The 44,102-nt window shown below is 49.3% G+C and carries 39 protein-coding genes; 14 read left to right on the top strand and 25 right to left on the bottom strand.

Going from position 1 to position 44,102, the window contains the following annotated elements; all coding sequences use genetic code 11:
- Positions 1-203 precede the first annotated feature (203 nt).
- Positions 204-650: a hypothetical protein gene (locus N836_RS60550; protein WP_023074570.1), complete on the top strand. Its 447-nt coding sequence runs from the start codon at positions 204-206 to the stop codon at positions 648-650.
- A 186-nt stretch (positions 651-836) separates the two neighbouring features.
- Here the strand turns inward: N836_RS60550 and N836_RS60545 are convergent, their stop codons facing one another.
- The 6 genes from N836_RS60545 to N836_RS77655 form a co-directional block, all read right to left on the bottom strand.
- Positions 837-5,321 carry an NACHT and WD40 repeat domain-containing protein gene (locus N836_RS60545; RefSeq protein WP_023074569.1) on the bottom strand — a complete coding sequence of 1,495 codons (4,485 nt, stop codon included), beginning with the start codon at positions 5,319-5,321 and terminating at the stop codon, positions 837-839.
- A 169-nt stretch (positions 5,322-5,490) separates the two neighbouring features.
- Positions 5,491-6,540, bottom strand: a complete 1,050-nt coding sequence (locus N836_RS60540) for a fatty acid desaturase family protein (protein ID WP_023074568.1) — start codon at positions 6,538-6,540, stop codon at positions 5,491-5,493.
- Between the two features lie 137 nt (positions 6,541-6,677).
- Complete coding sequence (locus tag N836_RS60535) at positions 6,678-7,100, bottom strand: hypothetical protein (RefSeq protein ID WP_023074567.1); 423 nt, start codon at positions 7,098-7,100, stop codon at positions 6,678-6,680.
- Between the two features lie 70 nt (positions 7,101-7,170).
- Positions 7,171-11,010, bottom strand: a complete 3,840-nt coding sequence (locus N836_RS60530; protein WP_023074566.1) for an Ig-like domain-containing protein — start codon at positions 11,008-11,010, stop codon at positions 7,171-7,173.
- Positions 11,011-11,175: 165 nt separating this feature from the next.
- A complete protein-coding gene (locus N836_RS60525) occupies positions 11,176-11,793 on the bottom strand; it encodes a transglutaminase-like domain-containing protein (RefSeq protein WP_235071136.1) in 618 nt (205 codons plus the stop codon).
- Between the two features lie 126 nt (positions 11,794-11,919).
- Positions 11,920-12,129: a hypothetical protein gene (locus N836_RS77655; protein ID WP_235071135.1), complete on the bottom strand. Its 210-nt coding sequence runs from the start codon at positions 12,127-12,129 to the stop codon at positions 11,920-11,922.
- 966 nt (positions 12,130-13,095) lie between these two features.
- Here N836_RS77655 and N836_RS0138815 point away from each other — a divergent pair.
- Positions 13,096-14,694, top strand: a complete 1,599-nt coding sequence (locus N836_RS0138815) for a right-handed parallel beta-helix repeat-containing protein (protein ID WP_023074562.1) — start codon at positions 13,096-13,098, stop codon at positions 14,692-14,694.
- A 34-nt stretch (positions 14,695-14,728) separates the two neighbouring features.
- On the opposite strand, the gene N836_RS60515 is transcribed toward N836_RS0138815, so the two are convergent.
- The 6 genes from N836_RS60515 to N836_RS0138810 all read right to left on the bottom strand — a co-directional run bounded on the left by N836_RS60515 (position 14,729) and on the right by N836_RS0138810 (position 19,839).
- Positions 14,729-15,589, bottom strand: a complete 861-nt coding sequence (locus N836_RS60515) for a transglutaminase family protein (RefSeq protein ID WP_023074561.1) — start codon at positions 15,587-15,589, stop codon at positions 14,729-14,731.
- Positions 15,590-15,648: 59 nt separating this feature from the next.
- Complete coding sequence (locus tag N836_RS60510; protein WP_023074560.1) at positions 15,649-16,599, bottom strand: alpha-E domain-containing protein; 951 nt, start codon at positions 16,597-16,599, stop codon at positions 15,649-15,651.
- 150 nt (positions 16,600-16,749) lie between these two features.
- Positions 16,750-18,186 carry a circularly permuted type 2 ATP-grasp protein gene (locus N836_RS60505; protein ID WP_023074559.1) on the bottom strand — a complete coding sequence of 479 codons (1,437 nt, stop codon included), beginning with the start codon at positions 18,184-18,186 and terminating at the stop codon, positions 16,750-16,752.
- A gap of 239 nt (positions 18,187-18,425) precedes the next feature.
- The gene (locus N836_RS76670; protein WP_023074558.1) at positions 18,426-18,581 is read right to left on the bottom strand and encodes a hypothetical protein; all 156 of its coding nucleotides are present in this window, start codon (positions 18,579-18,581) and stop codon (positions 18,426-18,428) included.
- Between the two features lie 64 nt (positions 18,582-18,645).
- A complete protein-coding gene (locus tag N836_RS60500; protein ID WP_023074557.1) occupies positions 18,646-19,185 on the bottom strand; it encodes a zinc ribbon domain-containing protein in 540 nt (179 codons plus the stop codon).
- Positions 19,186-19,260: 75 nt separating this feature from the next.
- The gene (locus N836_RS0138810; RefSeq protein ID WP_023074556.1) at positions 19,261-19,839 is read right to left on the bottom strand and encodes an ester cyclase; all 579 of its coding nucleotides are present in this window, start codon (positions 19,837-19,839) and stop codon (positions 19,261-19,263) included.
- A gap of 73 nt (positions 19,840-19,912) precedes the next feature.
- On the opposite strand from N836_RS0138810, the gene N836_RS60495 reads away from it, so the two are divergent.
- Positions 19,913-20,467 (top strand): TetR/AcrR family transcriptional regulator, encoded by a 555-nt coding sequence (locus N836_RS60495; RefSeq protein WP_023074555.1) that lies wholly within the window; start codon positions 19,913-19,915, stop codon positions 20,465-20,467.
- Here N836_RS60495 and N836_RS60490 read toward each other — a convergent pair.
- The 5 genes from N836_RS60490 to N836_RS60470 form a co-directional block, all read right to left on the bottom strand.
- Positions 20,451-22,202 carry an ABC transporter ATP-binding protein/permease gene (locus tag N836_RS60490; RefSeq protein ID WP_023074554.1) on the bottom strand — a complete coding sequence of 584 codons (1,752 nt, stop codon included), beginning with the start codon at positions 22,200-22,202 and terminating at the stop codon, positions 20,451-20,453. The genes N836_RS60495 and N836_RS60490 overlap by 17 nt on opposite strands.
- Positions 22,203-22,331: 129 nt before the next feature.
- Complete coding sequence (locus N836_RS60485) at positions 22,332-22,676, bottom strand: hypothetical protein (RefSeq protein ID WP_023074553.1); 345 nt, start codon at positions 22,674-22,676, stop codon at positions 22,332-22,334.
- Positions 22,677-22,718: 42 nt separating this feature from the next.
- Entirely contained in the window at positions 22,719-23,447 is a 729-nt protein-coding gene (locus N836_RS60480; protein WP_023074552.1) for a dinitrogenase iron-molybdenum cofactor biosynthesis protein, read from the bottom strand.
- 70 nt (positions 23,448-23,517) lie between these two features.
- Positions 23,518-25,188, bottom strand: coding sequence for an NADP-dependent glyceraldehyde-3-phosphate dehydrogenase (locus N836_RS60475; protein WP_023074551.1), 1,671 nt, complete (start codon positions 25,186-25,188; stop codon positions 23,518-23,520).
- A 687-nt stretch (positions 25,189-25,875) separates the two neighbouring features.
- Positions 25,876-27,471 carry a helix-turn-helix domain-containing protein gene (locus N836_RS60470; RefSeq protein ID WP_023074550.1) on the bottom strand — a complete coding sequence of 532 codons (1,596 nt, stop codon included), beginning with the start codon at positions 27,469-27,471 and terminating at the stop codon, positions 25,876-25,878.
- Between the two features lie 706 nt (positions 27,472-28,177).
- Between N836_RS60470 and N836_RS60465 the strand changes: the two genes are divergently transcribed.
- From N836_RS60465 to N836_RS60450, 4 genes are read left to right on the top strand one after another with little or no spacing between them, the layout of a single operon-like run.
- Positions 28,178-28,654, top strand: a complete 477-nt coding sequence (locus N836_RS60465) for a hypothetical protein (protein ID WP_031293462.1) — start codon at positions 28,178-28,180, stop codon at positions 28,652-28,654.
- Positions 28,655-28,657: 3 nt separating this feature from the next.
- Positions 28,658-29,059, top strand: coding sequence for an ArsC/Spx/MgsR family protein (locus tag N836_RS60460; protein WP_023074548.1), 402 nt, complete (start codon positions 28,658-28,660; stop codon positions 29,057-29,059).
- A 24-nt stretch (positions 29,060-29,083) separates the two neighbouring features.
- Positions 29,084-29,401 carry a hypothetical protein gene (locus N836_RS60455; protein ID WP_023074547.1) on the top strand — a complete coding sequence of 106 codons (318 nt, stop codon included), beginning with the start codon at positions 29,084-29,086 and terminating at the stop codon, positions 29,399-29,401.
- 39 nt (positions 29,402-29,440) lie between these two features.
- Complete coding sequence (locus N836_RS60450; protein WP_023074546.1) at positions 29,441-29,788, top strand: hypothetical protein; 348 nt, start codon at positions 29,441-29,443, stop codon at positions 29,786-29,788.
- 46 nt (positions 29,789-29,834) lie between these two features.
- Here the strand turns inward: N836_RS60450 and N836_RS77160 are convergent, their stop codons facing one another.
- The 8 genes from N836_RS77160 to cysE form a co-directional block, all read right to left on the bottom strand.
- On the bottom strand, positions 29,835-29,993 hold the full coding sequence (locus tag N836_RS77160; RefSeq protein ID WP_023074545.1) for a hypothetical protein: 159 nt from the start codon (positions 29,991-29,993) through the stop codon (positions 29,835-29,837).
- On the bottom strand, positions 29,990-30,616 hold the full coding sequence (locus N836_RS60445) for a (2Fe-2S) ferredoxin domain-containing protein (protein ID WP_023074544.1): 627 nt from the start codon (positions 30,614-30,616) through the stop codon (positions 29,990-29,992). The genes N836_RS77160 and N836_RS60445 overlap by 4 nt, the downstream gene beginning before the upstream one ends.
- 123 nt (positions 30,617-30,739) lie before the next feature.
- Positions 30,740-30,943, bottom strand: a complete 204-nt coding sequence (gene nifT / locus N836_RS60440) for a putative nitrogen fixation protein NifT (RefSeq protein ID WP_031293457.1) — start codon at positions 30,941-30,943, stop codon at positions 30,740-30,742.
- A 113-nt stretch (positions 30,944-31,056) separates the two neighbouring features.
- On the bottom strand, positions 31,057-32,199 hold the full coding sequence (nifV, locus tag N836_RS60435) for a homocitrate synthase (RefSeq protein ID WP_023074542.1): 1,143 nt from the start codon (positions 32,197-32,199) through the stop codon (positions 31,057-31,059).
- 133 nt (positions 32,200-32,332) lie between these two features.
- On the bottom strand, positions 32,333-32,476 hold the full coding sequence (locus N836_RS76665; RefSeq protein ID WP_023074541.1) for a hypothetical protein: 144 nt from the start codon (positions 32,474-32,476) through the stop codon (positions 32,333-32,335).
- 39 nt (positions 32,477-32,515) lie between these two features.
- Positions 32,516-33,055 carry a Dps family protein gene (locus tag N836_RS60430; protein WP_023074540.1) on the bottom strand — a complete coding sequence of 180 codons (540 nt, stop codon included), beginning with the start codon at positions 33,053-33,055 and terminating at the stop codon, positions 32,516-32,518.
- A 73-nt stretch (positions 33,056-33,128) separates the two neighbouring features.
- Positions 33,129-33,398, bottom strand: a complete 270-nt coding sequence (locus N836_RS60425; protein WP_023074539.1) for an Asr1405/Asl0597 family protein — start codon at positions 33,396-33,398, stop codon at positions 33,129-33,131.
- Positions 33,391-34,119 (bottom strand): serine O-acetyltransferase, encoded by a 729-nt coding sequence (gene cysE, locus N836_RS60420; protein ID WP_023074538.1) that lies wholly within the window; start codon positions 34,117-34,119, stop codon positions 33,391-33,393. Before cysE ends, N836_RS60425 begins: the two co-directional genes overlap by 8 nt.
- Before the next feature lie 1,484 nt (positions 34,120-35,603).
- Here cysE and nifB point away from each other — a divergent pair.
- The 7 genes from nifB to nifK all read left to right on the top strand — a co-directional run bounded on the left by nifB (position 35,604) and on the right by nifK (position 43,993).
- On the top strand, positions 35,604-36,992 hold the full coding sequence (nifB, locus tag N836_RS60415) for a nitrogenase cofactor biosynthesis protein NifB (RefSeq protein WP_051394634.1): 1,389 nt from the start codon (positions 35,604-35,606) through the stop codon (positions 36,990-36,992).
- Between the two features lie 104 nt (positions 36,993-37,096).
- Positions 37,097-37,489 carry a 4Fe-4S dicluster domain-containing protein gene (locus tag N836_RS60410; RefSeq protein ID WP_023074536.1) on the top strand — a complete coding sequence of 131 codons (393 nt, stop codon included), beginning with the start codon at positions 37,097-37,099 and terminating at the stop codon, positions 37,487-37,489.
- Between the two features lie 58 nt (positions 37,490-37,547).
- Positions 37,548-38,741, top strand: a complete 1,194-nt coding sequence (gene nifS / locus N836_RS60405) for a cysteine desulfurase NifS (protein WP_023074535.1) — start codon at positions 37,548-37,550, stop codon at positions 38,739-38,741.
- A 60-nt stretch (positions 38,742-38,801) separates the two neighbouring features.
- On the top strand, positions 38,802-39,674 hold the full coding sequence (gene nifU / locus N836_RS60400; RefSeq protein WP_023074534.1) for a Fe-S cluster assembly protein NifU: 873 nt from the start codon (positions 38,802-38,804) through the stop codon (positions 39,672-39,674).
- Between the two features lie 182 nt (positions 39,675-39,856).
- Positions 39,857-40,732: a nitrogenase iron protein gene (gene nifH / locus N836_RS60395; RefSeq protein ID WP_023074533.1), complete on the top strand. Its 876-nt coding sequence runs from the start codon at positions 39,857-39,859 to the stop codon at positions 40,730-40,732.
- A gap of 108 nt (positions 40,733-40,840) precedes the next feature.
- Complete coding sequence (gene nifD / locus N836_RS60390) at positions 40,841-42,289, top strand: nitrogenase molybdenum-iron protein alpha chain (protein ID WP_023074532.1); 1,449 nt, start codon at positions 40,841-40,843, stop codon at positions 42,287-42,289.
- A gap of 132 nt (positions 42,290-42,421) precedes the next feature.
- A complete protein-coding gene (gene nifK / locus N836_RS60385) occupies positions 42,422-43,993 on the top strand; it encodes a nitrogenase molybdenum-iron protein subunit beta (protein ID WP_023074531.1) in 1,572 nt (523 codons plus the stop codon).
- Positions 43,994-44,102: the final 109 nt, after the last annotated feature.

Below are 44,102 nucleotides of genomic sequence, written 5' to 3'. Positions count from 1 at the left end.
ACACTTTAGTAATCAATTCATTGCTTTGCTATAGAGATTGAAGGCATCATCTTAGATGGTGAACTGTCTAAGATGATGCGAAACCAAAATTGAAGAGCGAAACGATGGTTAATTTGTACGCTTTCAAAGATTGTGTGAACCCAAGTTCACATGATTCAACCGACTGAGCTTGACACCAGCAGGTATCTATACCAATCAATACTATGGAATTAAGTCGACAGAAGTCCTCTACCCTTTTGAACATCTCTGCCATCCTTTGGGTGATTTGGGGACTTGTTCATGCCCTAGCTGGAATCCTTACCATCTCTGGTGATACAGCGGCGGCGGCTGCAGGAATTGCCGATGCTGTAGACCCTGCTTTATTGGCGATGGATTATCCTGACGCTGTGGGTGCCATCATCAATCAACATGGCTTTAACCTGCTTTGGGGCGGTATCGTGACCATTATCGGCGGTGGCTTAATCTGGCGCAAAAGTGTTGCGGCTATATTTGTCTCGGCCTTGGTTGGGGGGCTACTCGATGTTGGGTATTTCATTTTTATCGACCTGGGTGGCTACAACAAATTCGTACCTGGTACCGTGATGACGATCATTTCAGCTATAGCGATCGCATTAAGTTTTTATGCCTATTTTCAACATAAATCCCATTGAAGAAGTGAGTTGTTGAGGCGTCGTTTGAGCAGAAGTGCTGTCCATAAATCTGGGGTGGTTGCTTTGAGCAAAGGTTGCTTGGAGTTATACATTTGTGCTGTATTTGTCAGGAAAGTGTTGTTGAATATCGTAGATGTCGACTCTGGTGCATATGTGACTCAAGCAATCAGCACGGATTTCTAAAATTTAAAATTCAGTAGCTCCTAAAACCATCAGAGTCTCTTTCTCAAGCTTTGTGAGTCCCTGCACTCCAGAAATATTCGTGCCTTCAAACGGTCTTAGAGGTTGTATTGATTGTAAACACTGACCGCTATCAACGTCCCAAATTCGGATTGTTTGATCAAAACTTCCACTGACTAATTTTGAGCCATCTGAAGTTATACATAAGTCTCCTACTTTATCCGTATGCCCTTGTAGAGACCTTAAGCATTCTTGCGTCTTTAAATTCCAGATTTTAATATTACCTTTATCACTAGAACTAAAGATATATTGGCCGTTTGGAGAAATAGCTATAGAAACAATGGCATGCTCATGAGCTTGCCAAGACTTCAAATGCTTCTTGGTATGAGTATGCCAGATTCTAATATTTTTATCTGCCCCTCCACTTAACAAGAATTTCCCATCAGGAGTAAAAACAATAGAGTTAACTCCCCCTTGATGTTTTTTTAGATTGGCGAGACATTTACCAGTTTCCAGATCCCAAAATCTGATGGTTTGATCATCTCCAGCACTAGCGATCAGTAAACCATCGGGACTAGTCTCAACAGTCCACAACCAATTTTCATGACCTTCCAAAATTTTGATGCATTCTCCAGTCACAATCTCCCATACTCGTACTGTACAATCAGCACTAGTTGTTACTAGCTTTTGGCCGTCGGGAGTAAAAGCAATTGCATTAACACATTTATCGTGACCTCTCAATGTTTTTATGCAAGCACTCGTCTCTAAATTCCACAGTTTTATTGAGTGATCAAAGCTAGCGGTTGCAAAAATTTTCTGAGTTGGACTCATTCGAACCGCATTAATTCGAGCCTGGTGGGCTTCTAATGCCGTGTAGGATTTACATTTTAGTGAGGTTTCTAAATCTATAAGCTCCCAGACTTGTAAAGATTTGTCTTCACAGCCAGCTATCAGAAAGTGATCATCGTATGAAAGTGATATTGAACGTATTTCGCCGGTATATCCTTGAAGCAGATCCACGCATTTACCAGTTTCGATATCCCAGTTTCTAATGGTTTGGTCATCACTAACACTAGTCAGAATATTAGATGTTGCTTGAAAAGCAATCATTCGAACCCAACCATCATGCCCAGAAAGTGTCTTCAAGCACTTCTGTTGTTTTATATCCCAAATTTTGATGTTGGTGTCGTAGCAACCACTAGCAAGCAATTTTCCATCATGGCTAAAAGCAATTGTTGAAATTCTTCTGTCAGAATGTCCCTTTAGAACTCCGAGACATTCTTTTTTCTTCCAATTCCATAGTCTAATTGTTTGATCGCGAGCACCACTAGCCAAAAGTTTCCCATCTTGACTCAAAGCGAGAGAACGTACTTTTCCAGTATGTCCTTTTAATTCACCAACAATTCTGCCTGAATCCAGATTCCATATTTTTATAGTCTGATCGGAAGAGCCACTAATTATTAGTCTGGATTGATTATCGATGACTACTGATTCTACAGCTGCTACGTGTCCCTCTAAAATCTTGATGCAATTGCCAGAATTGAAATCCCATATCCTGATAGTCTCATCATCACTGGCGCTAACTATATATTTTGAATCAGAAGTGAGCGAGACTGCATTAATCCGGCTGTCATGCCCCTTAAGAGTTTTCACACATTCTCTACTTTCAAGATTCCAAACTTTAACTGTATAGTCGAAGGCTCCACTGATGATGTGTTTCCCATTTGGGCTAAATACTAGAGAACGAACCCAATTGGTATGTCCTTTGAGGCGAATAACAAAATGATTGTTGGTAATATCCCAAACATCTACTGAGCGGTTAACGCCCCCTGTAGCGAGTAATTTCCCATTAGGATCATACGCGAGGGTAAAAAATGAGCCAAATACATGAGGTAAAGAAGAATCGGTAATGGTTGCATTTTCAAAATTTGTGTCATGCAGAATCGCATTGACAAAATCGGCCCCTCGGATTTTTGCCTTCGACAAATCTTGATTAGACAAGGCACTTTTATTGGGTTTGACCATCAAGGTTGCTATATTGCCCCCTAGATATGCAACAGACTCTAATGATTGCGTTTTTGTAAGCTGTAGTGTTTTCAGTAGAGTATTAGTGGAATTTGGTTTTAGAAAAGCACGGAGCATAGGCAATATCAAATCGATTATTGCTTGTGCCAATGGCGCTTGACCTACCGTAACGATAAGATTATCTATCCTTTCTTCACTAAACTGGAGTAAAGGAGGAACTAAACTGCCACTTTTTTGGGCATTTTTAGTTGCCTGAAAGTAATCTGACCAAGTATATAGTTGTGGTTGTAGATGTTCATTCACATTTTTCTGCATCTGCGCTATCTGAAGAAAATCATCTGATAGAGCACCTAGTTCAGCAGCAAATTTGTAAGCGACGAAAAACTCTAAGAGAGAACGATGAGCAGGCGTATAATCCCCCTCAGCGTTTCGAATTAACATGGTTTGGCCCATCATGTCGTAATGCCAATGGTCCAGGTCTTTTTGCTCCTCAACTGCAGGACCAAACAGTTTGCGAATGCGGTCTGGAAACTCTCGATAGTTAATACTCATGCGATCGGTTGACAGCATTTCCCACGACAGCTCACACATAAAATAGAGCTTGTCCGCCATTGACGTAAACGTGCGCTCCGCCTTAATATCCCGTTCCATCTTGTGGCGTACGGCATAGAGATACACCCGCGACATATCCACAGGTTTACCCGCCTCAATATCGGGCAACGCCTCCAAAATCAGTTCTGTTAGCACGGGACGACGCGCCAGATCTAACAGTTCAGAATTCCCCATGATCTGCTCCACTGTGGCCGGTTGGGCCTGATAAGAGAGCACTTCACGAATCTGGGCATCGTTAAACTTTTCTAACTCCAGCACTTCAAACTGTGGCGTTTCTCCAGTCAAGTCCTTAGTGGAGGCTTGCAGTTCTGCATTGAGCAGGGCTCGTCCTTCTTTGGCTTCGGGGAAATGCTCTGTGCGACAGGTGAGGATAACCTTAGCGCCGGGTACAACTACCTTCGCCAGTTCCCAGAAGTTGTTGATCATCTGTTGGCGATCCACACGGGCGGCCATTTCATCAAAGCCGTCGAAAATCAGTAACAACTTACCCATGCGGTTTAGCTGCTCAAAGGCTGAGTAGCCAGGGATAGGAATCTCGTGCTTACGGAAGAAGAACTCTGAAAATAACGATTCGACGCTAACGGCTTTGGCATAGTCTCGTAAGGGCACCACTAGCGGTAGCCGGGGACGCTCCAGCCCTCTCCGTTGCGCTTTGCGATAACGCTGTAAGGCTTTCCAGGCATAGTGAAACACAAACCAGGTTTTGCCGGTACCAAACTCACCCAGTACTGAGATGTGTTCTTTTGCCGGGTCATCCAGCCAGAGATCGATGTAGCCATCAATCCAGCCGTCGCGATCGCCATAGCGACTCATCCCAATCCGCTGGCGGGTCGCTGGATCGACTTCTTCCTTGATACAGGCTAGGGGCACATATTTTTGATCGATGCCCCGCTGCTGAATTTCCTGTTCCAGCCAGCTCAGATAGCGGCTAAAATCAGCATCTTGATCCAAGAGTTCATCTAGGGTGTAGCAGCCTAAATGCTCATTTTCCGATTTGGCAACGTCATCCCGAGCCGCGCGGGCAATGCGGCGGGCAGTGACGAGCCAGCCTTCATCGGTTTTGTGGGTCTCGACCGACTGACTTAGGGCGCTTACGTCTGCCAAGCCTACTTCGCCATCCACACCGCGCACTATAATCCGAATATAGCGACTCCGCCAAACCGAGACGTTGATAATCCATTCAAAATAGTCGGCTTCCCACACCTCATGGGTTTCAAAACGGTAACCTAGGGTTTCAAACCAACCGCGCATCTGCTGGGCCAGGGCAAAGGCTTTGCAACGCTCTGCACTAAAGGTTTCAGCGATCGCAACTCCGGGTAAGGCCCCATAGTCCTGTGCTGCCAGACGGGCCATTTCAGTCCGCATCCCTTCAATGGTGGGCAGGCGATTCAACCGCTCTTGCAGATTGCAGATCTGTCGATGTAGTGATTCCAGCTTTTGCTCAGCCAAAATTTCTGCTGGAGTGCGGGTACGTTTGGCAACTTCAATAAAGACAGCAGCAAAAGCATAAAACTCCCGCCGGACATCAATATGATTAGCTTGAAGCTCGTCCTGAAGTGGATGCTTGGCTAGAAAGTCTTCCCCATTTTTGAGCAAGATCGAAGGAGTGTTGCGTTCTAGGGCTGTGCGAAAGAGGGCTTGAATCTTGGCCTGGCGAAAGATTTCCAACACTGGACGCGGTTTGCCCACGCCATATTCTACCAGCGCATACTGATAGACTCCCGTAAAGTCTACAGGCGGATGATCGGGATCGAGGTTGAGGCGTTTGAGCAGTTGGATGATGCGCTCATTACGGTTAATGCTCTCCATTGCCGTATCAAAGAGCATATCGATCAAATTATCCAGGCCAAACACAGGCAATCTCCAGAGACTTCTCTCTAGTAAAACCCAACTTCTGCTAAAGGAATCAAAATTTCCACTAGCAGGTGGCTAGAGCCTCAGGAGATATGCCCAGCCAGAGGCTGGGCACCAGATGCGAAGATGAGAGTGCTTATACACTGACTGATTGTTTGATTCTGATTTCCTAGATCTTATTCTCAGCCAAGACCACCCCATCATCAGGAATCAACGTAAACCGATTAATCAACCGCCGAATCCCACTTGCATATCCTGCCTCCAGTTCTAGGGCTGGCATGCCATGGTCCGCTAAGACGGTCTCAATCCGTTCATGGGCAACCGGTAGCTGATCAAACGGAATGCTTGGAAATGCATGGTGGACTGCATGATAATTCAACCCGCCAACCAGCCAGCTAAACCAACGGCTGGCCTGTAAGTTGCGAGACGAATATAGCTGGGTGAGCTGATGGCCACCTACCCGACGCCATAGACCATAGTGTTCCAAATGGGCGCGGGTCTGGACAATTACTCCAACCGCTCGCTCTAAACACAGCCAGAACAACAAATACCGTAAAATACTGGTCTGGGAGAGAATAATCGCTGTAAGCAAACAAGCTTGGACAATGCCCATCCCCAACAGATCGGCCAATAGCTGAAACTTCAGCCGTGGCAGTAGTTCTTGAAACCGACGACCACCCATCAGGGTTTTAACAATTATCCCCAATCCCCCCAGGACAAAAATATCCACTAGCCACTGATGTCGCATATACCATTGCACCAACGGCGAGGCTTGCTGATACTCTTGCTCGGTCCATTGAATCCGTTCTGGATCGCGTAAATCTAAGCCATTCCACCCATGGTGCAAATGATGGAGTTCTGAATAAACTCCCACGGGCCAGAGCATTGGCCAGGAGATGATTCGTGCTAAGGTCTCTTCTAATATGGGCCAACCCAGCAGGGTATGATGAATCGCATCATGGGTACAGATTAGCCAGAATGCGTAAAAGACTCCTGCTACAGCAGTCCAAACCCAAAAGCTAATCCCAGCGTTTGTTGTCCAGGCCAGAGTGATGCAGCCTACCACGACAACTCCTAGTAGGACAAACCGGCCAAACCCTGTCCAAAAGTTGACGGAGCGTAAATCGGCAACGGTCTCCTGTAACACTTGGTTAGGAACCGTAGATCGTAAACAGGCAGCTGTCATATGCTGATCTTCTGGATTGGTTAGACTTACCATTGCACTTAGCCTCACCCTTATGCTCGGCAGTAAAAACTACAACCCATACGCCTATCGGTTTAAGCGGATAGCCGCACAGTACTGATAGTTTTTCCCATAATACTAATGTAAGGCTAAAAAATGAAGAAATTATGAGGCTAGCTAAACCGTTCTTGGAATTCGTCAGCGGCCATGGTGCCTGCGGCTTCTACCAGTTTGCCGACAATGGGGTGAATAACAACGCTGGTTACGGCTCCTGATAGGGTGGGAAGATTTTTGACAAACCAGCGTTTGATGTAGTCCATGGTGGTGAGGTCTGGTTCCTCGGCGGTGATGGCTGCTTCGAGTTCGTCGATGCGCTCTAGAGCTGAGGCTTTTTTGTCGGCAGGGGCGGCCTCAGCTACCTGGGTTTTCAGGGTGGCAGACATTTGTCGCAGGGTGGCCAGGTCGGCTGGGGCTGGGGCTGTGTTCTGGGAGTTGACGAGATTAGTGTATTCCTGGGAGTTGTTGTCGCCGATGGCGAGCTGGCCGCTGTTGTCGCCGCCGATGTTGATTTTGATGTTGGGTTGGGGGGAGGTCATGGTGGGAGAAGAACGGAGGACGGAGGAGAGAGAATGGAGGGGTTAGGTCACTGGATGAGAGTAGTTGGGATTAAAATCTTGGGCGTGAGTGGGTGGGAAACTCCTGAACGGGGGACTCATAGTACACTTCGATTTCAACTGTGGCTGTCTGACTGATGGCTCCGTCGGCATCTTGGATGGTGTAAGTCAGGCTATCGTAAGCGATGTTGCCGTCAAAGAATGATTCGGGTGGAAAGACCTGGGTGTATAGGATACTGCGTCCGTCGTTTGAAATTCTGGCCTTGATAAATTCTCCTGATGTGACGGATTCAATTCTGAGGTCGGTGTTGTCGCCATCGGGGTCGCGATCGTTGGTTAGTACGTCTAATGAGACTTCGGTGGGTTCGCTGTAGGCCGATACGTCGTATTCGTCATAGTCGTCAGTGGCGACGGGGGGCTGGTTGATGCGGTTTACTTGGACGGTGACAATGGCGCGTTCTGAGGTGAGGCCGTTGCGATCGCGAACCGTATAGCTAAATCGGTCTTCGCCAAAAAAGCCTGCTGGTGGTGTGTATACCAGCGCCTGATTACCATTGTCCTGCACAACGCCACCGGCTGCGGTTTGGGTTTGCACATCAGCAATCCTGAGACCATCGCCCTGATCATTAGCCAGCACCGATATGGTGACGGGGATGTCTTGATCGGTAGTGACCTGATCGTCCTGGGGCATAGGTGGAGGCGCAGCATTGACCAAGACTTCTACATTAGCGGGGTCTGAGACGGTGCCGTTGCGATCGCGAACCGTATACCCAAACCGATCCACACCGCTAAAGTCAGCGGCTGGGCGATAGGTTAGGGTGCCGTCGTTATTTTGCACGACAGTACCGCCAAACTGACTGGGTGAGTCAAAGCTAGCCACGGTTAGGGCTTCACCGCTGTCATTATTGAGGACGGGAATGGTAACTGGCTGACCGGCCTCAGTTTCGGCCCGGTCAGCACTAGCGGTCGGGGCTGGCACCGGGTCCGGCTTGACGGGTTCGATTGTGACGGTGACGGTGGCCTGGGCGGTTCTATTTTGGCCATTACGTACCTGATAGGTAAAGCGGTCGAGGTTGGCTTCACCATCGGGGCGATAGGTGAGGGTATTGTCGGCATTGACGACAACCTGACCGGCCTGGGGAGCCGTCACGTTAACAATGGTCAACTCGCCGTCAACCGGGTCGTCGTTACTCAACACATCGATGGTGACAGGCGTATCTGCTTGGGTAGTGATGCTGTCGTCCTCTGCTTTGGGAGGTGTTGGTCGGCGGGTGCCGATGCCGTTCAACGCTACCGCAACAGCGCTAGCGTTGTTCTCAATGGTTAGGGTGGCCCGACGTTCTCCGGTTGCGCTGGGGCTAAAGGTGAGTTCTACGGTGCAGCTGGTGTCTGGGGCCAGGGTGGTTTCGGCACAGGTGTTGGCAATGGCAAAATCTGATGCCTGCTCACCGGTAATCGCCAACGCCTGAATCGTTAACGGGGCGGTGCCGTCATTATTAATGGTGACTGTATTCCGAGCAATATCTTCCAGCTGCACTTCATTAAAGGTGACGCTAGCCGGCACAATGCTGATGCCGGGAACAGATACGGCGGTACCGGCTCCGGTGAGGGGAATTACCTGGGTTTTGCCGTCCAGCTGCAGCTCCATGGTGGCGGCACGAGCGCCCAAACTATTGGGGGTAAAAATAACTGTAATTTCACAGGTTTCACCAGGTGCCAGCATCAGGGTGGGGGTGCAGCTGTCCTCATCAACCCGAAAATCACGATTTCCCCTGAGTACCATGCGGTCAATTGACACCAGACTATTGCCGGTATTACTCAGGGTCAGCGCTTGAGGATCGCTAGCAGTATTGAGCTGTCGTTCACCAAACTCCATCGCCTCGGCACTGAGGGTAAAGCTGGCTGACGGACTGGATGTGTCTAACGGCCAAAGCAATACTGCAGTTGTGACCAGGGCAGCCACTCCGCCAGCGGCGGCCAACAAGACTGTTTTAGTTGAGAGGCCCGTCATGGCACCTGCACCACCTGCGGTCGAGCTGGCTTCGGGGGCGACCAAAGGCGGCACCAGTAGACTCAGGTTATGGCGAGTAATCGCGGCCCCGGCCTGATCACCTAAGGCTTTGCGCAGCTGTAGGGCCTGGGTTAGGGCCGTTTCTGCCTGGGCCGTATTGCCCTCGGCCAGGGCCTGGGTGCCCAGCTGATGTAAAGACCAGGCCTCGGCTGCCTGGTTGCCGGTCTGTTGAGCGGCCTGCAAACTTTGTTCTAAGACCTGTTGCCACTGTCCCCAGCGGCCTTGTAATGATAGGACACCGTCTAAGCTCCGGCTTAATTCTAAACAGTCATACCAGTGACCGCTCTGGGCTGACCAATCGGCCAGATAATGGAGCACATCAGTGGACTCGCCAACGGCAGCCTGACCTGAGGTAAAGTACTCAACTGCGCTGGTCAACCAGGTTTCAATCGGCCAGGTTTGCTGACAGACACCTACTAGATCAGGACAGAGGTGATAGCCATTTGCTCCCATGCTGACTAGATGCAGGCCATGGAGTTCGCTGAGGATAGTCTCGGCATTAGCTACTTGAGCAATGGCTAAGGCCTGTTCGGGGGTAAGCGCTAGCCCTCCCAGGGCTCCCAACAGTGCCAGCACCGGGTGATGGGATGTTGGCAATTTGTCCAAAATCGTATAGAAGACTGTTTCAGCCGGTATGGGTGAGAAACCAGTGTGGGGAGCTCCCGCTTTAGGCACAATAAACGCGGTCAGAGGCTGTTTAGTCTGCTTGACATGGGCTGCTATGCGCCGTAGCTGCAGGGGATGCCCTTTCAGGGTTTGCCATAGGGTACGGACCACTGTCTCTTCCGCTGTGGTCAGGGCTCGCCCGAGTTCGCGTTCAATCAGCTTAAAACTGTCCTCTAGGGGTAAGCCGGGCAGATCGATGGCTACCCCTTCACCCCAATAGGTGCGCTCAGTTGAGGTCAGCACAAAGGTACCATGGGGAACCACCGGCACCAGTCTGTCCAGGTCTGGTTTCTCCAGGCCCAGGTCGTCTAAAACAATTAAGGCCTGTTTGTTTTGTAGCGCATGCTGCACCTGGGTATAGCTGGGTTTGTAGGGGACATTACTCTCATAAAAGGCATCGTGGAGGGCCTGGAGTAAATCGGCGGGCAACAATCGATGGGCTGGGGTATACACCACACCATCACTAAAACGGGTGGTGGCCTGGGCATCGTACATCAGGTGCCGCACCAGGGCGGTCTTACCAAATCCATCGGCGGCGTAAAGTTCAATCGGCTGGGCTGTCTGGAGTGCCTGCACGAGCTGGGGCAAAATGTCTCGGCGATCTAACAGGCTATTAAAGGGCTGGGGTCTCAGATTAATGGGAGTGGGACGGGCACTGATCTGGGGTGGAGCGGCCACGTTGAGAACACCGCCATGTTCGACATTATAGGCATAGCTATAAAAGTTTTGGTTGTTGTTATTGCCAACGATTAGCTGTCCACTAAAGTCACCACCCACCTCCACCTGGACTGGGGACCCCATGAATGAAGCCAATGGGGGCACGGTGGGTTGTAGATTCACCGCCGGACGTAGTATCAGCTCTTGCTGCCATAGGGGGGTGGCCTGCCCGGCTAGCCGACCACTGACCTGGGCCAGGTTGAGCCAGGATAGTTCCAGGGACATTAAGGTGGCTTTGACCAGTGGCAACACCATCTTGGGATCGGTGGACTGGGCAGCTTCTAAGGCGATGTATAGCAAGTTATCCTGCTGGCGCAGCCCCACCTTGGGGGTGATGGCATAGGCGTGCAGTCGGGTTTGTAGGATAGATGCGATCGCTTTTGGATCTCCTTGCTGGGCAGCGGTCTGCTGAGTCGGAGTTGTAGTAGCAGTGCGCATTGTGGCTATTAAGTCCTGAGCTGGGCCAGCTCCAAAATGGGTGGAGCTTCCTCCGGTAGCTACAGCGTCCTATCAAGGAATTTCGTTGGGAAATTGGATTCGTTGCAATTAAGTTGTCAAAGTTTACAAACATATGCCCATTTCCCTCTTAATCTGCCAACCTGCTTAACCCGCCAACCTCAAAGCGGCCTCCGGAGAAACATCCGGTAAATTTTGCAGACAGCCGTCCCACGTACTACAACGCTGTAAAACATCAACAACAATCTCTAACGGTTCTGGAAGAACGCCAGGAAAATCTTTCTCCTCAACCAGCGTTAGCTCAAAAGCAAGTCGCTCATAGGGCGGCGTAAATTGGGCATCAACTCCCTCACGATTGCCTCTAGCATCAACCCGGTACCAGCCAATATCTGGCAGATAAACAGCGTTCAATCCATGGAGACAGTAGGGAGCCCCCTGGTCGTCAACACTCAGCCGCTGATAGCAGAACCCGGCTGGGATCTGGTTGGCCCGCAGTAGAGCAGCGAGCAAATGACTTTTGGCATAGCAATAGCCTGTGCGATAGTGCAAGACCTCAGAGGCGCGACAGGTGACTGGGTTGAGCTGATAGTCAACACTGTGGCGAATGCGATCGCGCACCCATTCGAAACAGGCTTGAGCAATGGCGGTGGGGTTGCTATGGTCTGCAGCCAGTTCCTGAGCCAGGTCTAAAATGGCTGGATGTGGCCAGTCAATGATGTCGGTAGCCTGTAAATAGGCGACCATTGGGGTTGAGTCGTCAGCCATGGTGACCTCCAGCGCATGTCTGGATTGTAAAGGGTCTGGCTGTTGAATAAGGTCAGACAGTTTGAAAGCATCCATCAAGCCTTTGTATGGATACCAGTCGCTCCCCAGAGCTAACGTTTGACCTCATTACCGGGACGACGTCGTACTTTTGCCCGCACCATTGGGATCGATTAAGCCCACCAGTTCTCCCGGCAGCAAACTCAGGGAAACTGCTGCCAATGCTGAGACGCCTCGATAGCTAACGGATAGGTTTTTAACCTCTAGCATTTGACAAAAAATAGCAAAAACTGCATGGGCCACCACATCCCCCAACAGCGCCATCTGCTGCACAATCAAGTAGCTGCACCGGGCACAGAATCCCAATTAGCACACTAGACAGGAGCACCTGACGCATAAAGTCATAATTAAGGGGGGCAATCGCCAGTCCATAGGGCACCTCAGAGCACACGGTGAGCCAGTCTAATATTTAAAAACCGATCTAGCCGTGGTGCCTCAATCACAACAACTTTTTGATTCATGACTATAATGGCTGTGAAACGGGTCTTTAGTTGTGTAAAGCAGACATCAGGAAGAGATTAAGCCATTAAAGACCAAGGTTCAGGGGCATTACCCGAGAGGTGAAACACCTCTGCAAACATGATTTTGGATTGTATAAACGCCTGATTCCTCCATCTGGCAACGCCTTTTAGTTGCGCTAATAGCAGAGAAAGTATCATTCTCTGCTGATATACCCTGCTGCTGCTCGGATTGCTTAAATAGCCCGACAGAGTTAACTACAGAATGAGGATCAAACCGTTTCGACTTTATGTATGTTCGGATCGCCCTCACCCCAGCCCTCTCCCGCTGGGCTACTGTGTACACACATCTAGGAGATCTACTGGAAATCAGCTCCATGCTCTGCATTAGCCCTCATCCTAAATCCTTCTCCCCCAGGGAGAAGAACTTTGAGACTAGCTCCCCTTCTCCCCGCGGGAGAAGGGGGTGGGGGATGAGGGCTCAAACTCTAGAGCTATTTTCCGACTTATGTGTACACCGTAGCTCCCGCTGGGAGAGGGAGCCAGATTCAGAATCCTTCTCCTTCGAAGGATTTAGGCTGTAGACGCCTGAGCGGCTGCTCGCAGAATGGGCCAAAAGCTAGACATAAGTAAATTCTGATGCCTACGGGAAAAATTAGCCGTGGCTGATTTCGAGGATAAACCAGTTTGAAAGCAGTGCAATTAGCCCAGACCAGACCACCGAGGATCAGCAGCGCCAAAATTACGTTGCCGGTAAGCCTGTTGAAGATTATCTAGGGACTAGCCTATGTTCTTTTTTGATATACCTGTTGTAGATTTCCCAGGGATTGCTCCCATTGCTACTGTTGTTGCTCGCGACAACCAGCGTGTCGCTAATAACGTCCCCACCACCATCGATATCACGAAGCTTCCCCAGGCGGTTTTTGTTGCCTATCCAGGGCTAGACGATGCTGTTCCCAATGATAATCGAGACGATGCGGACACTATCCAGGCAGTTCTGAACTGGGTCGCCAATCAACCGACGAACGTAACCATCTATATCCCTGAGGGAGTATTTGATCTAGCAGAGACTCTGACAGTTGATCGGGCCAACATTACGATTAAAGGGGCCGGGACCGGGCGCACGGTTTTGCAACATAGCAATGGGTTTAAGGTGGGCACTAGGGGCTTGCCAGACGGCGAAACAGTATTTGACTCGGTCAATCAAGAGGCCTATTTGTTCACCCTGGAGCCCAACGCTAATCAGGTTACTTTGAGCAACATGACCTTAACCGGCCCAGCTATTCATGGGGCTGTTTTTAGCGGTCGTAATCAGGGGCTGTTGTTGAAAAACCTGGAGTTTAATGACTTTCTGTGGAGTGCTGTGCGGCTGTTTGAGGTCAGGGATGCCAGGATTCACGACAATATCTTTGTGGATGCCGGTGGACAGGCCGATGGCGATAGCGGTGTTACCGGGGGTTCCATCTTTGCCACCTATCTCAAGGATTCTGAAATCTATAATAACAGGATTTCAAAAAGCCCAGAGCATGAAGGCAATGTCTATGGCATCAAGGGAAGAGAGTTTAGAAATACTCGCATCTATAACAACACAATCAAGACTAATTTTGCCATTGAGCTACCGTTTGAAAACGATCACTTTGTGGAGATTGATCACAACTATCTGAATGGGGCGATTTCAATACCCAAGTTTGGTGGGGGTGATACGCCTGAGGATGGGTTGAGCTTTCATATTCACCATAACTATTTCACTCAGTCCTACTCTCTGGAATGGGCCCGTAACGGAGCTGAGGTGAATCATAATGTGTTTGTCTTTGATACTGACAGAGACCATGGCAACTTAATCTCAAATTTTGGTACTGAACCGGCCCAAGGGCCTACCAAGTTTTATAACAATCTGATTCTGAATCCTGGCAGAGGTTTGGTCTGGCATGAGGGGGTGTATAACAATTTTTCATTTTATAATAATGAAGTCATTGCCAATCCCACAAAAACGCCTAGAACAGACGGGTTGTTTGGGTTTAATCCAAAAACAGATTTCAGCACCATTGAGATTCGGGATAACCTGATTCGGGTGAATGGCACTGCTCGGCCCCTGATGCGTAATCCGGCCAGCTACCGCGCTGTGATTAAGAATAATGACTTAATCAATATTGCGGATGTGAATGATTTTGAGAACCCTAATACGGGAGCGCCACAGGGGCTACTAGAACCGCTCTCCTTTAGGGTGGGGGTGAATGATGAATTTTTGGTAGATGGGGCAGAGCTGAGGGCAGGGACTAACACCACAGAAATGCCGATAGCCGATAGCCAGTCTGGGGCTAGCTGGTCTCCGACAGCACTGTTGGCTAATTGGCTGCGGCAGGTGAAACAGTTGTTTCAAGCATAGGTCTGCTCAACGCACTCTACACATCAGCCAAGGGTTATTCCGCTAACACTTTGAGCTGGATAGTGGTGTCTAGACTACTCTGGCTAAAATAGCCGGTCTGCAACTTACCAGTGACTACGGCAGTCTGGGTCGGGTCGGCGGCGGCGGCCAGGGCAATATGGCCATCGGCAACGGCCAGGCCCAGGGTGGGGTCAAAACCCCGCCAGCCGCCACCGGGCACATACACCTCTGGCCAGGCGTGTAAATCATGAACCTCCTGGTCAGCATCGCCGCGCTGATAGCCGCTGACAAATCTGGCGGCCAGACCCACGGCGCGACAGGCCGCCATAAAGAGCACGGTAAAATCGCGACAGGTGCCTTGTTGGTTGGCCAGGACAATCCCAGGGGGCCAGGGCGGACCGTGGTGTCGGGTTTCGTAGGTGCAAGTTTGGTAAATGACCTGGGTCAGGTGGGTTAAAAACAAACTGACATTGTTGTCTACCTGGTGCAGTAGCTGGTGCGCCCAGTCAATCACAGCGGGGCTATCGCCATAGGCAGCGGTCAGATAGGGAGCAATCTGCCGCTGTAGGGATTGGGGATAGTCCAGGGGGGCTGTGATCGCCCAGTCTGGGGCAAAATAGTCAAATGGATTAGACCGCAGGGTTTCGACGTCGCTTTGGGTGGCAATGCTTAACGTGGTGATATCAGTGTTGGTAAACCAGAGCTGGCGGCAGACGTTACCGTTTAAGTCGAGCCAGTCGATGGATTTGCTGGGGGTGGGGGCAATTTCACAGGTGAAATAGTGCAGATTCTGACTGCCGTCTACCCGAGGCTGGAGCCGGAGGATGTGGGTGCCTAATTGTACGGGCTCAGCGTAGTGATATCGGGTGTGGTGAACAATGCGATAGCGGGCCATGGGCAAAGGCAGTGGGCAGTGGGTAATGGGCAGCGGGCAGGTTCTATGCCCCCAACATATTAAGCGGGTACCGATAGGCCAAAGAAGTTTTCGGTAATGGCACTGCCGACATTGTTGAGGTCATCCTGGAGGTTATCTAAAAATTCATGGAGACCGATTTGAAAAATTTCTTCCAGGGTGATGTATTCGAGATGCGATCGCAGCTTGCCCAACCGGCGCTCACTACTCAACCGCCAGGTACCTATGGGTGAGCCTGAAATTTTATTCAAAGACTGCTCAGCCTGGAGAATGCAGCAACGAATCGACCGAGGAAACTCAGGATGCAGCACCAGAAAGTCAACCACACCACTGGGGTTAATCAAGTGCTGACACTTGCGATACATCTCATAGGCACTGGCCGAACGCAGCAAGGCAATCCACTGCAGATTATCCAAAGGACTCCCCACTGCCGCCACCGAGGGCAGCAAAATAAAGTACTTAACATCCAAAATACGAGCGGTTTTGTCGGCCCGTTCCAAAAAGCGACCCAAGCGCCCAAAATGCCACCCCTCATTATGGGACATGGTGGCCTCCATCACCCCAGCAAACAAATGGCTAGCAATTTTGACCTCAGGATAAAATGCATAGAGTTCAGCCACTTCTTCAGACCTGGCAGCCTCTTCCACCATCAGGTAAAACTCATTCAGCTGTTCCCACATTTCCGATGAAATAATCTCCCGCACCGACCGAGCATTTTCCCGCGCCGCTTTAACACAGGAACGAATCGAGTTGGGATACTCAGAATCAAAAGTGAGAAATTTCAGCACATTCTCGGCAGTAGCCTCTCCATAGCGCTCCTTAAAGATATCCTGATCCCCCGTAGTAACCACCAGCGGCTCCCACTGTTGCATCGTACCCATGGGAGTATCGAGCAACAAATTGAGATTAACATCAACAAAACGAGAGACATTTTCCGCCCGTTCAACATAGCGGTTAATCCAGTAGATAGAATCGGCAACACGGCTAAGCATAGTTGGTTTAGGTAGTTGGGAAGGAGTAGAGTGGGCAACGCCCACCAAACCCAGTGGAGCAGGAATGGAGTAGGGTGGGCAACGCCCACCGAACCCAGAAAATACACAAAAGAAAACAGAAAAAAAGATTGCAGAAAATCTAGATAGTTATCAATTGGTCGATGCCACCACCCAGGTATCTTTACTACCACCACCCTGGGACGAATTCACAACCAGGGAGCCCTTTTTCAACGCAACTCGCGTTAGCCCCCCCGGATTCACATAAATATCTTCACCGTTCAAGATAAAGGGGCGCAGGTCCACATGACAGCCTTGAAATTTACTGTTAACTAAAGCCGGCACCCGTGAGAGACAGAGGGTGGGCTGGGCAATATACCCCCTAGGATTGGCTTTAATCTGATCGGCAAAGGCATGGCGTTCTGGGTCGCTAGCGTGGGGGCCTACTAACATACCGTAGCCGCCGGAGGCATTGGTGGCTTTGACGACTAGCTGATCCAGGTGATGCAGCACATAGTCCTGCTGCTGTGAATTTTCGCACAGATAGGTAGGGACGTTGGGAATGATCTGCTCTTCGTTGAGGTAGTAGCGCACCATGTCAGGGACATAGCTATAGATCATCTTGTCATCAGCAACACCAGTACCGGGAGCATTGGCGATCGCAACTCGCCCCTGGCGATATACCTCCATCAGCCCTGGCACCCCCAGTAGTGAATCGGGTCTAAAAGTCTGCGGATCGAGAAAGTCATCATCAATCCGACGATAAATCACATCTACCCGCTGGAGTCCCTTGGTGGTCTGCATTTGCAAATAACCGTCAGCTATCACCAGGTCGCGACCTTCCACCAGCTCAATGCCCATCTGCTGGGCTAAAAAGGAATGTTCAAAATAGGCGGAATTGTAGATGCCGGGGGAGAGTAATACTACCTGAGGATCGGGGACACCGTCGGGGGCTAAGTGGATCAGCGAAGCCAGCAGCTCACTGGGATAGGCATCCACTGGATTAATGTTGAGGGCCTCAAACAAGGCCGGAAATGCACCTTTCATCACCCGTCTGTTTTCTAAGACGTAGGAGACTCCCGAAGGACAGCGAAGATTGTCTTCTAAAACGTACCAGTTGCCGTTGCGATCGCGAACTAAATCCGTACCAGTGATATGACACCAAATCCCTTTAGGAGGCTTTAAACCGATACAAGGTGGCAAAAAGCCGGGAGCCGATTCAATTACCTCGCGGGGAATCAGACCGTCTTCGAGAATGTTTTGATCATTATAGATATCATCTAAAAAACAGTTTAGCGCTTGAATTCTTTGCTTTAACCCCCGCTCTAACCACTGCCATTCATGGCTAGGCACCACCCGTGGGACAACATCAAACGGAAAAATCCGTTCTGTTCCCTGATTGTCGCTGTAGACGTTAAACGTGACTCCCAGCTTAAACAACATATTCTGAGCCGTTTGCTGACGCAGCATCAGGTCATTAATGGAAAGATTACTAATCCGCTTGACCAGTAGCTCTGCTTCTGGACGAGGAACCCCACGACTGATAAACAGCTCATCATAGAAATCACCCGGATCGTAGGAGTTAAACACAGAAAGGCATCCCCAAAGTGCATGTTCCACTGATTAACGGCTATTGGTACCGCAAATTGTAAAAGTGCATACATCTGACGAAAATTTAATACCAGGTTAACCCGTCAACAATTGGAACAAGAGCCGCTCACTGCCTGGAAAGCTGGGGGGTTGCGTAAAAGTTCAACGACTAATGATAGTCCTCAAAGGTCTGTATACAATTACACCATTTCAATAACTCACTACCGCTGTCGGATCGCTCAAAGTTTGGGCTGAACGATTAGAGAGTCTTTTACTACAGTCATTGTCAGCTCTAAACGCCGTAAATCAAGGATGATGGGATAGTCTGAATTTGTGGGCATGGGGCTATAGGCAACAGCTTGCCGCCTGCCATGGACAACAAATCTTTTAGCCATCCGATGACTAGCTCCAGCGCTGTTTCGAGGTAGACGGATTGGTTAAGATGCAGAAAAATATGCCCTAGCTTAAGGCATGACCACAGCTAGAGCAAAAACGATCTTCAGGGGCGACTTTGGTGCCGCACTGACTACAAAACTGTCGGGTTGCAGTGGGCTGGGGAGTTGGGGCTTCCATCTTAAGTTCCATATTCCCCATGCGCATTTCCATGGGCTCCATGGTCATGGACATATTTCCCATGGTCATGGGCTGCATGGGCTGCATGGGCTGCATGGGTTGCATCGGAGGCGTAGCCGGTACAGCTGTCGTTTGCTGCATTGACATTTGTTGCGCACCGGCAACAGAGGGTACACTCCCCGTCATGCTAACGCTGTTACCCTGCACATAAATGCAGACATCACCCTGGGCCGTAAACAGTTTGAAGACAGCACCACCTGCACTTTGATAGGCTGCTGGCGGTGCTGTCCAGGGTCCGGTGGTCATACTATTACTGGCCTGTTGCTGTTGCCCCGGCTGTCCCATTGATGTGGTCACAATGGTTTGGTTGCCCTGGTTGTCTAGATAGACTTGGTGGCCAGGGCTGATCTCACATACGTATGCCATAGTAGTTTGCTGAGATGGGGCTATGTCTAGATCATGCCCTCTAGATTAAGAACATGAAAAAACCATCAGCAAATCTTAATCCTGCACCACGCCCAGCTGTTGCATGACCTCCAATAAATTACAGTCATACCACCACTCTGAAATTTTGTTATCGGTCATACGCAACCGGGTGACACCGCTGATTTTTACGGGTTTTCCAGTAGGGGCTATACCTAAAAACTCTCCAGTGTTTTTACCTTCCAGAGTCGCTCGATAAACGACCTGGTCCCCGTCAATGGCTACATCTGTAATCGTCTGTTGCAGGGTGGGAAACCCCTTAAACAGATCCGCATTAAATGCCTTGTTAGCATCTAGACCTACTACAGGTGTGGGAGCACTGTTGAAGTGATAGACCACATCATTGGTCATCAGCTGATTCCAGATGGTTTCCCAGTTGGGTTGGGTCCCCCAGCCATCTTTGGCAAAGGTGAGGGCAATTGCACGGTGATCGGCTGGAGTTGCCAGTTGACCTGCCAGTGTTTCTGCCTTCGCCATGTTGGTGCCTGCCAACATGATCAACACTGCTAGCCCAATACTGACAACTTTGGCAATCTGAGTAAAAAGCTCGGCCCAGCTACCGATAAATATACTCTTGAACTTGTTTGCAATACCCATCGCTCTTGTCTCCATACGGTAGCGTATGGATTTAGGGTATGCTCTGCATATGTGAACGTCAATACGCCACCGTATGGTAAGCAAGAATTCAAAGCTGAGTCAGCAAGATTGGATAGAGATGGGTTTCAAGGTATTGGCTGAAGGGGGTGTGGCTGCTGTACGGGTTGAGCCTCTGGCTAAACGTCTCAATGTCACTAAGGGCAGTTTCTACTGGCACTTTAAAAATCGACAGGCTCTGCTAACGGAAATTCTGCAAACCTGGGTGACACTGCAGACGGACAATATTATTGAACAGGTGGAAGCGGCTGGAGGAGATGCCTTGGCTAAGCTGCTATATCTGTTTGAGCTGGCCGTACAGGATGATGGCAAAGTAGAGAATGCTATTCGAGCCTGGGCTACTAGTGATGTCAGAGTAGTTGAGGTGTTAGACCGGGTTGATCATCGGCGTTTGACCTATACTCGGGATCTCTTTTTAGCGGCTGGTTTTACATCAGCGGACGCCATGGTCCGTGCCCGCATGGTTTACTATGCCCTGATCGGGGAGTTCACTCTAGGCACTCGTGCCAATCAGGCGGAGCGCCTAGCCGAAATTCGCCTACAGCATCAGATTCTTACTCGCCGAGAGTAGCGGTTAGTGTTTTTAACTGCCATGTATGGTCTTCGGCCAGGCGTAGGATCGACTGATGATAAGCCTCTAAGGACTGACGATGCCCCACGCTCAGGTAGGCAGTTTTGGTTACGGCTAGATGGCTATAAAGCTGTTTTTCATTGTCCTGGTCAAGGGCGCTGGTGGCTTCATCCAGGATGGTGTATTGAGGCTGGTGCAGTAGCACGCGGGCAAAGCTAAGACGCTGTTGTTCTCCCAGGGATAAGACATCGCTCCATTCTTCTGTGGCGTCGAAGCCACCAAAGCGTTCGTCTAGGTCGGCCAGGTTCACCTGTTCTAGGGCATGTTTTAGCTGGGTATCATGCAGCTCAATATCGGGGTAAGGGTAGAGTAGCTGTTCGCGCAGGCTACCTAAAATCATGTAGGGTTTCTGCGGTAAAAACAGTAGCTGTTTGAGGTCGGGACGCTGAATGGTGCCGGTGCCAGAATTCCAAAGACCTGCGATCGCACGCATCAACGAACTCTTACCACAGCCGCTGGGACCCACCACCAGCAAGGAGCTATGGCCATCTAACTCCAGGGATAAATTTTCGATCAGGGTACGCTGGTAGTTGGGCGTTTGCAGCGTCAGGTTTTGAAGACTTAATGCTGGGGTAATTTCACAGTCGATAACGGGGCTCTCAACGGCCGTAGCGTCTGGCTCTGACTGCTCGGGTTCTTCTGTTTCCTCTGTTTCCTCCGGTTTTTCTATTTGGCCCAGAGAGGTGGCAAAGTCATAAAGACGGTCAATGCCAGCACCAAAGGCGGTTAAAGACTGAAACCGGGCAACAATCAAATTGAGGGAAAAGAAAACCCGGATAAATGCTCCCTGGGCTTCGCTGACTTTGCCGACTTCTATATCGCCACTAAAAATGCCGGGGGCAACCACCAGGGCGGGCAAGATAAAGGGAATAAACTCGTAGGCATTGGTGAGACCATTCAACCCCAGCTCCCAGCCTAGCAACCGCTTGTAGTTATCAAATGCGGCCATAAAGCGGTGATTCACCTGGGCCGATTCCTGGGCTTCCCCTTGATAAAAAGCAATCGCTTCAGCATTCTCCCGCACCCGCACCAGACCAAAGCGGAAATTGGCTTCTCGCTTCAGCTGTTCAAAGTTTAGACGCACCAGGGGCTGGCCAAAAACACCCACCGTGGCCAGGGTACCGACAATGGCATAGGCCAGCAGAAAGAGGACGAGTTCGCGGGAAATGCCCCAGAGCACACCGCTAAAGGCAATGACTTCCAGCAACGAGCCCACTATCACCAACACCAAGGTTAAGGATTCTTGGGTAAAGTTCTTGACATCCTCAGCAATCCGCTGGTCAGGGTTGTCGATATCGGGGTTGAACTGATTAATCTGATAAAACGCTCGATCCGCAAAGTAGCGTTCGACAAAATGGGTGGTGAGCCAGCGCCGCCAGGCCAGCCCTAGCCGGTCACGTAGATAGGTGTAACCGGCCAGCAGCGGTGCATATACCACCAGCACGCCAATAAAAATAACTACGGTTTGCCAAAAGCGGTCTTCGCTCTTAGCTGATAGGGCTGAGATTAGCTCACCGCGCTGATTGTTGAGAACAACGCTCAGCCCCGTGTAGGCCAGCAGTAGACCAACAATGAGCAGCAACAGGCCACGGGCTTTCCATTTTTCGTCACTAAACCAGTAGGTTTTGGCAATGGTCCAAAAGCGGCGGAAAATCTGAAAGTTGAAGCGTTGCATAACGGAAATGTCGTGGCCAGGTGTGAGTTCTGTTAGTGTAAAGGTTTTTTAAGTTTCCAACAGAACTATCTGCCTGGTCCCACTGCTGGGGCTGCCCATTAACCGTTACTCCACCCTGCCGCGGCAGGATCAATCTTCATCCAGGGCCGGAAAAGATTCTTCAATTTCCCATAGGAGGCTGCGATTAGCCATAAACCAGCTGCGGGTTTCGGGGGGCAACTCGTCCCAAACCTGGTCGAGGTTAATATGGGGGGACTCATACTGGTATTTTTTGCCGAGCGATCGCAACGTCTCGACCACCGCCGGGGGAATCCCAAACTCTAGCCAGTTGACCTTGACAACTCGACTGGCCACACCGCCCCTAGGATCGTAGATCAGCTGGGCGACTCGAATCAGATCGGCAAAGTGGGTGGAGCGTAAGCCGGTAATCTGTTGAATTTCTTGAATGCGTTCTTTATTTTGTTGGATACTCATGGTCGGGGCTCGGCTTGGGTCATCTGTCGTTGTGGTGGTTGCTCAAGCATGGTAATTTTTTACCCGTTTGTCTGCGGCAATCCCTAAAATTTTGGCTAACCACGGTGGCGGAGAGTTTGCGATCGCTGTTTGCAGATCTGCCAGGATCGGTCTAATCTCACCGCCAGTTTCTATCTTCATCGGATAAATATTGGCCTGGATCACTTGAGCGGCTGCAGGTCCGCCAATGGAAACAACATAGAGAACCGGACAATCTTTAATTAAATTGACGCGGAATTGATTTTTGTTGTCGCTAAGGTCGGCTTCGAGAGCAGAGCGCACATCAATCAGTTTGAGGTCATCGGCTGAGAGTTGATAAATCAAGTAGCGATGGCAGGAACCAAAGTGCCCGTCGAGTTGTTCTGCGGTATTGGATGCCACTGCTACCCTGATGGAGTTGGGCATGTCTCCCTCCTGGTATGGTTCAATCGGTAAGGGATGCTCACACTCTTCCTGTTCTCCCCACAGAATCCGAATGGCTGCTTTAAAGGCCGCGATGTCCTGGTTGTTGGCATCTTCACCTTCCCACTCACCTTCATCAACGGCGTAAATGTTGCCAAAGGAGCGCTTTAGCTGGGTGACTGTCAGTGTACTTAGCGATTCTTCTGAAATGTTATCGTCGAGATTGGTTTGTAGCGCACCGATTAACTCTGGCACCGACACATCCGGTAGCGCTCTGGCGGCTAGGGCAATTCTTAAGGCAACTTCATTGGAAATGGGTTGATCGGTCATGGTGTTTTCCTATGGGCTAAATGAACTAGGAATCTATCGGGGCGTTGCATGCAACGCCCCGATAGATTCATCACAAAATGAAATCGGTGGATAGGAAATTCGATTTTCGTTCTCTGACGATTTCGGTGATGATCGCTTTGTTTAACGGCTGATCTTTAGCCGCCACCAGGGTGCGAATGGAAAATGAGCGCAGGGCATCCGATACGGATAGGGTGCCTACGGCGGAGTCTTTGCGCCCGGTGAAGGGGAATGTGTCTGGACCGCGCTGACACTGGCTGTTGAGGTTCACTCGACAGACCTGGCTGACGAGGGGATCGATCAGATCTGCGATCGCATCCGTATCCTGGCCAAAGATGCTAACCTGTTGCCCATGGTCAGAATTAACAATGTAGTCGATCGGGGTTTCGATATCGTCGTAGGGAACAACGGGGATCACCGGACCAAACTGTTCTTCTGAGTAAAGTCGCATGGCTGGAGTGACCGGATACAGCACGGCAGGATAAAAGATGGACCCATCGACCGTGCCACCCCCTGGATTTATGACACGCGCACCGTGGTGAGCGGCATCATTGACCAGATCGCTAAAATACTCAGGTTTTTGCGCATCGGGCAGTGGTGTAATTGTGACATCCTCATCCCAAGGCATCCCCACGACTAGTTGAGAAACAGCGGCGGCAAATTTTTCTAGAAAGGTATCAACAATTTGCCGATGGACAAAGAGAATTTTTAAGGCTGTACATCGCTGACCATTGTAGGAAAGTGTTCCTAGAATACATTCTTTGACTGTGAGATCTAGATCAGCATTGGGTAGGACAATGCCTGGATTTTTAGCCTCTAATCCATAAATAGTCCGCAGACGGTTGAGCTTAGGATGCTGTTTTTTTAACTTGTTAGCCGCCCGACTTGAGCCAATAAAGGCAAACGCGCTCACCTTACCGGATGTCATTAAAGGGGGTGTGACTACTCGTCCGCTGCCATACACCGTGTTCACAACCCCAGCAGGAAAAGACTCCTGAAAAGCCTCTAGCAGTGGGTTGCAAAATAACACACCCGGACGGGGTAATTTCATAATTACGGTATTGCCCATGATTAAGGCTGGGATCAACAGCGCAAAGGTTTCGTTGAGTGGATAATTGGAAGGGCCCATACATAGAACAACGCCCAACGGTGCCCGACGAATCTGCCCAATCACCCCTTCAGAAATTTCAAAACGAGACGATATTCGATCTAAATTTTTCAGGGCATCGATCGTATCTTCGATATAGCTGACAGTGCGGTCAAACTCTTTTTGTGAGTCTTTACAGGACTTGCCAATTTCCCACATCAGGAGCTTAACCACCTCGTCTCGCTTTTCCTTCATGCGATAGGCAAAATCTTGCATGTGCTCAATCCGCTGAGCCACAGACATGGTCGGCCATGCACCCCGACCTCGATCATAGGCGGCTACTGCTGCGTTTAGCGCTGCTAAAGATTCCTCTTCAGTCAGCAATGGAAAATGCCCCACCGTGGCGGGTACCAGCCCATCCTCTGTTTGGATATGCACTGGAGACAAAACAGTTTCAACCTCACCGTCCCAGTGACGGAGCTCTCCATTAATTAAATACTCACGCTGATTTATCGGTGTTGGCAGCTGAAATTGCTGAGGAATATTCTCGGCAGTTGGAAAAATTGATTTAAACGTATTTTGTTTCTTTTCCGTAGTATTCGGAGTAATTGTTGGCAGAGGGATGGTGCTAATCATGAGCCTAATGGGAATGGTGGTGTGCTAGCTAGGGATAGACAACTCAAAACCGTGTGTTTTCTGTACAGAAAACCTGCAGGTCTGGATGTGGATAGAGCTACCCCCCTTGTCTCACCTACTATGTATACATATCTAGAAGATTGTGCTTTGAAAGGTGCTTCATACCTTGAGTTGGCCCTCACCCCAAACCCCTCTCCCGCAGGGAGAGGGACTTTGATCTGACTCCCCTTCTCCCACGGAGAAGGAGGTGGGGGATGTAGAGCTTTGCTCTTCTCGCAGAGTGGGCTTGAACTCTAGAGCTATTCTCCGACTTATGTATACACGGTAGCTTGTCTAACAAGGGTGGCAGAAAACCCTGATTGCTATAAAGCTATGAAATGATTCAGGTGTGAGGGATGTGGCGACCAGCTCATACTAACGTGTCTGTTCGCCCAACAGAAAGTCAAGCAGACTTCTTATTCTGCTGTTGCTGATTTAGGAGATGAACCAGTCGGTAAAACTCGCCAACCGTCCGAATTTGGAAGATGAGATCATCCTAAGGATCAACAACACCCTATTTTTTATCAGCCTGAAATGTACACACTCTCTACAATCAATTAGGCGAGATTTACGACAAACATTCTGTATCAATTAATACAAAACCTGTTGTTGTTTAATATCGTATTATACCGAATGATTAAGTTTTGTCTAGCCGATATTGAGAGTTTGTTGTAAGCGAGCGTGATCTGCGGCGCTAATATTAAACCGTCCCTTTTCAACATCACGGACCCAACTCTGACTTTTACCGAGATGTTTGGCCAGGTCACGCTGGGTCACGTTCTGACGTTTGCGAGCTGCCTTGATAGCACTCCCAGAAAGGGTGACTACCTCAGCTGGCTGAGACTGTTTTCGCCGTCGTCTAGGAGCACGACGTCGGACGGTTTGCTGCCATTCTTCAGAGAGTTCAAAGCCTGACAGCCGAGCATTGATCAGTCGTTGCCATTTATCTCGCGGGGCTGTATCAGTCAAACTCCGGCTTTGATGGGCATCATTGACCCAAAACTCCAGAGCTTCGTCCACATCGTTGGGAATATCGATCACTTTGGACCAGAGTGGTTGAATCTCAGCCGGATAGGTTTCTGGATCAAATAAGGGTTTGAGACCGTAGTAATAAATTGTTTCTAAATCACTCTCAAATGTTCTGAGCAACCGCTTATGGGCTCCCCGCACCGTGGTAGCCTCCACCAATCGTTCTTCCCCATAGGCAATGCGTAGTAATGTGCGCACGGTGAGTCGATGATCTCCGCCTAACCGTAGTTTGAACAACAGCCATAGCAGCATCCGTACGGCTCCCTCATGCTGTTGCCAATTGCTCATCACTTCACTCAGCAGAGACTGGGGTAAGGTGCCATACTGATAAAATGCCGTTTGGTTACGATAATCGCGCTTATTGAGAAAGTGCTTTGCCCAGATACCGGCACGTAAGGTAAACCCTAAGCCAATGAGATGGCGATCTCCCTGGGCATCGGTTTCAAAGTAATACTCGGTGTTGAGTAGATGCCAGATGGGGTGTTCGTCGAGGCTAAAGGATTTGACTTTTCCCTGACGGGGCCAGTCGAGGGTAACTAACAGCTGACAAGATTGGTACACCAAGTTTTTAATCAGGGTTAGTTTCTCTAGTTTTGTTAAGTCTTTGCGCTTATCTAGACCCAGGTATTGTTCAATGTGCTGATCGTTGAGGACAAAAGAGTCTTCCCAAGGGCCGCTCAGGGTGACAGCATAGGCTGCAAAAATTAGGTGGAGACAGGTGGCACGAATATCAAACTGGGCGATAGCTTTTTGAGCCTGATGTGCTGACATTGGCATCAATGTCTCGCTTTCTGGATCGGCGGCTAGCCGAAATCGCATCTCTCCGCGACCGCGATGTACAGGACGACGGTAGTAATGTTGACCGTCGGTATCAGTTTGCCAGGATAGGTGATGTCGTTGGGCTAAGATGTTGCAGGCTTCCCAAATCACCATAGAAGAGGCGAAGGGGGTGGTTTTACCGCTGAGAAAGATATCTGAGATGGCGGCTGGCAGCAGGCTGCTTTTGTAGCGACCTTTTTTGGGGACTAGGGGAGATAGGGCTCCAACATCACAGGCTTTTGAGCAGAGAGGAACGTCTAACCCTTCGCAATTGTTACAGAGTGTCGGATCAACCCAATAGCCTTCTGAGCCAACTAGGGGTTTTATCGCCCCGGTCGGGCATTGGGGCCGACAGCTATCGCAAATGATACAACCGTCTTTGATAGTGTAAGCCATAAGCACAGTGGACCCATCAACAGCTTGATGGTTAGAAGAATTTCAACGACTTTGGTGATGAGACTTAACGGTTTAAACCGTTTCTCAATCAGATAAATAGGCTAAGTGAACAGATGTTTCCATAGTTTAGAAGATAGGTTGGTGAGAAACATCTGTGCCTCGTAAAAAATGTTTATTAATGTTTCTTAGTAATAACAACTCAGATTCTTGTATTCTATGTCTCCTGATACGGTTTAATATTTTCTTCAAGAAATGACAAAGATTATGTTCAGCATGGACGATCTGGCCCAAGATTATGTTGTTATCATCACGGTTTTCTCAGAGGAATATAGGCAGTTGATTAAATTGTTGCGATGTTGTTGCTAACGATGTAAAAGTCTATCTTCGTTTATATTCTGTTATATAGTGGGGTTTTCCAATTATTGTGACTTTTTCATATTTAGTGTTGAACGATACTGAATGTTGGCTGTAAATCTCTACTAATAGAAAGAAGAGAGTGTGTAATCTCAGTTTTGAGTTCAAATTTGCGATCGCTGATTTATGGGATGAGCCGAGCTGTAACCATTGCTAGTTGACAGTCCTGAACAGTCAAATCCATCCCGAGGAGCAGCAATGTCCAAATTTAATTTAGGGGTCGGTGTCAGTCTCAAGCACCCTTCGGAGTAGTGCACTGATCCTGTGAATAGATGTATGCACATTCAACAGAATGATGACAACAACAGACCCACCGTGGCTCTCCGTCTCTGGCTCTGCTAGGACATGGCTGGTGGCAGCGGCCCAGACCTGGGAGGATACTGACGTTTCTGAGCAGTATATGCAACAGGCCCTGGCTCAACCAGACATTGGTCTGGATGTTTTGGTAAGTGCCTATCGTTATTACTTTTACAAAAATAACAATGTCCTGGCATTGGAGATGGCGTTGACGGTATGCGATCTCATCCAAAAAAACGAACAATGGCCAACCGACTGGGCAAGTCTCAAACCGCTGCTTGCAGACCAGCTTGATCATGAAATGGTTAGACTTTATCTCAGTGCCTATGGTGCTGCCGGATTGCTGCTAGCTCGTCTAGGTGACCTGGAACGTGCCCAGACAATTGCCGATCACGTTAAGCAAATTGACCCTAAAGAATTTGCAGGAGAACTACTGCTCAATATTCTCAATGCACCAGCTGAGGACGATTAAGCCATGGCAACCGTCGACTTTTATGAGAAACCAGGCTGTATCGGTAATGCTAAGCAAAAAGCCTTACTACAAACAGCCGGTCACATTGTGCGGACGCATAATTTACTAACAGAGGCCTGGACCCCGGAGCAACTACGCCCCTTCTTTGGCACGTTACCCGTAAGTCAATGGTTTAACCCTACTGCCCCACCCATTAAGGCCGGTGCGGTTCATCCTGAGCAAGTCAGTGTTGATCAGGCGCTGGCATTGATGGTGAAGCAACCTATTCTAATTCGACGTCCGCTGCTGCGAGTAAAGGATTGTTACGCAGTGGGATTTGATCTGTCTGCAGTAGATGCCTGGATTGGACTAGCCCCCAGCAGCGATCTCACCCAGGATGTTGAGACTTGTCCAAGTAACCTTTGATGAATATAAAGGAGATCTGTGACAATGATAGATTTATCAGTGGCCGATGCTAATATATCGGCGATGGATTTTTTGATGAATGATTTAGAAATTCCGGAGGTAGATCAAGATTTTTTCTCTATTCTTGCAACCCGTGAGACCGGTAGTGACTGGTACGTTGTCGAAATTGGCGTCGAGGGACTGCCTGACAAATGGGTGTTGCAGGTTTTTGATACAGGTCAGTGCGATCCCTGTTATACCTTTACGTCTCCCATGCCCAAAGGAGAAGATGCTGACTTAGAAGAATTTCCCGAACATATCGCTAAAGTAATCACAATGGAGCGCGCTAGCAATGAAACTTAAGATATTCCATAGTTTAATGACTAACATTGAGGAGTGATAATGTCTCATTTTCTTTCATCTGAAGACTTGCCACCAGCGACTATCACAGACCTGGATGCAGAGCTAAAAAGACAGCTAGAAGGATCTATCTGTCAGCATTTTTTTGAAGCGTGTGATGGCTCGACTCAATCTCTGTTGATGGCCTGCCGGTGGACGGTGAAGATGGCTGACGTCGTAACTTTACATATTTATTGTTCTGATCAAGAAAAAAACTGGCGCGTTTTAAATCGTATGGCCATACTGGCCGAATATTTATCTCAGTTTAGTTCTCAAGCCAAAATCAGAGTACATCCACCATCGGATATGGAAACACCCTTTGATATGCGTGTGGATGAACGCTCAGTCTAAGGATACTACTATAGTTAATTAATTCAGTCTAAATTTAAGTCTGCATTTAAGTCTGACAATAACCAACAGCGATTGAAACGGTACTTTGTTCTTTCAGGTATTCGCTATAGTCGGCCAGGTTATCTAATCCCACATAGCTAAGGACAACCTCAGCCACAAACCAGGTCAATAGCTTTATTAGCAGTTGACGGTACTTTATTTTCATAATTCATCTGATATTGAAATCTGCTCAGAGTGACAAAAATGCTGCTCGACTAGGGTAGGTAGACTTTGGAGATTTAGCCGATCGTAGCGGTGTTTGCCTGGCATAATTGTTAGCGTAGGGGCTTTTGAACAGCGCTTTTGACAGCCAGTGTATTGAATCTCGACTTGATCCTGAAGCTGATATTCTTGCAAAATTGTCTCTAAGGTTGAAATGAGTTGACGACCACCTCGTTTTTGGCAACCTGACTTATGACAAATAAGGACCTTAGCATGTTGTTTAGCAGCTGTAGGATGAGCAGTTGCTGCGGTCGGGATTGGTATGATTGGTGGAGCTGCTGCCGGTCTATCGTCCTTGGGAGGGAGCAGGGGAAACACCTGATAAGCTCTCAGCTTAATCACTCCTGTTGTAAAGTTAACCTGGCTACGACCAATGCAGCGGATTTGGTCACCTGGCTGGAACTGATAGTCTTGGATGGTCCCTCGTACTTCTTTAGGCAGCTTAATGACTAACTGCTCTTGCTCGACTTCAAGGACAATGGCTTTTACTTTTTTCTTTTTTTTACTGAGATATCCTAAAAAGATTCCCTCCAGGATAAACATGTGAGGGGGTAGTTGTTTAACCATGGGTCAACCTCCTGGTAAATTGATAAAACTAAAGCTATTGCTGTTCTGGGCTGTCTCAGTCGGTTGATGAAAAACCCATGCAGCGACATTTTGTCACCCTAGTTTGGAACAGCAACGCCAAACTTAATTGATGCGTTTTGCTCTCACTGTTTGTGGAGTTTTGATGGGATTGTCTAGTCCGGTGATCGCCAATTCCCAGCCGTTGGCCAGGGTGAAAACTTGGGCATCGTCAACAGTAGTTTGTTTGACCACTGCTTCTTCCAGGTCTTTTTTGGCGACATAGACCATGAGTTTCCCGGCACGGTCGGTGTGAAGCATAACTTTCATGATGGGGCTTGAGGGTAAGGGAGGTGGAAGACGGAAGGCGTAGAGGTAAGGGCTGGTCTGATGCCAGCCCGTGACTGTAGGAGCTAGCCTTGTGTCTGCTGGGTGCAGAATGATTACGTAATGGCTATGCCGATGTTTTCCTGAGATGCCAGGGTGAGTAGTTCATCAACGGTGAGACTCCGTTTTAGCTGAGTTGAGAGATCGCGGACGGCGTTGAGTAAGCTCTGGCTGTTATTGGCGTCGAGCTGTAGGCCATAGTCCCGTAAGATCTGGCTCAGCAGGTGACGACCGGAGTGTTTGCCGATCACAAATTGCCGCTGTTTGCCCACATCTTTGGGGTCAAAGGGTTCATAGGTGCTGGGGTTGTGTAGCACACCATGGGCGTGAATGCCGGACTCGTGGGCAAAGGTGTTGGCCCCAACGATCGCTTTCCAGGGAGGCACTGGACAATTGACGGTTTTAGCGACAAGGCGCGACAGTTCTAACAGGCGTTCGGTTTGAATTTTGGTTTTGATGCCGTAAATTTGCCGGAGGGCCATGACGACTTCTTCCAGGGCGGCATTGCCGGCTCTTTCGCCCAGACCGTTAACGGTCGTATTGATCGAGCTGGCTCCGGCTCTAATGCCAGCCAGGGCATTGGCGGTTGCTAAACCCAGGTCGTTGTGGGTGTGCATTTCGACGGGGATATCCAGGGCTGTGACTAGCTTTTGGACTTTGTCGAAGGTGGTAAATGGGTCGAGAATACCGACCGTGTCGCAAAAGCGAAAGCGAAATGCGCCCCATTCCTGGGCAAACTGGGCGGCATCGAGCAAAAAGGTCTCGTCAGCACGGGAGCTGTCTTCTCCACCGACGCTTACCTCCAGACCGTGGTCGTGGGCAAAGTTAATGGCATCCCGCAGCTGTTCAAACATTTTGGCCCACTGGCCTTGGAATTTGACTTGAATCTGTATATCTGAAACAGGAATGGAAATGTGAATACGTTTGAGACCGCAGTGGATGGAGGCTTGGATATCGGATAGTATGGCTCGATTCCAGCCCAGTAGCTGAGCGTTGAGACCTAGATTGGCGATCGCACGAATCGATTGGGCTTCATCTCTCCCCATGGCGGGGATGCCAACTTCCAGTTCTTGTACGCCAATGATGTCGAGAAAAGTTGCGATCGCAACTTTCTCTTCTAAACCAAAGGCGACACCTGCAGCTTGTTCACCATCTCTGAGGGTCGTATCGTTGATCAATATCTGGGGTGGAGTTGTCATGGTAGCACCTCCGTGATTATTCAAGAGGGAAGAGGGAAGAAGGAAGAGGGAAGAGGGTGAGAGAGGGCCGTGTTGCGATCTCACCCTCAGACTTGACCTGCTTGGATTAGAGACTATCTGGTTAGAGGGTTTGTCAGGTTAATGACGCATCATCCATTGACTGAGATCGATTGCTGTTAAAGTTTTTACGATCTTCTGCAATGATCTGATTAAGACAATATTGTAACCCCCAGGCAAAGAGAATAAATGGGCCAACCATCATCAGTGTCGTCAACATAAGAGAATTCTCCTTAAATAAAACCTCAGAAATCAGACTCTATTTCAAAAAAGCAAACGTCAGACTGTCGTCAGTTAAAAAGTGTTCTAGGTGAAAGGCACGTTCTTCTGTCTTAAGCAGAATCTGTTCATAAAGATAGCGTGTGGCCCGATCGCCTATACTTTCTGCCTGGGTTGCCAATCGGCGCAGCAGGGCGATGATTGCCTGCTCAGCCGACAGATCATTGGCAATCATCTGTCGGCAGTTATAGGCACCTTCGGATTCTGGTGTAAAACAGCAGAGTTCGGCCAAGGTGGTCAAAGTACCGGCTGGGATGCCTCCTAACCCATTGAGACGCTCAGCAACATCGTGGGCTTCTTCTTGAGTAGCCTCATAGCTTTCTTGAAAATACTCGTGAACAGAATAGAACTCTGCGCCTTCAATGACAAAGTGGTGTTTTTGATATTGCATATAAAGGGCTTGAAAACTGGCATAAACCAGATTCAAACCTTCGCAGACGGTCAGGGTAACCTCCTTTTCAAGACCGACGGGGTTATCGCCGACTTCACCAAAGGCACGGACCAGGGTTTGAGTAGTCATATAGTTTCTCCAAACAAAATTGTAGATGGACAGAATTAGACATACACAGTGAGATCAACAGGAGAAGGGAACGTTAATGCTTGGCAGTGCAGATGACTTGGGTTTGCCAACAACGCTCTAGCCAGCCAATGTTGACCTGACGAGACAGTGTGAATCGTCTGACGACGCTGTGGACCAGCATTAACTCTAAGGCATGGTTAACATGGACTCGTAGGGTGCCATCAGCTGGACAAGCACAAGCAATATGGAGTTCTTGCAAGCGGCGATTGATCGACCAGCGTTCGCCACGGGGTACGATAACAACCTGTCCCCAGGTGGAGACAGTGGGTTCAGGTTTATCCATAGGATTGATACTCCAGGGTTGATAGGGGTTGATAGGTGAGATCTTTTAACTGGGTTTCTAACGCTTCAATACGAGCTATCAGGTGTCGTACGGTGGCAGCTTCAACATCAGGTAGCTGGCCATGTTCCAGGGGGGCTGCTGTTGTATTACATTCACAAACGTTGCGACTGGGAATTCCCACAGCGGTGCAGTCGGTAGGTACACTGCGCAATACAACCGAGCCTGCCCCGATGCGGGCATGGTCACCAATCGTAATGCTACCCAGCACCTTAGCACCACTGCCAATCACGACCCGGCTACCGACGGTGGGATGACGTTTGCCAGTTTCTTTACCGGTGCCCCCCAGAGTAACCCCTTGATAAATCAAGGTGTAGTCGCCCACAGTGGCCGTTTCGCCAATCACAACCCCCATGCCATGATCAATAAAGACACCCTTGCCTAAGGTGGCTCCTGGGTGAATTTCGATGCCTGTAAAAAAGCGGGCCAGGTGAGAAATAAAGCGCGGAAAAAACGGGATGTGGTGCTGTTGTAGCCAGTGAGCTAAACGATGGGCGGTAATAGCATGTAGCCCCGGATAGCAGCACAGTACCTCTAACCAATTGCGGGCAGCTGGGTCTCGCTCAAAAATAATGGCAAAGTCTGCATAACATGGCAGGGACTGGTGTAGTGTGGCCCAGGAGAACAGACGCTGAAGGGAGAAGTGCTGCAAGGATGGTGGCATGGCTCTGGTAGGGCTTTGTTTGTTTGCTTATAGCAGTTGCGTCTTCAGGGATGTGATCGCAACAGCCCAATCCAGATTTACTAGAACTATTACCTTTACACTCAAGTGCTAAACCTATGATGAATCAGGGGTTTAGAATTCTCTTGGGTGCAGGGTATAGGTATTTTGGTAAGCAGGGCTAGGTATTTCTGAACGCAGGTACAAGTATTTTGTACTCAAGGGTAAGCCTTGATTTGCAGTGCTTGGAGCTCTATATATAGAGAAGATAAAAAATGGCGCTCTATGTACTCAAAGTACAATCTTTGACCTTTCAACACATAGTTCCATAATTGAAACTGTAACAAACGATGCAGAACTCTCTCGATTAAATTCAGCAATCCTTAACAACTGTCAAGAGAACGATATTAACTGCAAGGGACAAGCTGACTGCGAAGTTCTATCTTTCATATAGCTATTGGTTTCGATCCTAATTTGCTTTTTACTCTTCCCTCTTTATAGATTTTCCCCATTCAAACTTCTAAGCTTGATGCTGCCCTATACTCACCCCACAATTTCTAAAACGGCAGCTAGCTACCCTAAACTCTCCTATTGATTTTCACATTATTTAATATGAAATGGTAAACTGTGTTACCAAGAATAGGTTAAAACTGAAAACAACGATACAGACACATTTTTTACCAACTTAATGATTCCTTCATTTTTGTATCTAATGTAGCAAAAGCTCCGAATTTGAGTGCTCGAACAAACCGCTACTCAGAAGCACTCAAAATAGCCTGCATCCCTTGCTAGTAGAGGATTATAACTGAGTACAGTAATCATCGAACGGGGGTGGAAAAATACTAGTCCGCCCATTGAGAAATACTAGTACCCCGATCTAGAAAAAAGATTTTTCCCTAGATTTTCAAGGGTTACAGCCAGTGAGTGTAGTGATAATCATCCAATAAATCCTATCGGGGTGATGCTCAAAGCCGTCGCTAGAGCCATTGATATAACTCTTTCATCGCCGAACACCCAATTACTTGGCTGACTTGGTGAAGTCAATAAAACAAACCCAGTAAGAATCTATTGATCTTGTCGGTGCTTTGTTTTTAGATTTCGATAGTTTAGCCAGCTGCGACCAGACTGATTTCAGGGGTATTCACCCGTATTGAGACGTCCTCGTGATCTCACACAGACAAACGAGCACACCTCCACCCATGCACCCTGGAAATAGCTGATTGCTTAAAAGACTGAGTTCCTCGGCGCTCGCACACTCTCTGGTACTGCATTAGCGAGTCTATACTTTGCTTCTCCGATTTAATCGCGTGGAACAACATTCTATATGACCCAGCTAATGCAGCACCACTCTTTTTTATTTCATAACGCCCTCAGAACCATACTCCTTAACCCCTATTAAACCAATGACGCCTCCGCCTCCTACTGCCCTTGCCTCTGCGCCCACGACGACGCCCGAGCTGGACATAACTCTAACCAAAACCAAAACTATGGTCAAGAAGTCTGGCGGCGGCTGTGGCTGTAGCACTAAAAATGATGCCCCTAGCGCTATGAGTGAGTCTTTAAAGGCTCGCATTGAAAAACATCCTTGCTACAGCGAAGAAGCTCACCACCACTATGCCCGTATGCACGTTGCGGTGGCTCCAGCCTGCAATATCCAGTGCAACTACTGTAACCGTAAATATGACTGTGCTAACGAAAGTCGTCCCGGTGTTGTGAGCGAGCTGCTCACCCCCGAAGAAGCAGCCCACAAAGTGTTAGTAGTGGCCGGTAAGATTCCCCAAATGACAGTTTTGGGCATTGCTGGACCTGGCGATCCCTTAGCTAATCCAGAAAAAACCTTCCGCACTTTTGAGCTGATTGCTGACAAAGCACCCGATATTAAACTTTGTCTTTCCACCAATGGTCTGATGCTGCCTGATCATGTTGATCGGATTAAGCAGCTGAATGTGGATCATGTCACGATCACTATTAATATGGTGGACCCGAAAGTAGGGGAGAAAATATATCCCTGGGTTCACTACCGTCGTCGTCGCTATCGTGGCATTGAGGGTGTGAAGATCCTGCACGAGCGTCAGATGGAAGGTCTACAGGCGCTGCAGGAAGCCGATATCCTCTGTAAGGTAAACTCGGTGCTGATTCCTGGTATCAACGATGAGCACCTGCCAGAGGTGAATAAGGCAATTCGCGATCGCGGCGCGTTTCTCCATAACATTATGCCCCTGATTTCTGCCCCAGAGCATGGCACTTACTTTGGGCTCAACGGTCAGCGGGGTCCAAATCCTAAAGAACTTAAGACTGTTCAAGATAAGTGTTCCGGCAACATGAAAATGATGCGCCACTGCCGTCAGTGCCGGGCCGATGCTGTCGGTCTGCTGGGTGAAGACCGTAGTCAGGAATTCACTAAAGAGAAGTTTATGGATATGTCGGCGGACTACAGTTTGGAAAAACGTCAGGCAGTTCATCTGGGCATTGAGCAAACCAAAGCCGCTGTAGCGGAGAAAAAACAGGCATCTGTCAATAAGCGTCGAACTGAGTCTCCTAAAGTCCTGGTTGCGGTTGCGACTAAGGGTGGAGGACTCGTCAATCAACACTTTGGCCATGCCAAAGAATTCATGATTTATGAAGTCGACGCCACGGAAGCCAAGTTTGTTGGTCATCGTAAAGTTGCCGATTATTGCCAGGGTGGCTACGGCGAAGAGGCAGCCCTAGAAGGCATCATCAATACGATTATCGACTGTAAGGCTCTACTGACCGCCAAAGTCGGTCCCTGCCCTCAAAAGGCCTTACAAAAAGCCGGGCTGACCGTCATTGAAGCCTATGACGTGATTGAAACTGTTGCACGACGTTTTTATGACGAACATGTTTTAGAGAGATAGAAGAAATGGAGATATAGAAAAGAGGGAGATTTGTCATTTTTTTCCTCTAACTCTCCTCTCTCCTTTGCTCTCTCTGTCCTAACCCTAACAGCGAGGCCCATACCATGACTTACACCATCACTAATGACTGTATCTCCTGTCAGCGCTGTCTCTCTAGCTGCCCAACCAATGCTATTGAGACCGATGGGTCCACATTCTGGATAGATGTGAATCGCTGTAACCAGTGTCAAGGCTCTCATGGCGTCGCTCAATGCTGGTCTGTGTGCCCAACGAATGAAGGCTGTGTGCCTTTATCCACCGCAACCACAGCTGTCGCTCTGAATGCTGAGACAACAACAGATTACTGGCATGTTTGGTTTACCAACTATAGCCACATGATCGCGCGGCTTAAAGCCTCACAGCAGCCTAGATACTGGCGGCAGTGGTTTGATCGGTATTCCCAATCCTTACAAAGCTTGAGAGCCCAGGCTGACACAAATGTACCGTTAATGCCGTAGTGTCCGCCCTGATTCTTTTTATTGTCCTTTATTGTTTATTGATCGCGGAGATGAGGTAATGGTCATTTATTTAGATAACAATGCGACCACGCGGGTTGATCCCGATGTTCTGGATGCAATGCTGCCCTATTTGAGCGACCTCTACGGTAATCCATCATCAATGCATAGCTTTGGAGGACAGGTTGGTGCTGCCATTCAGGATGCTAGAGTGCGGGTGGCTGAGCTACTAGGAGCAGAAGATACTGAGATTATCTTTACTAGCTGCGGCAGTGAAGGCAACAATACGGCCATCCATGCGGCCCTGGCGGCCCAACCCGAGAAACGTCATATTGTCACTACTGCTGTCGAACATCCGGCCATTCTCAATGTATGTAAGCATCTGGAGAAAAAAGGCTATACCGTTACCTATTTATCAGTGGACCGACGCGGTCAGCTTGATCTAATGGAAGTGGAAGCCGCCATGACTGGCGGCACGGCACTGGTCACCACCATGTATGCCAACAATGAGACTGGTGTGATTTTTCCGATAGAACAGATTGGCGCGATCGCAAAAGAATGCGGTGCCACTTTCCACGTGGATGCCGTCCAGGCCGTCGGCAAATTACCCATTGATCTAAAAAACAGCACCATTGACCTGCTCACCCTCTCTGGACACAAGCTCCATGCCCCTAAAGGAGTGGGCGCTTTATATGTTCGTCGTGGTTTCCGCTTCCGTCCTTTCTTGTTGGGTGGACACCAAGAGCGCGGACGGCGGGCTGGCACCCACAATGTGCCTGGTATTATTGCCCTGGGTAAAGCCGCCGCAGTGGCCCGTGAACATCTCGCTGCTGTCGAGCGGGAGCGTCAGCTACGGGACCAGCTAGAAACCCAACTGCTGGAGTTAATCCCCGATTGCGAAGTGAATGGCGGCGGCACCCCACGTCTGCCTAACACCACCAACATTGGTTTCAAATATATTGAAGGCGAAGCCATTCTGTTTATGCTGAATCAGCATAGTATCTGCGCTTCCTCGGGGTCTGCCTGCACCTCCGGTTCTCTGGACCCCTCCCATGTTCTCACCGCCATGGGACTCCCCTACACTATTCTCCACGGCTCAATTCGCTTTAGCTTATCGCGATTCACCACTGCAGAAGATATCCAACAGGTTGTCAATGTCATGCCTGGCATTGTGGAAAAATTGCGGGCGATTTCACCCTTTAACAACGACGAGGCGGATTGGTTACAGGGCCGCGATTTGGTCCATAGCGCATAGGGCCGGTACAAGACCAGCCCCTACCTCTCTCTTCTTGCTCCTTTACCTCCAGAAACTACCATGTGGGACTATTCCGAAAAGGTACTTGAACTGTTTTATAACCCGATTAATCAGGGTGCGATCGCAGATGCAAACGAACCCGATGTGGCTGTTGTCTATGGTGAAGTGGGTAGCATTGCCTGCGGTGATGCTCTGAGACTACACCTGAAGATCCAGGAATCAACAGAGACCATTCTGGATTCACAGTTTCAGACATTTGGCTGTACCAGTGCGATCGCATCCTCCTCTGCTCTCACTGAAATTATCAAAGGCAAGACCCTTGATCAGGCCCTGAAGATCACCAATAAAGATATTGCTGACTTTCTGGGTGGTTTACCCGAAGCCAAAATGCACTGTTCTGTGATGGGGCAAGAAGCTATGGAAGCGGCCATCTACAAATATCGCGGTATTGAAGTAGAGCACCACGACGATGATGACGGCACATTAATCTGTTCCTGCTTTGGTATCACCGAGCCTCGCGTCCGACGTGTGATTATCGAAAACGATCTGACTACCGTTGAACAAGTCACCAACTATGTCAAAGCTGGCGGCGGCTGTGGCTCTTGCCTAGCCGGTATTGAAGATATCTTAATCGAGGTTCAGCGGGATAGAACATCGACAGCCGCCAGAGTAGAAGCAGAAGTCTCTGCTATACTCCTCACCCCCATGCAAAAGATCAATCGGATTCAACAAGTCCTGACCGAAGAAGTGCGCCCCATGCTCATGGCTGACGGCGGTGATGTTGAACTTTACGATGTCAGCGGCGATGTGGTGCAAGTGCAGCTCAAGGGTGCCTGTGGTTCTTGTGATAGCAGTACTGCCACCCTCAAAGGTGCAATTGAAACTCGGTTACAGGCCCAGGTTTCACCTGAATTAACCGTTGTCGCTGTATAAGCCATCTGTAATTTTCTCTCTTTAATCCTATGAGATTCTATCACCACACGCCAGTAGTCGAGCGTTCCCCACCGTCAGCAATCAGCGATCAGAGCCTCTGACCGACCCTCGACAGCCTGAACTGCTCTGGATCACCAAGTCTATATCCAGCGTTTGCTAACAATTTAAGGAGAATCTAATCCATGAGACAGATTGCATTTTACGGAAAAGGCGGTATCGGTAAATCCACCACTTCCCAAAACACCTTGGCCGCCATGGCTGAGCAAGGCCAACGCATCATGATTGTGGGCTGTGACCCGAAAGCAGATTCCACCCGTTTGATGCTTCACAGTAAAGCCCAAACCACTATCTTGCACCTGGCAGCTGAGCGCGGTGCCGTTGAAGACTTAGAATTAGATGAAGTTCTGCTCGAAGGTTATCGCGGCGTTAAGTGCGTTGAGTCGGGTGGTCCTGAGCCGGGTGTTGGCTGTGCGGGTCGAGGTATTATCACTGCCATCAACTTCTTAGAAGAAGAAGGGGCTTACGAAGATCTCGACTTTGTTTCCTATGATGTACTAGGAGACGTGGTCTGTGGTGGTTTTGCAATGCCGATTCGGGAAGGTAAAGCTCAGGAAATCTACATTGTTGTCTCCGGTGAAATGATGGCCATGTATGCGGCCAACAACATTGCCCGAGGCGTTCTGAAGTATGCCCACTCCGGTGGTGTGCGATTGGGCGGCCTGATTTGCAACAGCCGGAACACGGACCGAGAAGTTGAGCTGATTGAAGCTCTAGCAGACAAGCTGAATACTCAAATGATTCACTTTGTCCCCCGTGACAACGTAGTACAGCACGCTGAACTCCGTCGGATGACTGTGAATGAGTATGCACCGCAGAGCAATCAGGCTAATGAGTATGCTCAACTTGCCGATAAGATCATCAATAACAAGAAGCTGACTATTCCTACGCCCATTAGCATGGACGAACTGGAAGAACTCTTGATTGAATTCGGCATCCTAGATAGTGATGAAAAGTATCAAGAAGCGTTAGCCTCTGATCCTGCTGTCGCCACCGTCTAGCAAGCTCGCTGGTGGGTGAACTTCTAGTCCTTAAACACTGACGAGATCTTCACCCCCGGCGTTGCCCACTCGCTTCACCTTATTCTCCAAGCTAAATGAGAGGACACCATGGCCACCGTAGAAGATCGAAAAGAGCTGATCCAGGAGGTACTGAATGCCTATCCTGAGAAAGCCCAAAAGAGACGTTCCAAGCACCTGAATGTCAAAGAAGAAGGCGCTTCTGACTGCGGCGTTAAATCTAACAAAAAATCTGTTCCCGGCGTCATGACAACTCGTGGCTGCGCCTATGCAGGGGCCAAAGGGGTGGTCTGGGGACCTGTCAAAGATATGATTCACCTGAGTCATGGGCCAGTGGGCTGTGGCTACTATTCCTGGTCTGGCCGCCGTAACTACTATGTGGGCACCACTGGTGTGGACACCTTTGGCACCATGCAGTTCACTTCCGATTTCCAAGAGCGGGATATTGTCTTTGGCGGTGATAAAAAACTGGCCAAAATCGTCGATGAACTAGAAGAACTGTTTCCCCTGAGTCAGGGCACCACAATTGAATCGGAATGTCCTGTAGGGTTGATTGGAGATGATATTGAAGCTGTTGCCAGACAGAAGGCTAAAGAGACTGGCAAACCCGTTGTTCCTGTCCGCTGTGAAGGATTCCGAGGAGTTTCCCAATCCTTAGGTCACCACATTGCTAACGATACCGTACGCGACTGGGTACTGCCCAAGGCCGACGAGTATCGCAAGCTCCCCGAAGGTTATGAGCCCGGTGCCTATGATGTCAACATCATTGGTGACTATAACATTGGTGGAGATGCCTGGCCTAGCCGCCGCTTGCTAGAGGCGATTGGCCTCCGTGTTATTTGCCAATTCTCAGGGGATGGCACCTTTAACGAAGTGGTGATGACGCCCCTAGCCAAGATGAATCTGATCCACTGCTATCGGTCGATGAACTACATCTGCCGGTTTATGGAAGAGAAGTATGGTATTGGCTGGATGGAATACAATTTCTTTGGTCCCACCCAGATTGCCAAGTCTCTGCGTAAGATTGCAGAACAGTTTGATGAGACCATTCAGACCAAAGCTGAAGCGGTGATTGCCGAGCATCAGGAACGCATGGATGCCATTGTTGCCAAGTATCGCCCCCGGTTAGAAGGCAAGACAGTGATGATGATGGTGGGTGGTTTACGTCCCCGTCACGTGATCCCTGCTTTTGAAGACCTGGGTATGAACGTGATCGGTACTGGCTATGAGTTTGGTCATGGTGATGACTACAAGCGCACCGCCGACTATGTGAAAGAAGGCACAGTCATCTATGACGACGTCAGCGGCTACGAGTTTGAAGAACTGGCCAAACAGCTACAGCCAGACTTAATTGCGGCTGGTATTAAAGAGAAGTATGTCTTCCAGAAGATGGCGCTACCTTTCCGGCAGATGCACTCCTGGGATTATTCCGGTCCTTACCACGGCTATGAAGGCTTTGAAGTCTTTGCCCGCGACATGGATTTGGCCATTAACAATCCTACCTGGGGGCTGATTAATGCACCCTGGCAAACAGCATAACAATCCAGAAGACCATAGGGGAGGATGAGGGATGAAGGATGAGGGATGAGTCTAAATTTCGCCCTCCGCCCTCCGCCTTTTTTCCCTTCTCCCTTTCCCCCGCACCCCCCTCCCGCAATCAAGGAGACCACCATGACTGAGAACAATGCTCCCCAAGTGCCGGAAACCGCTCCAGACCCCGGCAAGATAAAAGATCACTTTGATCTATTTCAAGAAGATACCTACCAGGATATATTCGAATACAAGCGTCAGTTTGAAGGTGCCCACAGCCGTGAAAAAGTGGCTGAGGTAGCTGAATGGACCAAGTCCTGGGACTATCGCGAAAAGAACTTTGAGCGCACAGCCCTGACCATTAATCCGGCTAAAGCTTGTCAGCCCTTAGGCGCACTATTCGTGGCGTCTGGATTTGAAGGCACCTTGCCCTATAGCCACGGGTCCCAAGGTTGTGTGGCCTACTTCCGCACCCATCTTACCCGTAATTATAAAGAGCCCTTCCAGGCCGTGTCGTCTTCTATGACTGAGGATGCAGCGGTATTTGGGGGACTGAACAACTTGAAGCAGGGTCTGGAGAATTCCTTCGAACTCTATAAGCCCAAAATGATTGCCCTCTGTACTACCTGTATGGCAGAAGTAATCGGCGATGACTTGGGGGCGTTTATCACCACCTCGAAGCAAGAAGGGCATATTCCAGAGGACCTGCCAGTGCCCTACGCTCACACTCCTAGCTTTGTGGGCTCTCATATCACCGGCTATGACAATATGCTCAAGGGCATATTGGACACCTTAACCGCTAATAAGGAGAAGACAGAGGCCACAAACGGTAAGTTCAACTTTAATCTGGGCTTTGACCCTTATATTGGCAATATCCGTGAGCTGAAGCGGATATTGGGACTGTTTGGCATCGACTACACCATTCTCTCGGATAACTCGGACACCTTTGATTCTCCCAATACAGGCGAGTTTAAGATGTATAACGGGTTGACCACATTAGAAGAGACGGCGGACTCGGTTAATGCTGAGGGTACATTCTTCTTCCAGAAGTACACCACTCCCAAGACCCAGGAGTACCTTGTCAAGGAATGGGATCAAAAGACCTATAATTTCCGGCCTTTTGGCATCAAAGGGACTGATGAATTCCTGATGGCGCTCTCTGCAATTACGGGCAAAGCCATTCCCCTAGAACTCCAGCAGGAGAGGGGTCGGGCTGTGGATGCTCTAACCGACTCTCAAGCCTGGATTCACGGTAAGCGCATCGCTCTCTACGGCGATCCGGACCATGTGTTTGGCATTACCCAGTTTCTGTTGGAAATGGGTGCGGAGCCGGTACATATCGTTGTTACTAACTCCAACAATGATTTTGAGGCTGAACTGCGTGAAGTGCTGACCAACAGTCCCTATGGTCAAGAGGCGACGGTGTGGGGTAAGAAGGATCTGTGGCATTTGCGATCGCTAATGTTCACCGAGCCTGTTGACCTACTGATCGGCAACTCCTACGGCAAGTACCTGTGGCGCGACACCGGCACTCCCCTAGTACGCATCGGCTATCCTATCTTTGATCGTCACCACATGCACCGCTATGCCACCCTTGGCTACCAGGGTGCCATCAACCAGTTCAACTGGATCATCAACACGGTTCTAGATGACCTGGACCACAAGACCAATGTGCCCGCCAAGACGGATATCTCCTTTGATCTGATTCGTTAAAGGCGAATGGGTGGATGGGAAGACAGAAGGAGTGGATGAGTCGATGGGTGAGCCCACAACCCCTAACCCGCTACCCCCTCTTCCCTCCTCCCTCCTCCCTCCTCCCTCC

The sequence above is a fragment of the Leptolyngbya sp. Heron Island J genome (assembly GCF_000482245.1).
In the GTDB taxonomy this organism is placed as follows: Bacteria; Cyanobacteriota; Cyanobacteriia; order Phormidesmidales; family Phormidesmidaceae; genus Leptothoe.
Note: the sequence above shows the minus strand (reverse complement) of the source record. Positions and strands in the feature narration are given on the sequence as shown.

Excerpts from the sequence above, each read along its gene's own strand:
- N836_RS60550 (WP_023074570.1), top strand. The coding sequence starts at position 204 with ATGGAATTAAGTCGACAGAAGTCCTCTACCCTTTTGAACATCTCTGCC.
- N836_RS60540 (WP_023074568.1), bottom strand. The coding sequence starts at position 6,540 with ATGGTAAGTCTAACCAATCCAGAAGATCAGCATATGACAGCTGCCTGT.
- N836_RS60535 (WP_023074567.1), bottom strand. The coding sequence starts at position 7,100 with ATGACCTCCCCCCAACCCAACATCAAAATCAACATCGGCGGCGACAAC.
- N836_RS60530 (WP_023074566.1), bottom strand. The coding sequence starts at position 11,010 with ATGCGCACTGCTACTACAACTCCGACTCAGCAGACCGCTGCCCAGCAA.
- N836_RS60525 (WP_235071136.1), bottom strand. The coding sequence starts at position 11,793 with ATGGCTGACGACTCAACCCCAATGGTCGCCTATTTACAGGCTACCGAC.
- N836_RS0138815 (WP_023074562.1), top strand. The coding sequence starts at position 13,096 with ATGTTCTTTTTTGATATACCTGTTGTAGATTTCCCAGGGATTGCTCCC.
- N836_RS60515 (WP_023074561.1), bottom strand. The coding sequence starts at position 15,589 with ATGGCCCGCTATCGCATTGTTCACCACACCCGATATCACTACGCTGAG.
- N836_RS60510 (WP_023074560.1), bottom strand. The coding sequence starts at position 16,599 with ATGCTTAGCCGTGTTGCCGATTCTATCTACTGGATTAACCGCTATGTT.
- N836_RS76670 (WP_023074558.1), bottom strand. The coding sequence starts at position 18,581 with ATGGCTAAAAGATTTGTTGTCCATGGCAGGCGGCAAGCTGTTGCCTAT.
- N836_RS60500 (WP_023074557.1), bottom strand. The coding sequence starts at position 19,185 with ATGGCATACGTATGTGAGATCAGCCCTGGCCACCAAGTCTATCTAGAC.
- N836_RS0138810 (WP_023074556.1), bottom strand. The coding sequence starts at position 19,839 with ATGGGTATTGCAAACAAGTTCAAGAGTATATTTATCGGTAGCTGGGCC.
- N836_RS60495 (WP_023074555.1), top strand. The coding sequence starts at position 19,913 with ATGGTAAGCAAGAATTCAAAGCTGAGTCAGCAAGATTGGATAGAGATG.
- N836_RS60490 (WP_023074554.1), bottom strand. The coding sequence starts at position 22,202 with ATGCAACGCTTCAACTTTCAGATTTTCCGCCGCTTTTGGACCATTGCC.
- N836_RS60485 (WP_023074553.1), bottom strand. The coding sequence starts at position 22,676 with ATGAGTATCCAACAAAATAAAGAACGCATTCAAGAAATTCAACAGATT.
- N836_RS60480 (WP_023074552.1), bottom strand. The coding sequence starts at position 23,447 with ATGACCGATCAACCCATTTCCAATGAAGTTGCCTTAAGAATTGCCCTA.
- N836_RS60475 (WP_023074551.1), bottom strand. The coding sequence starts at position 25,188 with ATGATTAGCACCATCCCTCTGCCAACAATTACTCCGAATACTACGGAA.
- N836_RS60470 (WP_023074550.1), bottom strand. The coding sequence starts at position 27,471 with ATGGCTTACACTATCAAAGACGGTTGTATCATTTGCGATAGCTGTCGG.
- N836_RS60465 (WP_031293462.1), top strand. The coding sequence starts at position 28,178 with ATGATGACAACAACAGACCCACCGTGGCTCTCCGTCTCTGGCTCTGCT.
- N836_RS60460 (WP_023074548.1), top strand. The coding sequence starts at position 28,658 with ATGGCAACCGTCGACTTTTATGAGAAACCAGGCTGTATCGGTAATGCT.
- N836_RS60455 (WP_023074547.1), top strand. The coding sequence starts at position 29,084 with ATGATAGATTTATCAGTGGCCGATGCTAATATATCGGCGATGGATTTT.
- N836_RS60450 (WP_023074546.1), top strand. The coding sequence starts at position 29,441 with ATGTCTCATTTTCTTTCATCTGAAGACTTGCCACCAGCGACTATCACA.
- N836_RS77160 (WP_023074545.1), bottom strand. The coding sequence starts at position 29,993 with ATGAAAATAAAGTACCGTCAACTGCTAATAAAGCTATTGACCTGGTTT.
- N836_RS60445 (WP_023074544.1), bottom strand. The coding sequence starts at position 30,616 with ATGGTTAAACAACTACCCCCTCACATGTTTATCCTGGAGGGAATCTTT.
- nifT (WP_031293457.1), bottom strand. The coding sequence starts at position 30,943 with ATGAAAGTTATGCTTCACACCGACCGTGCCGGGAAACTCATGGTCTAT.
- nifV (WP_023074542.1), bottom strand. The coding sequence starts at position 32,199 with ATGACAACTCCACCCCAGATATTGATCAACGATACGACCCTCAGAGAT.
- N836_RS76665 (WP_023074541.1), bottom strand. The coding sequence starts at position 32,476 with ATGTTGACGACACTGATGATGGTTGGCCCATTTATTCTCTTTGCCTGG.
- N836_RS60430 (WP_023074540.1), bottom strand. The coding sequence starts at position 33,055 with ATGACTACTCAAACCCTGGTCCGTGCCTTTGGTGAAGTCGGCGATAAC.
- N836_RS60425 (WP_023074539.1), bottom strand. The coding sequence starts at position 33,398 with ATGGATAAACCTGAACCCACTGTCTCCACCTGGGGACAGGTTGTTATC.
- cysE (WP_023074538.1), bottom strand. The coding sequence starts at position 34,119 with ATGCCACCATCCTTGCAGCACTTCTCCCTTCAGCGTCTGTTCTCCTGG.
- nifB (WP_051394634.1), top strand. The coding sequence starts at position 35,604 with ATGGTCAAGAAGTCTGGCGGCGGCTGTGGCTGTAGCACTAAAAATGAT.
- N836_RS60410 (WP_023074536.1), top strand. The coding sequence starts at position 37,097 with ATGACTTACACCATCACTAATGACTGTATCTCCTGTCAGCGCTGTCTC.
- nifS (WP_023074535.1), top strand. The coding sequence starts at position 37,548 with ATGGTCATTTATTTAGATAACAATGCGACCACGCGGGTTGATCCCGAT.
- nifU (WP_023074534.1), top strand. The coding sequence starts at position 38,802 with ATGTGGGACTATTCCGAAAAGGTACTTGAACTGTTTTATAACCCGATT.
- nifH (WP_023074533.1), top strand. The coding sequence starts at position 39,857 with ATGAGACAGATTGCATTTTACGGAAAAGGCGGTATCGGTAAATCCACC.
- nifD (WP_023074532.1), top strand. The coding sequence starts at position 40,841 with ATGGCCACCGTAGAAGATCGAAAAGAGCTGATCCAGGAGGTACTGAAT.
- nifK (WP_023074531.1), top strand. The coding sequence starts at position 42,422 with ATGACTGAGAACAATGCTCCCCAAGTGCCGGAAACCGCTCCAGACCCC.